At 67.2% G+C, this 57671-nt stretch carries 43 protein-coding genes, 1 tRNA gene and 1 pseudogene (2 of these 45 running past the window's edge); 23 read left to right on the top strand and 22 right to left on the bottom strand.

The features are described 5' to 3' along the window. Positions 1-968 (bottom strand): annotated as a pseudogene (locus IP91_RS10020) (type VI secretion system Vgr family protein); it reaches 1983 nt to the left of the window's first position. A 241-nt stretch (positions 969-1209) separates the two neighbouring features. On the opposite strand from IP91_RS10020, the gene IP91_RS10025 reads away from it, so the two are divergent. After that, positions 1210-3780, top strand: coding sequence for a chemotaxis protein CheW (locus tag IP91_RS10025; RefSeq protein WP_145648837.1), 2571 nt, complete (start codon positions 1210-1212; stop codon positions 3778-3780). A gap of 40 nt (positions 3781-3820) precedes the next feature. On the opposite strand, the gene IP91_RS10030 is transcribed toward IP91_RS10025, so the two are convergent. Together IP91_RS10030 and IP91_RS10035 are read right to left on the bottom strand one after the other, a co-directional pair. Next, the gene (locus tag IP91_RS10030) at positions 3821-4381 is read right to left on the bottom strand and encodes a YdeI/OmpD-associated family protein (protein ID WP_145648838.1); all 561 of its coding nucleotides are present in this window, start codon (positions 4379-4381) and stop codon (positions 3821-3823) included. An 87-nt stretch (positions 4382-4468) separates the two neighbouring features. Next, complete coding sequence (locus tag IP91_RS10035) at positions 4469-5572, bottom strand: PAS domain-containing sensor histidine kinase (RefSeq protein ID WP_145648839.1); 1104 nt, start codon at positions 5570-5572, stop codon at positions 4469-4471. A 302-nt stretch (positions 5573-5874) separates the two neighbouring features. Here IP91_RS10035 and IP91_RS10040 point away from each other — a divergent pair, with 302 nt between their 5' ends. Both IP91_RS10040 and IP91_RS10045 read left to right on the top strand, forming a co-directional pair. Further along, on the top strand, positions 5875-7008 hold the full coding sequence (locus tag IP91_RS10040; protein ID WP_229474234.1) for a sensor histidine kinase: 1134 nt from the start codon (positions 5875-5877) through the stop codon (positions 7006-7008). Between the two features lie 177 nt (positions 7009-7185). Beyond that, the gene (locus tag IP91_RS10045) at positions 7186-8760 is read left to right on the top strand and encodes a sensor histidine kinase (protein WP_158643122.1); all 1575 of its coding nucleotides are present in this window, start codon (positions 7186-7188) and stop codon (positions 8758-8760) included. A gap of 105 nt (positions 8761-8865) precedes the next feature. On the opposite strand, the gene IP91_RS10050 is transcribed toward IP91_RS10045, so the two are convergent. After that, positions 8866-8950, bottom strand: a tRNA-Leu gene (locus IP91_RS10050). Positions 8951-9129: 179 nt separating this feature from the next. Beyond that, positions 9130-9501: a response regulator gene (locus IP91_RS26010; RefSeq protein ID WP_158643123.1), complete on the bottom strand. Its 372-nt coding sequence runs from the start codon at positions 9499-9501 to the stop codon at positions 9130-9132. Between the two features lie 415 nt (positions 9502-9916). Here IP91_RS26010 and IP91_RS10060 point away from each other — a divergent pair, with 415 nt between their 5' ends. Beyond that, positions 9917-10858 carry a LysR substrate-binding domain-containing protein gene (locus IP91_RS10060; RefSeq protein WP_145648842.1) on the top strand — a complete coding sequence of 314 codons (942 nt, stop codon included), beginning with the start codon at positions 9917-9919 and terminating at the stop codon, positions 10856-10858. A 50-nt stretch (positions 10859-10908) separates the two neighbouring features. Here the strand turns inward: IP91_RS10060 and IP91_RS10065 are convergent, their stop codons facing one another. After that, on the bottom strand, positions 10909-13518 hold the full coding sequence (locus tag IP91_RS10065) for a TonB-dependent receptor (protein WP_145648843.1): 2610 nt from the start codon (positions 13516-13518) through the stop codon (positions 10909-10911). Between the two features lie 331 nt (positions 13519-13849). Here IP91_RS10065 and IP91_RS10070 point away from each other — a divergent pair, with 331 nt between their 5' ends. Next, the gene (locus tag IP91_RS10070; RefSeq protein WP_145648844.1) at positions 13850-14284 is read left to right on the top strand and encodes a hypothetical protein; all 435 of its coding nucleotides are present in this window, start codon (positions 13850-13852) and stop codon (positions 14282-14284) included. Positions 14285-14320: 36 nt separating this feature from the next. Here IP91_RS10070 and IP91_RS10075 read toward each other — a convergent pair whose 3' ends face one another. Beyond that, positions 14321-15253, bottom strand: a complete 933-nt coding sequence (locus IP91_RS10075; protein WP_229474236.1) for an AraC family transcriptional regulator — start codon at positions 15251-15253, stop codon at positions 14321-14323. Between the two features lie 141 nt (positions 15254-15394). Here IP91_RS10075 and IP91_RS10080 point away from each other — a divergent pair, with 141 nt between their 5' ends. Both IP91_RS10080 and IP91_RS10085 read left to right on the top strand, forming a co-directional pair. Continuing rightward, positions 15395-16228 (top strand): oxidoreductase, encoded by an 834-nt coding sequence (locus tag IP91_RS10080; RefSeq protein WP_145648845.1) that lies wholly within the window; start codon positions 15395-15397, stop codon positions 16226-16228. Between the two features lie 209 nt (positions 16229-16437). Beyond that, positions 16438-16893, top strand: coding sequence for a hypothetical protein (locus IP91_RS10085; RefSeq protein ID WP_145648846.1), 456 nt, complete (start codon positions 16438-16440; stop codon positions 16891-16893). 200 nt (positions 16894-17093) lie between these two features. On the opposite strand, the gene IP91_RS10090 is transcribed toward IP91_RS10085, so the two are convergent. From IP91_RS10090 to hutC, 9 genes are all read right to left on the bottom strand, one after another. Further along, entirely contained in the window at positions 17094-19010 is a 1917-nt protein-coding gene (locus IP91_RS10090) for an AAA family ATPase (protein ID WP_145648847.1), read from the bottom strand. A 338-nt stretch (positions 19011-19348) separates the two neighbouring features. Then, entirely contained in the window at positions 19349-20101 is a 753-nt protein-coding gene (locus tag IP91_RS10095; protein WP_229474238.1) for a substrate-binding periplasmic protein, read from the bottom strand. Positions 20102-20318: 217 nt separating this feature from the next. Next, positions 20319-22025 (bottom strand): ArnT family glycosyltransferase, encoded by a 1707-nt coding sequence (locus IP91_RS10100; protein ID WP_145648848.1) that lies wholly within the window; start codon positions 22023-22025, stop codon positions 20319-20321. 100 nt (positions 22026-22125) lie between these two features. Further along, the gene (locus IP91_RS10105) at positions 22126-22395 is read right to left on the bottom strand and encodes a type B 50S ribosomal protein L31 (RefSeq protein ID WP_145648849.1); all 270 of its coding nucleotides are present in this window, start codon (positions 22393-22395) and stop codon (positions 22126-22128) included. 212 nt (positions 22396-22607) lie between these two features. Further along, positions 22608-23870, bottom strand: a complete 1263-nt coding sequence (rho, locus tag IP91_RS10110; RefSeq protein WP_145648850.1) for a transcription termination factor Rho — start codon at positions 23868-23870, stop codon at positions 22608-22610. 144 nt (positions 23871-24014) lie between these two features. Beyond that, positions 24015-24341 carry a thioredoxin TrxA gene (gene trxA, locus IP91_RS10115; RefSeq protein WP_145648851.1) on the bottom strand — a complete coding sequence of 109 codons (327 nt, stop codon included), beginning with the start codon at positions 24339-24341 and terminating at the stop codon, positions 24015-24017. A gap of 241 nt (positions 24342-24582) precedes the next feature. Next, the gene (locus IP91_RS10120; protein ID WP_145648852.1) at positions 24583-24972 is read right to left on the bottom strand and encodes a response regulator; all 390 of its coding nucleotides are present in this window, start codon (positions 24970-24972) and stop codon (positions 24583-24585) included. Positions 24973-25096: 124 nt separating this feature from the next. After that, on the bottom strand, positions 25097-29635 hold the full coding sequence (locus IP91_RS10125; protein ID WP_158643124.1) for a PAS domain S-box protein: 4539 nt from the start codon (positions 29633-29635) through the stop codon (positions 25097-25099). 127 nt (positions 29636-29762) lie between these two features. After that, positions 29763-30482, bottom strand: coding sequence for a histidine utilization transcriptional repressor HutC (gene hutC, locus IP91_RS10130; RefSeq protein WP_145648854.1), 720 nt, complete (start codon positions 30480-30482; stop codon positions 29763-29765). Between the two features lie 130 nt (positions 30483-30612). Here hutC and ada point away from each other — a divergent pair, with 130 nt between their 5' ends. The 3 genes from ada to IP91_RS10145 are packed head-to-tail and all read left to right on the top strand — an operon-like array spanning position 30613 to position 34102. Next, positions 30613-31713 (top strand): bifunctional DNA-binding transcriptional regulator/O6-methylguanine-DNA methyltransferase Ada, encoded by a 1101-nt coding sequence (gene ada / locus IP91_RS10135; protein WP_145648855.1) that lies wholly within the window; start codon positions 30613-30615, stop codon positions 31711-31713. Beyond that, positions 31710-32396 carry a 2OG-Fe(II) oxygenase gene (locus IP91_RS10140; RefSeq protein ID WP_145648856.1) on the top strand — a complete coding sequence of 229 codons (687 nt, stop codon included), beginning with the start codon at positions 31710-31712 and terminating at the stop codon, positions 32394-32396. The genes ada and IP91_RS10140 overlap by 4 nt, the downstream gene beginning before the upstream one ends. A gap of 41 nt (positions 32397-32437) precedes the next feature. After that, complete coding sequence (locus IP91_RS10145) at positions 32438-34102, top strand: amidohydrolase (RefSeq protein ID WP_145648857.1); 1665 nt, start codon at positions 32438-32440, stop codon at positions 34100-34102. Here IP91_RS10145 and IP91_RS10150 read toward each other — a convergent pair. After that, positions 34092-34970 carry an aldo/keto reductase family oxidoreductase gene (locus IP91_RS10150; protein ID WP_145648858.1) on the bottom strand — a complete coding sequence of 293 codons (879 nt, stop codon included), beginning with the start codon at positions 34968-34970 and terminating at the stop codon, positions 34092-34094. The two genes, IP91_RS10145 and IP91_RS10150, sit on opposite strands and share 11 nt — an antisense overlap. Positions 34971-35076: 106 nt before the next feature. Here IP91_RS10150 and IP91_RS10155 point away from each other — a divergent pair, with 106 nt between their 5' ends. Next, positions 35077-35976 carry a LysR family transcriptional regulator gene (locus IP91_RS10155; RefSeq protein WP_145648859.1) on the top strand — a complete coding sequence of 300 codons (900 nt, stop codon included), beginning with the start codon at positions 35077-35079 and terminating at the stop codon, positions 35974-35976. A 9-nt stretch (positions 35977-35985) separates the two neighbouring features. Here IP91_RS10155 and IP91_RS10160 read toward each other — a convergent pair whose 3' ends face one another. Then, positions 35986-37158: a hypothetical protein gene (locus IP91_RS10160; protein ID WP_145648860.1), complete on the bottom strand. Its 1173-nt coding sequence runs from the start codon at positions 37156-37158 to the stop codon at positions 35986-35988. Positions 37159-37325: 167 nt separating this feature from the next. Between IP91_RS10160 and hutU the strand changes: the two genes are divergently transcribed. From hutU to IP91_RS10195, 7 genes are read left to right on the top strand one after another with little or no spacing between them, the layout of a single operon-like run. After that, positions 37326-39041, top strand: coding sequence for a urocanate hydratase (gene hutU, locus IP91_RS10165; RefSeq protein WP_145648861.1), 1716 nt, complete (start codon positions 37326-37328; stop codon positions 39039-39041). Next, the gene (gene hutH, locus IP91_RS10170) at positions 39038-40576 is read left to right on the top strand and encodes a histidine ammonia-lyase (protein ID WP_145648862.1); all 1539 of its coding nucleotides are present in this window, start codon (positions 39038-39040) and stop codon (positions 40574-40576) included. Before hutU ends, hutH begins: the two co-directional genes overlap by 4 nt. A 9-nt stretch (positions 40577-40585) precedes the next feature. Further along, positions 40586-41386, top strand: coding sequence for an N-formylglutamate deformylase (hutG, locus tag IP91_RS10175; RefSeq protein WP_145648863.1), 801 nt, complete (start codon positions 40586-40588; stop codon positions 41384-41386). Continuing rightward, positions 41383-42741, top strand: coding sequence for a formimidoylglutamate deiminase (locus IP91_RS10180; RefSeq protein ID WP_145648864.1), 1359 nt, complete (start codon positions 41383-41385; stop codon positions 42739-42741). Before hutG ends, IP91_RS10180 begins: the two co-directional genes overlap by 4 nt. Further along, positions 42738-43325, top strand: a complete 588-nt coding sequence (locus IP91_RS10185; protein ID WP_145648865.1) for a HutD/Ves family protein — start codon at positions 42738-42740, stop codon at positions 43323-43325. The genes IP91_RS10180 and IP91_RS10185 overlap by 4 nt, the downstream gene beginning before the upstream one ends. 30 nt (positions 43326-43355) lie before the next feature. After that, on the top strand, positions 43356-44573 hold the full coding sequence (gene hutI / locus IP91_RS10190; RefSeq protein WP_145648866.1) for an imidazolonepropionase: 1218 nt from the start codon (positions 43356-43358) through the stop codon (positions 44571-44573). Then, positions 44570-46063 carry an ABC transporter permease/substrate-binding protein gene (locus IP91_RS10195; protein WP_145648867.1) on the top strand — a complete coding sequence of 498 codons (1494 nt, stop codon included), beginning with the start codon at positions 44570-44572 and terminating at the stop codon, positions 46061-46063. Before hutI ends, IP91_RS10195 begins: the two co-directional genes overlap by 4 nt. Positions 46064-46222: 159 nt before the next feature. Here IP91_RS10195 and IP91_RS10200 read toward each other — a convergent pair whose 3' ends face one another. Next, the gene (locus IP91_RS10200; RefSeq protein WP_145648868.1) at positions 46223-46708 is read right to left on the bottom strand and encodes a GNAT family N-acetyltransferase; all 486 of its coding nucleotides are present in this window, start codon (positions 46706-46708) and stop codon (positions 46223-46225) included. Continuing rightward, the gene (locus IP91_RS10205) at positions 46705-47658 is read right to left on the bottom strand and encodes a DMT family transporter (RefSeq protein WP_145648869.1); all 954 of its coding nucleotides are present in this window, start codon (positions 47656-47658) and stop codon (positions 46705-46707) included. Before IP91_RS10205 ends, IP91_RS10200 begins: the two co-directional genes overlap by 4 nt. A 175-nt stretch (positions 47659-47833) precedes the next feature. Between IP91_RS10205 and IP91_RS26630 the strand changes: the two genes are divergently transcribed. Beyond that, positions 47834-47959: a hypothetical protein gene (locus IP91_RS26630; RefSeq protein WP_259772456.1), complete on the top strand. Its 126-nt coding sequence runs from the start codon at positions 47834-47836 to the stop codon at positions 47957-47959. A gap of 7 nt (positions 47960-47966) precedes the next feature. Here the strand turns inward: IP91_RS26630 and IP91_RS10210 are convergent, their stop codons facing one another. Then, positions 47967-48404, bottom strand: coding sequence for an Mpo1 family 2-hydroxy fatty acid dioxygenase (locus IP91_RS10210; protein ID WP_145648870.1), 438 nt, complete (start codon positions 48402-48404; stop codon positions 47967-47969). A gap of 207 nt (positions 48405-48611) precedes the next feature. Here IP91_RS10210 and IP91_RS10215 point away from each other — a divergent pair, with 207 nt between their 5' ends. From IP91_RS10215 to IP91_RS10230, 4 genes are all read left to right on the top strand, one after another. Further along, positions 48612-49142 (top strand): DNA-deoxyinosine glycosylase, encoded by a 531-nt coding sequence (locus tag IP91_RS10215; RefSeq protein ID WP_145648871.1) that lies wholly within the window; start codon positions 48612-48614, stop codon positions 49140-49142. A gap of 481 nt (positions 49143-49623) precedes the next feature. Continuing rightward, positions 49624-51153: an FAD-dependent monooxygenase gene (locus IP91_RS10220; RefSeq protein WP_145648872.1), complete on the top strand. Its 1530-nt coding sequence runs from the start codon at positions 49624-49626 to the stop codon at positions 51151-51153. Between the two features lie 164 nt (positions 51154-51317). After that, entirely contained in the window at positions 51318-52946 is a 1629-nt protein-coding gene (locus IP91_RS10225; protein ID WP_145648873.1) for a glycoside hydrolase family 43 protein, read from the top strand. A gap of 58 nt (positions 52947-53004) precedes the next feature. Beyond that, positions 53005-54507 carry a glycoside hydrolase family 28 protein gene (locus tag IP91_RS10230; protein ID WP_145648874.1) on the top strand — a complete coding sequence of 501 codons (1503 nt, stop codon included), beginning with the start codon at positions 53005-53007 and terminating at the stop codon, positions 54505-54507. Between the two features lie 226 nt (positions 54508-54733). On the opposite strand, the gene IP91_RS10235 is transcribed toward IP91_RS10230, so the two are convergent. Next, positions 54734-57671, bottom strand: partial view of a TonB-dependent receptor domain-containing protein gene (locus tag IP91_RS10235; protein WP_145648875.1) — the 3' portion only. Its footprint extends 164 nt past the window's final position; the window shows 2938 of its 3102 coding nt (coding positions 165-3102); its start codon lies beyond the right edge, outside the window; the stop codon is at positions 54734-54736.

A 57671-nucleotide genomic window follows, 5' to 3' on the forward strand; every position in this document is an offset into this window, starting at 1 on the left:
CGGACGGTGGAGCGGCCCCGCCACTGGTGGCTGCGCGCCTCGCGGGCCTGCGTCTGCAGGGTGGCGTAGTGCCGGGCATGGGCAGCGGTGGCAAAGGCATACTGGCCCGGCATGTCGTAGCTCTCCAGCGCCGGCAGCTTGCCGAACTGCTCGCGGGACGGCACGCTGGCCGTCACCGCCTGCTTGGCCTTGTAGTCGTAGCTGAGCAGGGTGGTGAGCGTGGCCGTGACGCGGCGGTGGGCCTGCAGCGCCTGGATGGTGTCGCTGCTTTCCAGCGCGCGCGCACCATGGAAGCGGATGCCGCCGCCGGCAGCGCTGCTGGCATCCGCGGGCACCGCCAGCGGCGACGTGCTGTCGGCGAACAGCACGACACGCCGGCCTTCTTCCGTCTCCTCGTAGCGCCAGGCCAGGCCTTCCTCGGTCAGCAGGCGCAGCACGAAATCGAAATCGGATTCGCGGTACTGGCAGCAGTAGCTGCGCGCCGGCACCTCGGCCAGGAAGGCCTGCACCTCGTCGCTCCAGCGCCAGCGTGCCAGCGGCTCGTAACTGGCGAAGACGGCATCGACGATGTCGACGACGGTCAGGTCCTGCCATACCCGGCTGTTGCGCACCTGCGTCAGGCGCCACAGCCAGGGCGTGAGCCGCACACGGTAGCGGGCCAGGCCGCCTTCGCTGCCGAGCATGGCCGCTTCCGTGATATCGCCGGTGAACGCGGTGCGCGTGCCGTCCGCCAGGGTGACTTCCAGGCTGGCCGTCTCGCCCAGCAGGGCGTCCAGATCCACATGGGCACTGGTGGAGAGCACGATCACATCGCGCGCGCCGACATCCTGCACGGCGTCGTCCGCGCAGAAGGCTTCCACCAGCAGGTCGGACACTGCACTGTCTGCCGGTGAGGTCAGCGCATACAGTCTTGTCGTACTGGAGAACTGCGCCAGCGACGTAACAATGGTCCGTACCGTTTGTGCCATGGATAGATATAAAAATGCTAACTTGCCGGCAGTATATTCGCTTATTCCTGGCCGCAGAGCACGAATATGACGTTGGATAACATCGTTTGAAATGCGCCACCAAGAACCGGCAGCGCACCAAATTCAATCATCGCGGTGAGCGGAACACGGCAATACCGTCCGTCCGAGGCGTAAAAGCGCTAATCAGTCTGGCATAAACCTTGCTCAGAAGTTTCTTTTTTATTTGCCACTAAGAATAATCATGTCCACCGCTCCCAGTGAGGTTACCCATCCACTGCGCCGCATGCTGCCTCACATGCTGCATGTCACCGAGAATCGTGAAACGTTGAAGTCGCTGGAGTCCGTCTGGGACGTGCTGAACCTGCTGGGGCAGCTGTCCGGCACCACGACCGAAATGGGCGACACCAAATCCGCCTTCGCCAGCCTCACCGCCAGCCTGCTGCACAACCTGGCGCTCACCACCTACAACAAGCGCGTGCAGGAAATCGCCGCGCAGGCGCAGGTTGCCATCGATATCCTCGTGCGCAACCTGTATGAACGTACGGCCGACATCGGCTTCCTCGCCATGGACGACACCCTGCGCGATTTCGCCGCGGCGGAATTGGCCGGCGGGTCCCCGCACCGCGCGGAAATGGTGGAGCGCCTGCAGTCCTACGTGCGCCTGTACTCGGTCTACCGGGACGTGATCCTGGTATCGCCGTCCGGCCAGGTACTGGCGCGTCTGCCGGACGGGCCGCAGGTCGAATCGATCCAGGATCCCCTGCTGGACGAGGTTCTCGCCAGCAGCGCGCCCTACACCGAAGCGGCGGTACGCAACGACCTGTTCCCCGGCGAATCGCGCAACCTGCTGTATGGCACGCGCGTGCTGCATGAGGATGGCACCGTGCTGGGCGCCCTGTTCCTGTGCTTCGACTTCGAAAACGAAACTAACCGGATCTTCCAGGGGCTGTGCCGCGACGGCGACTGGAGCGTCATCACGCTGCTCGACGACGAGAACCGTGTCATTGCCAGCAGCGACCCCTGGCAGGTCGCGCCGGGCGCCGTCATCGCCGCACCCTATGGCGACGGCCACCTGACGCGCTTCGCCGGCGCGAGCTACCTGACCGCGCGTCACGCGGCACAGGGCTTCCAGGGCTACATGGGGCCGGCGGGATGGAGTGCGCTGGTGCTGGTGCCGCTGGCGATGGCGTTCGAACAGGGCGGGGACGATGACGACGCCGAGGCTGCAGCGGGCACGGATGCGGCGCTCGTGCGCGCCATCCTGCGCAACGGCACCACCTTCTCGCCCACGCTCCAGGCGATCCCCGCGCAGGCCGATGCGATCCAGAAGGAGCTGAACCGCTCCGTGTGGAACGCCAATGTGCGCCAGAGTGCCGCGCAAAAAGTCGCAGTCAATGCCGCGCTCAATCCCGCCTTCTCGAAGGTGCTGCTGGCCGAGATCGTGCGCACCGGCACGCGCATGAAGGAAGTGTTCACGCGGTCGATCAACGACCTGCAGACCATGACGGTCCGCTCGCAGCTGGACGACTGCCAGTTCCACGCTGCGCTGGCGATGAACATCCTGGACCGCAACCTGTACGAGCGGGCCAACGACTGCCGCTGGTGGGCGCTGGACCCGCTGCTGCGCGGCCTGCTGGCGGCCACCGACGCCCCGGAGCGCGAAGCGCAGCTGGGCGCCCGCCTGGCCGCCATCAACGCGCTGTATTCGGTGTACGACAGCCTGCTGCTGTTCGATGCCGCCGGCGTGGTGCTGGCCACCTCACGTCCCGAGCTGGCGCCGCTGGTCGGGCGCCAGCTCGATGCCGGCTGGTGCGCCAGGGCGCTGGCGGTGCAGGACGACAGCTACGTCGTTTCAGCATTCGCCGCCACCGATCTGTATGGCGGCCGCCCGACCTACATCTACAGCGCGCCACTGCACAATGATGGCGGCAAGGCCAGCGGCGGCATTGCCGCGGTCTTCGACAGCGCGCCGCAACTGGAAGCCGTGCTGTCCGCGGGCTTGCCCCGTTCGGCCGGCGCCTTCGCGCTGTTCATCGATGCGGACGACAATGTGGTCGCCTCGACCGATGCGAACCGTGCTGCCGGCCACAAGGCAGGACTGCCCGCGGAACTACGCGCCGCGGCGCTGGAGGGCGGCGCGGCGCAGCTCATCGCACTGGACGGCCAGGTGCTCGCGGTGGGCGGACGGGGTTCTTCCGGCTACCGCGAATACCGCGGCACCGAAGGCCGCGCCGGACAGCGTTTGCTGGCGCTGGTGTGCGTGCCCTTGTGCGCCAACGATGGCCAGCATGACGAGGTTGCCGTCATCGAGGATGCCGCCTTCGTCGCCGGCACCGTGCGGCCCGCATCCGCCGCGGCAGCGCAAGACACGATCGACATCGCCAGCTTCTACGTCGGCTCCTATCTGCTCGGCGTGCCGGCAGCGGCCGTGGTGGAAGCGATCCCGTTCGGCGGCGTGGTGCGCCTGCCGAACGCCTCGGACAAGCTGTGCGGCGCCACCATCTACCAGGGCAGCACGATGCTGCTGTACGACCTGCACAGGGCACTGGGCGTGCCGGCCCGCGGCAAGCGCGAGGACATGCTGACCGTCGTGCTGCAGGGCGCGGGAGGGCGCAAGTTCGGCATCCTCGTCGAACGGCTGGGCGGTATCCCGGTGGTACCGGTGGCCGACATCGCGCCGGTCAGCAATGTATTCGTCGGCATCACGCCGATCCTGGCTTCGGTGGTGAAGTCGCATGGCGGTCCCGGTGGCACGGCGCTGACCCTGCTGGCGGTCGAGAAGATCGCCGAGATGCTGAACCAGGCGGCGTAGGCCAGGCAACGCCAGGGGCGTTACTCCGGGCCTGGTGCTCTCAAGTCAATCGCTTCCCCGCCGCGCAAGCCTGCATCAGCTGCTCGAGCCGCTTGCTGCGCGTCTCCTCGCGCCGGGCCTTCGTGATCCAGTGGAGGAGGGTTTTGCGGTAGCAGGGCGGCGCGGCCTGGAAGTAAGCCCAGGCCGCCGCATCGCGCTGGAAGCGTTCGCGCTCGGCATCGAGCAGCTCCGGCACGTCGCTGCGCTCGTGGGCATAGATGCCGGACTTCGCCTCGCTGCGCAGTGCGAAAGCGGCTTCGCCCGCCGCTGTCATTTTCCCCGCGGCGCGCAGCTGGTCCATCTTGGCGATGTTCACCATGCTCCAGATGGAGGAGGCCTTGCGCGGCGTGAAGCGGATCGAATACGTCAGGTCATCGATGCGGTTGCGGCGACCGTCGATCCAGCCAAAGCACAACGCTTCATCGACCGAGTCGGACCAGCTCATGCAGGGCCGGCCCGAGCCGACCTTGTGGAAGCCGACCAGCAGCTCGGTGGCGCTGGCAGCATGCTTTGCGAGCCAGGCGCGGAAGGCGTGGGCATCGGCGAAAAAAGTGGGCGTCATGCCGGCCATTATGCCGGCAGCAGTTTTCTCAGCGCGCAGGAAAGAGCACGCGAGCGTCCATGGTTCCAGTCGGGCAGGATCGCGTCGTTACGCTGCCGCCGGGAACTGCAAAATGAACGAGCTACCCTCGTTCTCGCCGGCGCTCAATGCGGTGACCTTGCCGCCATGGAGCTCGGCAAGCTTGCTCACCAGCGTCAGCCCGAGGCCCAGGCCGCTCTTCTTGCGATCGCTGGTGGGATCGATCTGCTTGTAGCGTTCGAAGATGCCGGCCAGATGTTCCGCGGCGATGCCGATGCCGTTATCGGCCACGGTCACGAGCACGGCGCCGTTACTGTTTTCCACGCTGACCTGGATGGTGCCTTCGTCGTGCGTGTAGCGGCCGGCATTGCCCACCAGGTTGCCGACCGCCTGGATCAGCCGCGCACGATCGCCATGGACCACGCAGGGATCGGGAGCCAGGTTCATGACGAGCGTGTGGCGTTTGGCGCTCAGTAGCGGCTGCACCTGCTCGATCGCTTCCGCGACGACGGCGCGCATATCCACCGGTTCGCGTTTCAGCGCCACTTCGCCCCGTGCGACACGGTCCAGGTCGACAAGGTCCTCCACCAGTGTGCTCATGTGCAGGCTCTGGCGGGACACGACCTGGCCCAGCTGCAGCAGGCGCGGATCGTCCCGCACCGACATCTGGAGCATGTTCACGGCCATGCTGGCAGCGGACAGGGGATTGCGCAGCTCGTGGGCCAGCAGTACCAGGAATTCATCCTTGCGGCGATCGGCTTCCCGGAGCGCTTCCTGCGCCATGTGCAACTCCGTGATGTCGCGCGAGATCGCCATGATCTCCTTGACGGCCCCCTGCGTGTCCAGGACCGGGGTCACCGCAACATCCCACCAGCGGGGCGCGCCCCTGGCGGTCGGACAGAAGGCAACGAACTGCGAACGCTCGCCGCGCGCAGCCTGCATGACCGACCGTGCGACCAGCTCGCGCGATTCGTCGGGCCAGAGGGTGTCCCAGCTCGTTCGTAAAAGCGCCGACGCATCCGCCAGCTCCAGCACCTCCACCGCACCGGGATTGACCTTCTGGATCAGGCCATCGAGGTCGATGATCTTGATGCAGTCCATGCTGCGCTCGAACAGCTGGACATCCAGTTCGCCAGCGAAGGAAACATAGGTTCTGCATTGATCATTCAACATATTTTGGCTTGTTTGCGACGGGAATTAACGGGACGGAGGAATCTGGTGGCGCGATGCGAAAGCACAAGGCCATTGCGCTGACGACTGATAACGGAGGGAATTCAGGACTGCACAGGGCATTGCCTGAAAGGCAACCTTGTTGGTGAAAATATACAAGCTAGACATGGTAGCAGTTATCGGCCGAGCGAGCTGGCAGCACCCGCCAAAAAGTGACTCGGCGACGCGAATTTTTCACATTGTTGTAGCCCGGACCAGCCAATGCGCTACTCTAGACGTGCCGATCCCACTTTTCCGATGAATTGATGACATTGCGAAACGACCTGGCCAGTGCCCAACCCGGATCATCGGCGCTCGCCGACCGTATGCTGTCGCTCCAGGACAGGGTCTTGGCCACGTGGGCCGAGCGGGTTCGCGCGTCCATTCCCCAGGTGCGCGATCTGCAGCAGCCGATCCTGATCGATACCCTGCCGGTCTTCTATCGCAAGATCGTCGAGAGCGTCGACCCCTGCGATTCGCGCGCCCTGGCGGTGGACGGCAGCACGACGGCATCGGAGCATGGCGGCGAGCGCGCGCGACTCACTTCCTACGACCAGGCGGCACTCGTGGAGGAGTATCAGATCCTCCGCTGGGCGATACTCGATGTGCTGTTCGAAGAAAACGTGACCCTGGATCGCCCCCAGACGCACGCGATCCATGCATCGATCGATGCCGGCATCCGCGAAGCCGTCGGGGCGTTTGCCCTGGTACAGACTGGATTCAGGGAACGCTTTGCCGCAGCCCTGATGCACGACCTGCGCACGCCACTGGGTGTCAACATCGCCGCGCTCGAGCTCATCCTGCTGGCGAACGACGTCACCACCATCAAGGTCGCTGCCGCCAAGGCATTGACCAACGCGGAGCGGATCAACGCCATGATCGGTGAACTGCTCGATACCATGGCATTCCAGGCGGGGCAGAGCGTCCACCTGACGATCACTTCGGTCGACATCCGGGAGGTCATCAAGGAGGTGCAGACCGATGCCATTGCAACGCACGGCCCGCGTATCCGCGTCACCGGCGATGCGGTTACCGGATGGTGGGACCGCCCCGCCCTGAAAAGGGCACTCGAAAACCTGATCTCCAATGCCGTGAAATATGGCAGGCCGGGTGGGCCCATCACCGTCCACACCAGGTCTGCATACGAGCGGCTGCTGCTCTCTGTCCATAATGAAGGCAGTCCGATTCCGCCGCTCGAGCAGGAAAGCATTTTCCAGATGTATTGCCGCTCGCAGAGTGCACAGCGAGGGGTGAAGCAGGGCTGGGGTGTCGGCCTGCCCTATGTCCGCGCGGTCGCGGAAAGTCACGGCGGCAGCATCAACGTCGACAGCAGTGCCGAGCGCGGCACGACGTTCCTGATCGATATTCCGAAGGATGGACGCCAGTTCCAGGTGAAGTGATCGCAGCCGGGCACGCCAGCTGCCCAGTGTGCCTGATCCACTGGGGCCGTCGAACAGTGCGCGACCGAACCGACCATGCGGTGCCCGCCCAATAAAGTGGCAGCACGACGGGTGGCGGAGACTGCCCGAGCATTCAAGCGGCTGCCAATGTCACCTTCCGATTCCTCCTTCCGGGCCATGTTCGACGCCTCTCCCAACCCCTATCTCCTGCTTGACCGGGAGCTGAACATCGCCTGGGCGAACCGTACCTACCTGCTGTCCACCCGGCGCGAGCTGGACGACATCGTCGGGCGCTGGGCCTGGGATGCGTTTCCCACCGATCCGGAGACCCTGAAGCAGGCGGTCACGTCGTTCCAGCGGGTGATCCGCACCGGCAAAACGGACACGATGGCGCTGCTGCGCTTCGACATCCCGCGCCCGGCCGCGGAAGGCGGGGGACAGGAAACGCGCTACTGGAGCATCACCCACAGCCCCGTGTTCGGCGCCGACGGATCGGTCGAGTACGTTCTCCAGCATCCCATCGACGTCACGGAACTGGAGCGCCTGCGCGAGGCCACGCGCGGCGTGGTGCCGCTGGCGCTGGTACCCGAGCAGACCGGCATCTTCGCGCGGGCCCAGGACGTATACGAAACCAATCTCTCGCTGAACGCCGATATCGACCGTCTGCAGATGCTGTTCCAGCAGGCGCCGAGTTTCATGGCCGTGCTGCGCGGGCCGGACCATGTCTACGAACTGGTCAACGATGCGATCACCGAGCTGATGGGCGCCCGCGACTATGTGGGCAAGACCGTGCGCGAGGCAGTGCCGGAGGCGGACCAGCAGGGGTTCGTGGCAATGCTCGACGAGGTGTACCGCACCGGCAAGCCGTTCGTTGCCTACGGCATGCCGGCCAGCTTCCGCCGTGGTCCGGATGAAGCGCTGACCGAATGCTTCATGAACTTCATCTATCAGCCGATCATCGGGCGTGACGGCACGGTCGAAGGCATTTTCGTCGAAGGCACCGACGTCACGGAGCAATACCTGGCGCATCGGAAGGTCGAGGAAACCCTGCGCCAGGAAGCCCGGCACAAGGACGAATTCCTGGCGATGCTGTCGCATGAACTGCGCAATCCGCTGGCGCCGATCGGCACGGCCGCGGAACTGCTGGCGCTCGGCAAGCTCGATGCTGCCGGGATTCACCGCGTGAGTACCGTCATCCGCCGCCAGATCGGCCATATCACCGGCCTCGTCAACGATCTGCTCGACGTCTCGCGGGTGACGCGGGGCCTGGTCACGCTCGACAGCCTGCCCACGCCGATGGCAGCCGTGGTGCAGGACGCGCTGGAGCAGGTCACGCCAATGCTCGAGGCGCGGCAGCATCGGGTGGACGTGCAGCTTCCCGATGTGACGGCTGTCGTGGCGGGTGACCGCAAGCGGCTGGTGCAGGTGGTGGCGAACCTGCTGAGCAATGCGGCGAAGTACACGCCGGATCACGGCCATGTCCAGGTGACGCTCGCGCTGGACGATGCGCGGATCGTGCTGACCGTTACCGACAACGGCATTGGCATGAGCGCGCAACTGCAGGCCAACGCCTTCCAGCTGTTCACCCAGGCCACGCCGACGCCGGACCGGGCCCAGGGCGGACTGGGCATCGGGCTGGCGCTGGTCAAGCACATCGTGGAGCTGCACCACGGAACGGTCGCCGTGCACAGCGCAGGTGCCGGCCGGGGCAGCGTGTTCACCGTGACGCTGCCGCGCCTGCCGCATCCGTGACGCGTGCGATGCGACAGGCGATTGCCGGTGCGCGTGCGAACGGGCGCAAAAAAGCCCGCCATGGAGAGAAACGGGCGGGCTGCTGGACTTCCTTGTATTCGTTCGTGGTGCCGGGAACCGGAATCGAACCGGTACGCCTTGCGGCGCCGGATTTTGAGTCCGGTGCGTCTACCTATTCCGCCATCCCGGCAACGCGACGTGCATTATCACTGATTTGTGCAGGACCGGCAACCCTGCAGAGCTCCCGCTGCGCGCATGCAGCGGCGCGGCGACGAGGCTCGCATGGCTGCCGCTGGCAGTCACGCGGCCGGCATATCCCGCGTGGTTCTGCCCGTGAAAGCGCCGCCGGCACAGGTGGCCATCGACGCCTCACTGTTCGCAATGCGCCAGTGTCGACTGGATCTGTTCCAGGCTGATGGGCTTGCGCACATGCAGGTCGATGCCGGCGGCCTGCGCGCGGGCCGCGGTGGCCGGATCGTTCCAGCCCGACACGGAAACCAGGTAGGCCGAGGCCAGTTCGGCATTCGAGCGGATGCGGCGCGCCAGCTCGAACCCGTCCATGCGGGGCATGCCGATATCGAGGAACACGATGCTGGGGTGGAAGGCCTGCAGCTTGTCCAGCGCTTCCACGCCGTCATGCGCCACTTCCACCTTGTAGCCCAGGCACTGCACCAGCTCGGACAGGGTCGACGCAGCATCGAGATTGTCGTCGACGACCATTATTTCGCATGGTTTGCCCATGATCTTCCTCCCGTTACCCGGCTGGTTTTCCATGGCTGCGCACGAGCCATCTTCTGGTTCCAGTATAAAGAGATGCGGCTTGTCGCCACCAGGCGACAAGTGGGACGGTTTCGCTTGCCGATGTAGGACTGCACCCGGCTCTGCCGCTGCATGCATGGGGGACGATAGGTGTTCGCCAGTTGCAAGCAACCCACATGACGCGCGGCCCGCGCATGCCGGACTGCCAATTTTCCGCCGATCAACAGCTATACTGCATTCACGAGAATCACCGAACGTTCGTGCCAAAACGGAAATGACACCGCCGCAGCACGGACACCGACATTGGACACCTGGCCTGCGTAACGCAGCTGCCACCATGGCAATACCGAATCACGAGAGCGGCACGCGTTCGCGCGCTGCCGATGGCGGAGACCACATGCTTGACACACGTTCCGAACGTTTCGTTCGCAGCTACCTGAAGACCCGCCACATGGTGCTGCTGGTCGAGCTGGGGCGCCATGGCTCGATCATGCACGCGGCGCAGGCCGCTAAACTCACGCAGCCGGCCGCCTCGAAACTGCTGGGCGAGCTGGAACATGCACTGGGCGTGCCCCTGTTCGACCGGATGCCGCGCGGTGTCGAGCCCACCTGGTATGGCAAGGTGCTGATCCGGCGCGCCAGTGCCGCGCTGGCCGAGATGGATGCGGCGCACCAGGAAGTGATGGAGCTGGCGTCGGGCCTGCGCGGCAGCGTGGCGGTCGGCGCCATCCTCACGCCATCGACCACGCTGGTGCCGGCCGCGATGGCCCTGTTGAAGCGGCGCCATATGCGCCTGAACGTGTCGATCGAAGTGGACAGCAGTAAGCAGCTGGTGGAACAGCTGCGCAGCGGCGCACTGGACATCGTCATCGGCCGGATCTACGAGCCGTCCGGCGCCGGTGAATTCTGCTTCGAGCCGATCACCGACGAACCCCACAGCCTGCTGGTGCGGGCCGGGCACCCGCTGCTGGCGGCCGGTCCGCTCGAACTGGCGCAGCTGGTGCAGCAGGCGTGGATCCTGCCGCCCACCGGCAGCGTGGTGCGCGACAGGATGAGTGCCCTGTTCCTGTCGCAGGGCCTGGCCGAACCGGCCGAGATCGTGTCGACGATGGCGATACCCGTCGTGACTTCGCTGCTGATGAGCAGCGACATGGTGGCGCCGATGTCCCTCGAACTGGCCCGGCCGCAGCTCGACAGCGGCGCGCTGGCCGTGCTGCCGTTCGACCTGCACCTGCGCATGGATCCCTACGGTTTCATCACGCGCCGTCACCACCGCCTGTCGCCAGCGGCCGAGGCGATGCTCGGCGCGCTGCGCGAAGCGTTCGGGCTGCGGCGCTGAAGAAGCAGCGCGGGGGCAGGCGCCCCCGGCTGCAGGTCAGGACTTGGCGCTCAGAACTTGTAGCTCAGCCCGATGTTGTAGCGGCGGCCGTACTCCATCACGTTCTGCATGTAGCGGTTGCCGGCCTGGGTGTGGATCACCTTCTGGTTGGTGATGTTGTCCAGGCCCACGCGCAGCTGCAGCTGTGGCGTGAGGTACTGCGAGAAGTTGGCGGTGACGTAGGTCTCCTCGTCGTTCTCGATCAGGTAGCCGGCGGTCCAGCGCGGCATGCGCACGAACGGGCTGTGGTAGTTGGCCGAGAGGCGCGCCTCGAAGCCGTTCTTCTCGTACCACAGCGTGAAGCCGCCGTTCTGCTTCATCAGCCCTTCCATCGGGAAGTTGTTGGTGTACTCGCGGATATCGCTCTCGTTGTACGAGAAGTTGGCCGACAGGCCCAGGCCGTCGAACGGTGCCGGCAGGCTGGTGAAGGCCTGCTGGTAGACCAGTTCCAGCCCGCGCACATAGCCGCCTTCGCCGTTGATCGAGCGGGTGATGACGGCCTGGCGGCCATCGATCGTCGTCGTGTCCGTGGTGATGCCGATGTAGGTGCCGATGTTCTTGTAGAACAGGCCGGCCGACAGCAGCGCGCCCTTGTCGAAGTACCACTGGTAGGACAGGTCGACCTGGTTGGCCATCATCGGCAGCAGGCCCGGGTTGCCGGCGCTGCCCGTCAGCGGCTGGCTCGAACCCGGCGTCGTATCGACGGAGAGCTGGCGCGAGGCGCGCATCTCGTCCATCGGCGCGCGCGACATGGCGCGGGCCACGCTGAAGCGCAGCTGGTGCTTCTGCGCTTCGTCCAGGTTGAAGATCAGGTTGGCACTGGGCAGGGCCTTCGTATACGACGCGCCGCCTGCCACGTCGGTCGGTGCCGCACCGTTGCGCGACTCCATGCCTTCGCCGGTCTGCTTGGTGTGCACGACGCGCACGCCGGCATTGCCGCGGAACGTCAGGCCGAACAGCTCGCCTTCGAGATCGGCCTGCGCGTACACCGCGCTGGTGCGTTCCTTCACCTTCCAGCCGGCCAGCAGGTCGGTGGTGGTCTGCACGCGCCCGTCCGGCGACAGCGCACCGGCGCCGAACGTGGACGCCACGGTGCCTTCGAAGTCGCGCAGCATCAGGGCCGGGAAGTAGTCGCCGACGCGCAGCGTGTCGTAGGCACCGGCCGGGATCGATGCGGTGGTGGGCGAGATGTTCCAGGTCGTCTGGTGGAACGACTTCTCGCGGTCGGCGAAACGGGCACCGACCTTGATGCGGCTGACGGGGCCCAGTTCCAGCGGACGGGCGGCGCTCAGCTGGGCCGAGTTCAGGCGGTCGTTGACGTGGCCGTCGGCGTCGATGTACAGGGACGGCGTGCCGAAGTTGGCGAGGTTGCCGGTGTCCTGGCTGAACGAGTATGACTGCTGTTCGTTGCCCGTGAAGGACCAGGACAGCGTGCCCGGGCCGGAGGTCTGGCGCACGTCGGCCCACTGGCTGTCGCGCCCGGCGCGGGAGACGGCCACGTCGGCATCGACCTTCCAGTCGCCCACGTTGAACTTGCCGTTCAGGCCGCCGGCCAGGTTGTCCATGTCCTGGATCCAGCGCGTGCTGTGCGTGGAGACGGTCACGTCGCGGAAGGTGGCGCCCACCACGTAGCCGTCGCGGATGTCGAGGCCGGAGTAATTGGCGCTCTGCGCGCCGTCCCAGTTGCCCAGGTCGCCCGTCCAGTGCTGCACGCTCGGCTCGCGGATCTTGTTCTTGGCGTAGTAGATGTCGGCGGTGAGCAGCGCATCCGGGCTGGCCTGCCACTCGACCTTGCCGAGGATGCTGGCGCGCTCGTTGGTGCCTTTCTTGAGTTCGTCCTCGAAGCCCCACGGCGTCTTGTCCACCTTGCCGTCGCCGTTCAGGTCGACCGAGTGGTCCTCGTTGAAGCCCCAGTGGTTCTTGCGCTCCTCGATCGACGGCTGCTTCTGGTAGCTGGCGGCCACCGCCACGCCGATCGTCCGGTTGGCGAACTGGTCGATGTAGATGCCGCCCAGGCGCGGCCGCACGCTCTTCTCGTCGACATCCTTCGCTAGCGGGTAGTACAGCGCATCGGCCTTGATGGACGCCTGGCGGCCCTTGTACTTCAGCGGCTGCACGGTCTGCAGGTCGATCGTCGTGGCGATGCCGCCTTCGACCAGGTCGGCATTCTGCGTCTTGTAGACGATGGCGCCGCTCAGCGACTCGGACGGGAACTGTTCGAAGCGCACCGCGCGGTTCGGTTCCGACGAGGCCAGCTCGCGGCCGTTCAGCGTGGCGCCGATGAAGCGCTCGCCGAGGCCGCGCGCCACGATCTGGCTGGCGTTGCCGCGGTCGAGGCCGGCGGCCAGGCCGGGCAGGCGGGCCAGCGATTCGGCGATCGTCGTGTCCGGCAGCTTGCCGATGTCTTCGGACGACACCACCTCGACGATGCTGTTCGAGTTCTCCTTCACGGCCAGCGCGCTGCGCACCGAGGCGCGGATGCCGGACACGGTCACCTGCTGGACGGCCGTGTCGCTGCCGGCAGCGGGCGCGGCCGGTTCGGCCTGTTGCGCAAAGGCTGCGGGCACGACGGGGAGAAGGAAGAGCGAGCGTACCAGCACGCTCAGGGTGGTCTGTTTCATGGGGTCTCCAGGAGTATTGTTTTGGTTGAAATCGACCGGTCTTCGCGTACGCGCGCGGCCAATGGTCGATCCCAGCCGGAAATTCTAGGTCGCGCGCCGCCCGTGAGCCAGTGGCATTTTTGGAAGAATGTATATCAACTTCATATAGATTCGGCACCGCCCGGGGCGGGCTGCGATTGGGCGATGCATGCGAGTCAACGGCTGTCGTGCGGGTGCCACAATGACCAGGCGTTCCTCCCACGTCTTGTATCCACGTCGATGATTCGCTATACAGCCAGAAACTGAGTTATTGCCTGGAGGTGATCAGGCAAAGCCGAACCGGAGATGAACAATGCACCGCCTGAACATCTGCATTGCCGCTGTCTGTCTGTCTGCCAGCCTGGCCGGCGCCGTCGAGCTGCCGCCAACCAGCCGCTTCCTTGGCACCGGCCGCGCCTGTTACGGTACGTTGACCATCACGCCCAAGACGCTGGCCTGGCTGACGACCTTCAGCCAGTGCCCAGCGGGGCGCTACCGGATCATCGATCGAAACGGCGACCGGATTACCTTTCACTTCAATCACTTGTCGGCGAAGTGTCGCTACGAAGTAGTGTCACTGAACCACCACGCCGGTGAGCCCACGGACATGGGTTGGGAGGTATGGGGCTACCGAAATGAGTCCAGGTATCGCGAGCACAAGGCTGGCAAGTTTACGGCGAGCGCTCCCGATGTGCTCTCCTGCTATCTGATACGCGATGCGTATCCTGACCAGCCGTCGGACTGGTAGTCCACCGAAATGGTGGTACCGCACATGCCACTCCAGCTAATGTGAAGACACGTAAGCGGAATCGACGGGTGGCGGCAGCGCGAAGCCGCTGCGCAGGCGGTCGGCCTCCTCGCCGGGCGGCCTGCCGAACAGGCGACGGAATTCGCGGCTGAACTGCGACGGGCTGTCATAGCCGACGGCTGCCGCCGCAACCGCCGCGGCCATGCCGGCACGGACCATCAGCAGGCGCGCCTGGTGCAGCCGCACCGACTTGATGTACTGCAGCGGCGCGCTGCCGGTGACGGTCTTGAAGTGCAGATGGAAGGTCGCCACGCTCATCGACGCCTCCTGCGCGAGCCACGCCACGGCAAGCGGCCGGGCGTAATCGGCATGGATGCGGCGCACCGCGCGCGCGATGTGGCTGAAGCGGCCCTGCTGTGCCAGCGCCGCGCGCAGCACATGGCCCTGCTCGCCGGTGAGCACGCGGTAGTACAGTTCGCGCACCAGCGCCGGCCCCAGCACCTGCGCGTCGAGTGGATCGGCGAGCGCTTCCAGCAGGCGCAGGACAACCTGCTGCAGCCGCCCGTCCATCGGACTGGACACCATGCTGCGCGCAGCGCCGGTCTGCGATGGCGGCAGTGCGAGCAGCAGGTCGGCCACCACCGCGAAATCGAGATGCAGGTAGATCGCCAGCAGGGGCTCGTCGGTGCTCGCATCGGTCTCCATCGTGAACGGCACCGGCACGGCCACCGCCAGGTAGTGCTGCGCGTCGTACAGATACAGCTTGTCGCCGAGCCAGCCGCGCTTGCGTCCCTGGCAGACGATGACGATGCCCGGGTCGTACAGCACGGGCGTGCGCTCGAGCAGGCGGTCCGAGCGCAGCAGGCGCACATCGGGCAGGCCGGTGAGATTGTAGCCTTCGGCCGTCGCCAGCTGGCGCAGCAGTGCCACCATGCGCTGCCGGACGGTCTCGTCAGAGGATCGGTTCATGGTCGTAGTATCGCAGCTTCGGCTGCCATCGATTATTCAGCGGCGATGTGTCAGAGAATCAGGCAAGCATTGCAGACGATGTCCCCTGTCCGTCGTGGCGCAATCGACGCATCATCGCGGCTTTCCACACAGGGAGCGGCCATGAACGACAAACACATTTTCATCACGGGTGTCAGCAGCGGCTTCGGCCGGGCGATCGCCGCCGAGGCGCTGCGGCGGGGGCATCGGGTGACCGGTACGGTGCGCAACGATGAGGCGAGGGAAGCGTTCGAAGCGCAGGCACCCGGCCGTGCGCAGGCGGTCCTGCTCGACATCGCCGACCTCGATGCCGTCGCGCCGATCATCGCGGGCGTGGAAGAACGATCCGGGCCGATCGATGTGCTGGTCAACAATGCCGGCTACGGCCATGAAGGCATTTTCGAGGAATCGCCGCTCGAGGAGATGACGCGGCAGTTCCGTGTCAATGTGTTCGGCACGGTCGCCGTCACGCAGGCCGTGCTGCCGTTCATGCGCACCCGCCGCAGCGGCCAGATCATCAGTATCACGTCGATGGGCGGACACATCACCATGCCCGGCATCGCCTGGTACTGCGGCAGCAAGTTCGCGCTGGAAGGCATCACGGGCGTGCTACGCAAGGAAGTGGCGGCTTTCGGCATAGTGGTGACGGCCGTAGCGCCCGGATCGTTCCGCACCGACTGGGCGGGCCGCTCGATGGGGCGCAGTCCGCGCAGCATCGACGATTACGATGCGCTGTTCGATCCGATCCGCGCGGCGCGCGCGAGCAGGAGCGGCGCGCAGCCGGGCGATCCGCACAAGGCGGCGCGCGCCATCCTCGACCTGCTCGCGCATCCTGCGCCACCGGCGCATCTGGTGCTCGGCAGCGATGCGCTGCAGCTGATCCGGCAGCAGCTCGCCGATTTTTCAGCGGAGCTCGATGCCGGGGAAGCCGTCAGCCGGTCCACCGATGGCGTGTAGCGCTGCGCTCTGACCGTCCGGCCGGCGGAACGTCCGCACATGCCCGGCCATTCGCCGCTCCATGCGGGGCGGCGTGCAGTTCATCCCGCGTTTTGTGCGCTTCGTCGCTTGCCGGTGCGCTGGTGGATGTCCTTTTGTTACCTTGTACCCGTTGCCGCACATTACGAGAGGCGGCGATGACCAGGCAACCATCCTCCAGAGAGACCACCATGAAAAAATCGATCATCAGCGCAGCGCTCGCCATCGCCACGTTCGGCGCCACCTTTGCCGTGCAGGCGCAGAGCCCGGCCCAGCCGGACCAGTCGGTTGCCGTGCCCGGACCGGCACGCGGCACGTATGCACTGGGCGTGAGCGAGTTCACTGAATTTGCCAACAGCTACGCGCTGACCAACGGCCAGGTGGCCACGTTCACGCAGCGCGGCAACCATTACTTCGTGCAGCTGAAGTCGTCGCTGCGTTCGCAGCAGCGCGACGATAGCAATGGCATGCGTCCCGCCACCGTGCGGCTGCGTCCGATCGGGCCGGGCGCGTTCGTCACCGACGGCGGCGCGTACATGACGTTCCGCGACAGTGGCGAGGAAGTCACCATCAACAACTTCGAGCGCCTGCCGGATGCGCGCGTGGCGGTCAATGACCTGAACGTGCAGATGATTGCGCGGCGTTGAGGGATGACGGCGCAGGCAATGATGACGCAGGCAGAAGGCTGGGGTCAGGCACCGCTGCGGGCGCCAGCACTGCTTCGTGTCGCTTCGATGGCGATGCCGGACCCCGCTGCCCGGCCGCCGTTCCCGACCTCGCCAGTGGCGGAACGGGACCGTCATGAAAAAGGCCCGCTTGAAGCGGGCCTTGTCGTATCTGGTGAAGCTTATGCAGCCAGGCGCAGCGGTTCAGGGTCGAGGCGTTCTTCCAGCAGTTCGAACACGTCGTCCTTGGTGAGCACGTAGCGTTCCATCAGCACGTCCTTCAGCGATTCCATCACATCGCGGTAGTCGCCGATGGATTTGAGCGTGTCGCAGTACAGCTCGTCCGCCTTGGCTTCCACCTGCACCAGCGTGTGCTCGCCGCTCGTCTCGTTCTTGAACTGGCTGTAGTCCAGCTTCGAGCGCGAGTACATCGACAGGCGGTTGACCATCATGTCGAGCATCGACGTGGCCTTCTGGATGTCGTTCTGGCTGCCCACCGAGATGCCGCGGGCGCCGTAGAACAGCTCTTCGGCCGCGACGCCGCCGTACAGCTGCATCACGTCGCGTTCCATTTCTTCCAGCGTGCGCAGCGACATGTCGTCGCCGGCGGACAGCACATAGCCCAGCGCGTTCAGCTTCGACACGGATTCCGTGCTGATCTTCAGCAGGTGCGACTTTTCCTTCACTTCGGCCAGGCTCAGGCCGGCGCGCAGGTAAGGGTCGATCTGCATGAAGAAGTGGCCCAGCTCGTGCAGGGCGATGCGCTCGCGCTGGCGGGTCTTCTCGGCCGTCGTGGCGCGGTCCGTCAGGCCGATCGTGGCGCGCTCGAAGGCGCGGAACATCAGGTCGGTGTTGATCACGGTCTTGTCCTGGATCGACAGCAGCGAGGCCCGGTCGACCACCGTCTCCAGCAGCGCCGGCGACAGGTTCTGCGTGATCTCGGCCACCTGGTCCAGGTCCATGTCGCGCCAGTCGACCAGGCCTTCTTCCTTGCGGTTCAGGAAGGAGCCCAGCAGGGCCTTGCGTTCCTGCTTGTTCGGCAGGCGGAAATTGATCTTCACGGAGAAGCGGCGCAGCATCGCTTCGTCCATCTGCGAGTTGTTGTCGTCGAAGTTCGAGGCCACCACCCAGATCACGCCTTTACCCTCGTCGCTCTTCACGCCGTCCAGCAGGCCGAGCAGCGTGTTGGCCGTGTCGTCTTCCCACTTCTTCTCGCCGCGGCCGCGCGGCATGAACAGCGCCTGCGCCTCGTCGAGGAAGATGATGCAGTTGCCGCGGGCGGCAGCCTTGCGGTACAGCGCGTTCAGCGATTTCGACCCGCCGCCGATGTAGCCCGATTCCAGCGCCGAGCCCGATGCCGAAATCAGCGGATAGTTCAGGCGCTTGGCCAGGTAGCCGGCCAGCTTGGTTTTACCGGTGCCGGCAGGGCCGGTCAGCATCACGTTGAACGGCTTGTCGATATTGTGCTGCTTGTACAGATCGCGGTTGCGGATCATGTCTTCCAGGTGCAGCACTTCCTGCTTGATGTCTTCCATGCCGATCAGGTCGTCCAGCGAGCCCTTCAGCTTGTCCGGCGTGATCACGGCAGCCGAAGCGCCGCCCATGCCCGGAATGCCGAACTTGAGCACGAACAGCAGCAGCGCCACGACGAAGATGTCGAACGCATGGCGCTGCACGAAGGCCGTCACTTCCGCCATCGTGCCGCCATCGTCGAGCAGCACGGACTTGTGGGCGGCCAGGTATTCGTCCTTGGCGATCGCGTACGGCAGCGCGTTGCGCAGCAGGACCTCGCGTTCCAGGCTCAGGTGGGAAGTGCTGGGCACCTTCACCACGTGCAGCTTCTGTTCGCCCTTGAACTTGTAGATGTAACGCGGCGCATCCGACAGCGGACGGGCAATCAGCAGGTAATCGAGCTTCTCGCGCTGGTTGACCAGCGCGGTGATTTCCGAGATGTCCTGCGAGCGCACGACGGGGCTGCTGTCCTGCATCGTTTCATTGCGGATGAACGCAAAGACGATGGCGGCAACGACGAGCGCGAGCAGGACGATGCGCACCCAGGTGTTCTTGAGGGCAAGCTGGAGCTTGTAGAGATTGAACATGTGCAGACTCGATTACGAAAGTGACACGGATGTCGGGGCTGTCGTGGTGGCTGGGCGCATGGGTGGGGCGCATCAGCTGGAACCTCGTGATCCGGCACGCAGAGTGGGGCACTGCCGGGGGTGTCGTCTGGCGGGGCATGGCACTGTCTTGATGACAGCTTTGTATGTACGACCTGTGGCGGTCTTTAATGCCGAGCGGCAACGTAGCGTATATGTGGACTATACCGGCCTGTACAAGCTTTGTCTTTAGTTTCCTGAAGAAAAAACGCCGTGCGCAACAGATTTTTCATACTGCCGAGCAGGCGCATGACAGGCTGTCTAGCCGCTCTGGCAAGGGCCTATTTTTCATTCGGTCCGGCCCCGTAGCGACGGTCGATGCGGGAGAACGTGCCATCGCGGCGCATCGTGTCGAACGTGGCGTTCATGTGCGCGATCATCGGGTCCGGCACGCTGTTGTGGCAGGCGAGATAGAGCTTCACGCGGTTGAACACCAGCACGGGTGCCAGCAGGCCGTCGCGGCTCAGCTGCCGGGCCATGTCCGTGTCGGGACGGATCGCCACGGCCCACAGGTCGATACGGTTGAGCAGCAGCTTGTCCGGGTTGGCGGCATCGTTCTGTACGGGATCGACGAGGAAGCCGCGGCTGCGCAGGAATTCGTCGCGGGCGTCGCCGTTGTAGGTGCCGATGCGCAGCGGCCGGGCATCCTCCAGCGTGCGCAGGCGGAAGCGGCGGTCGGCGCGGCCCATCAGCACCCAGTCCGTCTCGACGATGGGGCCGACCCATTTGAACTGCGGCTCGCGTTCGGTCGTGCGGGTGGTGCTGTAGACGCAGGTGAGGGGATCGCGCTGGGCCATCGTGTAGGCCCGCTTCCACGGCAGGATATCGATCCTGTGGGGAATGCCGGCGCGCTCGAGCATCTCGCGCACCTTGTCGGTCTGCCGACCGGCCGGCTTGCCGTCGACGAGCATGCTGGTGGGCGGCGTGTTCTCGCCCGTGATCATCAGGGGCGGCCAGGCAGCGGTCGACGGGGCGGCGGCGGTGGCCACCGTCGCCAGCGTAGTCGTCAGCACTGCAAGTACCGCTCTGAGCATGATCATTACCGGAAAGAATTACGCCCCAGCATAACAGCATGGCAACGCTTCCGGCAAGGCGTCAGCAACCTGCAGCGCCGAAGATCCCGCCACCACGGCGCCGTTACAGACGGGCTCGTGTCCACCCTGGGGTCAGACCCCGACAAGGACACGGGCTGAGCTTTACTGACAGATGAGATCGTGTCCAGGTCAGGGTCTGACCCCGCGGTGGACAGGGTCAGTCACCTGCGCGGCGGAACAGGCGGAAGCGTTCGCTGCGGTCGCTGGCGCGGCGGCCTTCCCACAGCTGGGTCCACTGGCCGGGCGGGTCGCGCTGCAGGCGCGTGCTGTCCTGCCACAGCAGGATGCGGCAGTGGTCGTTGTCCACGGCATTGAACGGCAGCCGGCCGAAGACGGCGAACGACGCGCGCTGGGCCGGGCCGGCATTGCTGGCCACGCAGTCCGTATCGGCCGGCAGGGCAGCGGCCACCTGCCCCGCCACCGTCGCGTAGCTCTTGTTGTAGTTGGTGAGCGACAGGAACAGCGTCATCCACAGGATCCACACCAGGATCACGCCGCCGGAGGACAGCACGACGGCGCGCCACAGCACGGAAGGGCGGCGCGACACACGCCAGTGCACCAGCACGAACCAGCCCAGCGTGGCGGCGATTGCCACGACCAGCGCCAGCCAGTTCACTTCCGGCACATAGCCGGGGATCAGGCGCAGCACGTTGTGGGCCGGCTTCGGCGGCCAGCCCGTCGCCTGGGCATACCAGAAGATCCACAGCACGGCGGCGCACACCGTCAGCACCATCACGGAGAACCAGTCGATGGCGTTGATGGCGCCGCGCTGCACCGTCAGCAGCCCGAACGCGGCCATGATGGCCAGCGGCGGGATCAGCAGCAGCAGCTGGGCGTGTTCCGGCGCCGGGTGCGCGAACAGCAGCACCATGGCGATGATCACGAAAGTCGTGGGCACCACGATGTGCAGCAGGTTGCTCTGGCGGCGCCACGCGTAGGCGGCCCACAGCGCGAACGGCCAGGCCGGCCAGAAGAACCACACGCCGTCGCTGAGGAAAGTGCGCAGCGGCCGCAGGCTCGGCAGGGCCAGCTGCGCCAGGTTCCAGGCGTTCCACGCGGCCAGCGGCGCTTCGCCATACGGGCGTTCGATGAAGGCGGCCGCCAGCCACGGCGACGTCACGCCGACCGCCACGGCCAGCGCGGCCAGCAGGTGCGGCAGGGCGCGCCCGGCGGGAATCGACAGGAAACGGGTGCAGACGAACAGCGCGGCCAGCACGAACACGGGCGGCACCCAGCCGCGCGTGAGCGTCATCAGCCCCAGCGACATGCCGATCAGCGCGGCGTTGCGCCAGCTGGGCAGTTCCATGTAGCGGATGGCGCGGTACAGCGTCAGCGTGAGCAGTGCGGTCTGCAGCGGTTCGGAGGTGGTCTCGTGGCTGTGCTGGAGCAGGCCCAGGCAGCCCAGATAGATCAGCAGCGCGGCATCGGCGAGCGTGCGGCCGAAGTCGTCCGGCTCGGGCTGGCCGCCGAAGGCCAGCCGCAGCGGCTGCGCCTCGGGCCGGCGGCCCAGGTTGAAGGTGGCGAACCACAGCGTGAGCACGCCCAGCAGGAACACGCCGATGGTGGCCACGCGGGCCGCCAGCACATCGCCCAGCAGGGGGCCGAACAGCTTGATGCACAGTGCGCCCAGCCAGAACGCCAGCGGACCTTCCTCGGGCACGGACAGCCCGGCGATGTTCGGCCACAGCCAGTCCTGCCAGGTGCCATGTGCCATCGTCCACATGATGCCGAAGCTGGCCGCGTCGTCGTTCTTCCACGGTTCGCGTCCGATGATGCCCGGCAGGATGTACAGCATGGCCAGGGCGAACAGCCCCCAGCGGGGCAAGGCGAGGACGGCGGAGGCGGGCAGGCGGACTGGCTTCATCGAGCGGACGGAGTGGGTCGTCTAGGGAGAAAACAGGAGTATCGGCGATTACCATAAAAAAAGGCAGCCGCAGCTGCCTTTTTTCTCGTGCCGGAGGGAATTAACCCTGCGAGACGGCGGTCTTCGAACCGACCTTGCCGAACTTCTGGCGGAATTTTTCCACGCGGCCGGCGGTGTCGACGATCTTGTGCTGGCCCGTGAAGAACGGGTGCGATTCCGACGAGACTTCGATCTTCACCAGCGGGTATTCCTGGCCTTCGTGCGTGATCTTGTCGCGGGTCTGGATCGTCGAGCGGGTGATGAACTTGAAGTCGCAGGACATGTCGTGGAAGACGACTTCGCGGTAATCCGGATGGGTATCTTGTTTCATGTGCTTCTTTCTGATGAATTGGTAGCCAGACGGCACTTCGGCGGTCAATGCAGCTTCGCGACCCGATTGCCGGCCACTTGCCGGGGTTAAAAACAGCCGGAGAGTATAGCAAAAGAACCGGGGACAGGCACCTATTAATTGGCAACACGTATTGGCGATACGTGTGTTGCCAATTAATAGGCGCCTGTCCCCGATGTCAACGGCTGAAAAGCTTAGCCGCCGCGGCGCATCATGTCGAAGAACTCGACGTTCGTCTTCGTGGCGCGCATCTTGTCGAGGATGAACTCCATCGCCTCGATCTCGTCCATCGAGTACAGCAGCTTGCGCAGGATCCAGATCTTCTGCAGCTCGTTCGGCTTGATCAGCAGCTCCTCGCGGCGCGTGCCGGACTTGTTCAGGTTGATCGCCGGGTAGACGCGCTTCTCGGCCAGGCGGCGCTCCAGGTGCACTTCCATGTTGCCGGTGCCCTTGAATTCCTCGTAGATCACGTCATCCATGCGCGAACCCGTTTCGATCAGCGCGGTGGCGATGATCGTCAGCGAGCCGCCTTCCTCGATGTTGCGGGCGGCGCCGAAGAAGCGCTTCGGGCGCTGCAGCGCGTTGGCGTCCACGCCACCGGTCAGCACCTTGCCCGAGGCCGGGATCACGGTGTTGTAGGCGCGGGCCAGGCGGGTGATCGAGTCCAGCAGGATGACCACGTCCTTCTTCATCTCGACCAGGCGCTTGGCCTTTTCCATCACCATCTCGGCGACCTGCACGTGGCGGGTGGCCGGTTCGTCGAACGTGGAGGCGACGACTTCGCCGCGCACCGAGCGCTGCATTTCCGTCACTTCTTCCGGGCGTTCGTCGATCAGCAGCACGATCAGCGTCACGTCCGGGTGGTTGGCCGTGATGGCGTGCGCAATGTGCTGCAGCATCACGGACTTGCCGGACTTCGGCGAGGCCACCAGCAGGCCGCGCTGGCCCTTGCCGATCGGCGCGATCAGGTCGACGATGCGGCCCGTGATGTTCTCGGCGCCGTTCATTTCGCGCTCGAGGCGCAGCGGCTCGTTCGGGTGCAGCGGCGTCAGGTTCTCAAACAGGATGCGGTGCTTCGAGGCTTCCGGCGATTCGCCGTTGACCTTGTCCACCTTGACCAGCGCGAAGTAGCGTTCGCCATCCTTCGGCGTGCGCACTTCCCCCTCGATGGAGTCGCCGGTGTGCAGGTTGAAGCGGCGGATCTGCGACGGCGAGATGTAGATGTCGTCGGTGGAGGCCATGTAGCTGGCGTCCGGCGAGCGCAGGAAGCCGAAGCCGTCCGGCAGCACTTCCAGCGCGCCATCGCCGAAGATCTGCTCGCCGGACTTGGCGCGCTTCTTCAGGATCGCGAACATCAACTCCTGCTTGCGCAGGCGCGCAGCGTTGTCGATATCGAGGCTGATGGCCATTTCCAGCAAGGCGGAAACGTGCATGGCCTTTAATTCAGATAGATGCATAGATGTTTGAGTGTCCCGTGACGGGAAAGTAAGGTAGGGGAGGGAACTGCGTGGACTAGTGTGTCACTACGATCAGGGGGAGAGGCTGGAGCCTCGATCCCGGCCAGGCAGGTGGTGCCGCGGGCGCAGCACCACCTATATTACTCAAATATTGCTGTCGATGAAAGAGGTCAGCTGGCCTTTTGCCATGGCGCCGACTTTTTGTGCCGCAGGAACACCGTTTTTGAACAGGATCAGCGTTGGAATGCCGCGAATGCCGAACTTGCCCGGCACCAGCTGGTTCGAATCCACGTCCAGCTTGGCGATCGTCAGCTTGCCGTCGTATTCCTTGGCGACTTCTTCCAGGATCGGGGCGATGCTCTTGCAGGGGCCGCACCATTCGGCCCAGAAGTCGACCAGCACCGGGCGGTCGGATTTCAGCACGTCCGCCTCGAAGGATGCGTCGGTAATGTGTTTGATGTTTTCGCTCATGTTGTTTGCCCTTTCGGGTTCCGGATTAAGGTCGCCTGCTGCGCTGCCGCATCCTCACGATAGCCACCGTGCGTTGCGCCGGCACATCAGCCCAAGGATGGGCAAATGGTGGCGCCGCGCACTAAATCAATGTCGCGCTCGATTTACGTGTGATGACTTGGTAGATGAATCAGGCGGGGATGCATCAAATAATAACCTATTTTTTGTCAAGGCGTCGCGGTGTCGCGGCGCGCCGGGCCGGCTAGGCGGTGCCCTGGACCCGTGCCAGCAGGCCGGCCAGTTCGCTCCGCGCCAGCGGCTTGCCGCAGGCTCCGACGATACGCAGCCCCTGCGCCGTCGCCAGCAGCTGCGCGGCGCGCAGCACGCCGCTGTCCATGCCCGACAGCAGGATCACGTCGCCCGCATAGCCCTGCGACGCCACGGCGCGCAGGAACTCGATGCCGTCCATCTCCGGCAGCGACAGGTCGCAGATCAGCAGGCCCGGCCGGAAGCCGGGCAGCACGGCCAGCGCATCGCGCGCGGCAGTGGCGGCCTGCACGTGGAAGTCGCCCAGGCTGTGCAGCATGTCCTGCAGCAGGTCGAGCATGAAGGGGTCGTCGTCCAGCAGCAGGATGTGTAGCGGTGCGTTCATGGGCTTGCGGCGGTCGGCCGGGCGGGGTTATCCGGACAGTGATTGATCCGGACAGTGATTATCGGGGCAAGATGTTTCCAATGGCAATGGAATTCCAGGCGGACTGGCGCGCCGCCGTGCCCGCTCACCCGGGCAGCGTGATGGCCGCGTTGTTCACGATCCGCGCGCGGATGGCGGCCACCAGCGGGCGCAGCCGGGCAAGCAGCGCGTGCGCCTCCCGCGCGGCCTCCTCGGGAATCGACGGGAGCTTCTCCAGCCGCTCGCACAGGTCGCCCATGCCGAACGCGCCCACCGTGCGGGCCGAGGCCTTCAGGCGGTGGCCCAGTTCGCGCACCTGGGCGATGTCGCCGGCCGCCAGCGCCGCTTCCAGTTCGGCCAGGCCGCCTTCCGCGGACAGCAGGAACTTCTGCGCGAACAGGCCCAGCTTGGCGGGCTGGTGGCCCAGCAGCTCGGCCAGCTGCGACAGGTCGATCACGGCCGGATCGCCGGCCAGCGTGGCCGCGGGCTGCTCCGGCTCCGCCGCGGGTTCAGCCGCCACCGGGCGCCGTGCCGGCAGCTGCGCGGCGATCGTGCGCACCATCAGGGCCGGCACGATGGGCTTGGCGATGAAGTCGTCCATGCCGGCCGCCAGGCAGCGCGCCCGGTCCTCGCTGGTGGCGGTGGCCGTCATCGCCAGCACGCGCAGGCCGGCCAGCCGGGCATCGGCACGGATGCGGCGCGTCGCCTCCAGGCCGTCCATCACGGGCATCTGCACGTCCATCAGCACGCAGTCGAACGGGGCGCTGCGCAGCCGCTCCAGCGCCTCGGCGCCATTGCCGGCCACCTGCACCTGCGCGCCCGCTTCCTCCAGCATCTCCTGGGCGATCTGCTGGTTGAAGGTGTTGTCCTCCACCAGCAGCAGCCGGGCATCCTGCAGCGGCGCCAGCCGCGCCGTTGCTGGCGCCGGCGCCGGCACGGCCGCGGCAGTGCTGCCCGGGACTTCCAGCCGCGCCGTGAACCAGAACGTGCTGCCGGCGCCCGGGGTGCTCGTCACGCCCACCGCGCCGCCCATCAGTTGCGCCAGCTGCTTGCAGATGGCCAGGCCCAGGCCCGTGCCGCCATAGGCGCGCGTGGTGGACGGGTCGGCCTGCTGGAAGGACTGGAACAGCCGGCCGATCTCCTCGGTGGACAGGCCGATGCCCTCGTCGCTCACGTCGAAGCGCAGCAGGCAGCCGCCGTCGTTTCCGGCATTGTCCTTCTCCGCTTCGAGCAGCCGCACGCGCACGCCGACCGTGCCATGCTGGCTGAACTTGATGGCATTGCTGGTGTAGTTGATCAGCACCTGGCCCAGGCGCAGCGGATCGCCGCGCAGCATGGCCGGCACGTCCGGCGCCACGTCCACCGCCAGCAGCAGCCCGCGCGCCGCCGCCTCGTCGGCCACCACCGTGTGCAGCGTGGCGATCACGTCGGCCAGCGCGAAGTCGGTCCGTTCGATGGCCAGTTTGCCGGCCTCGATCTTCGAGATGTCCAGGATGTCGTCGATGATGCGCAGCAGGTGCTCGCCGGCGAAGCGGATCTTTTCCAGGTAGTCGCGCTGGCGCGGATCGAGGTCCGTCTTCAGCGCCAGGTGGGCCATGCCGATCACGCCGTTCATCGGCGTGCGGATCTCGTGGCTCATGTTGGCCAGGAAGCGGCCCTTGGCCTGGCTGGCTTCCTCGGCCACCTGCTTGGCCTGGTCCAGCTGGGCGGTGCGCTGCGCCACGCGCTCTTCCAGGTGCTCGTTCAGTTCCAGCAGCGCGCCTTCCGCGCGCTTGCTGTCGGTGATGTCGAGCGACATGCAGATCAGGTAGGAAGGCGCGCCCCGCTCGTCGTACACCGGCTTCTTGAACGTGCGCAGCTGGCGGTGCTGGCGCAGGCGCGGGTTGTAGACGGACTGCTCGTAGTCGATCAGGTCGCCCCGCGCAAAGGCCTCGCGGTCGCGGCGCAGGAATTCGGCCAGCTCGGCGGGCGAATGCAGGTGCAGGTAGCTGCCCTCGTGCAGGTCGGCCAGCGAATACCCCAGCTGCCGTTCGGCCGCGGGATTCATGCGGAACATGCGGCCGTCCGGGCTTTTCAGGAACATCCCGACCGGCATCATCTGGATGATTTCCTGCAGCCGCTGCTCGCCGCGCCGCAGCGCCTCCTCGTTGTGCTGGCGCTCCGTGATGTCGGTCAGGCTGGCCACCGCCATCGTCGCGGCACCCAGCGCATCGCGCATCGGCTCCGCGTTCACGGACAGCCAGGTGACGCCGTTTGGTCCCTGCACGCCCATCACCACGTCCCGCACCGACTGGCCGCTGGCCAGCGCGCGCAGCACGGGATGCTCGCCGTCGGCAAACGGCCGGCCGTCCTCGTGGACGCCCGGCCAGGGCCGCGCGCCGCTGGCACTGGCCGCGCCCAGCAGCCGCACCGCCGCCGCATTGCATTCGAGGATCACGCCTTCGCCATTGAGCACGACCAGGCCGTTGGTGACGGCGTTGAACACGGAGGCCATGCGCTGGCCGGAATTGCGCAGCGCGACTTCGGCCAGGCGGCGGTCGGTGATGTCGGTGATCATCGCCAGCGTGCCGGCCGGCGCGCCGTTCTCGCCGGAGATCTGCGTGGTCGACACGAGGCCCCACATCGTCGACAGGTCCTTGCGGTAGAAGCGCGCGTCGCCCTGTTCGGCCTGGCCGGGCTGGCGGCGCTGGTTCTGCCGCGCCAGCTGGGCGATGCCGTCCTCGTCGAGGAAATCGCGCATCGGCCGGCCCAGCATCTCGTCCGGCCCGTAGCCCAGCATGCGCGCCATGGTCGGGTTGACGAACGACGTGAGCTCGTTCGCATCCGTCATCCAGATGCCTTCGGTGGCCGTCTGCACGATCAGGCGGTAGCGCTCCGAGCTGGCCTGCAGCGCCTGTTCGGTGCGCTGGCGCTGCGTCAGGTCGCGCACCGATACCACCGACAGGGCCTGGCCGGCCATCTCGAGCGGCGCCAGGTGCACCATGGCGGGGAAGTGGCTGCCGTCGCCGCGCCGCGCCGTCAGCACGCGGCCCGGCAGGTTGGGGCGCGAGAACAATTCGCGCGGCAGGCCCGGCGCGCTGCGCATCACTTCCGGCACCAGCAGTTCCATCGACAGGCCGGCCATCTCGCCGTTCGGATAGCCGAAGCTGCGCGCCGCCGCCGCGTTCACCTGCCGCACGCGGCCGCTCCGGTCGGCCACCAGGATCCCGCCCGGCATCGCCTCCAGCACGGCGGCCAGCTGGTTCCGTTCAGCCAGCTCGCGGTCGGTGACGGTGCCGATGGTGCCGCTCACCAGCGTGGCCGCGCCGCTGGCATCGCGCTCCGTCACGCTGGCGCGCGCCAGCATCCAGCGGTATTCGCCGTCGCGGCAGCGCATGCGGAACTCGTGCACCAGCGGCACGTCGTCGGCCTGCGCGGGACCGGTGCGGGGCCAGTCGCGCAGCAGGCCCTGGCGGTCCTCCGGGTGCACGTGGCGCAGCCACTCGTCGCGGTCGCGCGGCGCGAATTCGCCCGGCGCATAGCCCAGCAGCTCGCCGCAGCGGGGGGCGAGGCGCAGCGCGTCCTGCTGCGGCAGCCATTCCAGCACGCCTTCGCCCGCCGCCGCCAGCGCACGGTCCGGCGAGACTGCGGCCAGCGCGGCGGCGGCGCGGCGCAGGCGCAGCAGCTGCCAGCCGACGCCTGCGGCCACCAGCGCGGCCAGCGTGGCGGCACCGATCCACGGCCACGGCAGTTCGTCCGCGGGCTCGCGATATAAAAAGCCGTCCAGCGACACGCCGCGCGGCAGCATGCCCAGTTCCATGTACGTGTTGGCGATGGCCTGCCAGCGCGCCGGATTGCTGTAGCCCGGTTCGATCAGCGTCTGCTCCATCAGCAGCGCGGTCTGGCGCGCCTCGAACAGCAGGTGCTCGCGGCTGGGGCCCTGCGGGTAGCGGGCGCGGATCAGGTCCGCCATTTCCTCCGGATGGGCCATCGCATAGCGCCAGCCGCGCAGCGTGGCCTCGCGCATGGCGCGGGCCCGTTCGGGGTGCTCGCGCAGCTCGCTTTCGGTGGTGTACAGGTTGTCGCCGTAGAAATCGATGCCGGCCGCGCGCGGCGCCAGGATCTCGTAGCGCACCCCGGTGCGGTCCAGCAGGTAGGGGCTGATGGTGATATAGCCGGGCATGAGGTCGATCTTGCCCTCGGCCAGGTCCTCGATGCGGAAGGTGGGGGGCACCAGCTGCAGCTGCGATTGCTGCACGCCCTGGCGCAGCAGGTAGGCCTGCAGTTCCTCGTAACCGGGCGGCAGCATCACGCGGGCGCCTTGCCACTGGCGCGCACGGCCATCGGGTGGCCGCAATGCGAACAGCGCGACGGCGGAATGCTGGAAGATCGCTGCCAGCACCACCACCGGTTCGCCGGCCGCACGGTGCAGCAGCAGGCTGCTGTTGGCGGTACCGTACTGGGCCCGGCCGGCCAGTACCGGCTTGATGTAGTCGACGCCGGGCTGCGCTTCCAGCAGCGTGACTTCCAGGCCCGCGTCGCGGTAATAGCCCTTGTCCTGCGCCGCGTAGAAACCGGCGAACTGGAACTGGTGGCGCCATTTCAGCTGGACCGCCACCTTTTCCAGTGCCCCCGCCGGCGCGGCCACGCACAGGCCCAGTGCCACGGGCAGCAATGCAGACCGGGATATAAAGCGGGATGCAATCCGTGACGCGGAACGAAGGAGCGCGGGCAGCAAAGGCTTCCTTTCTACAAGGCGGACTGCAGGGCTGGCATGGCCAGAATATACACCGTCACGCCACGTTGCCGGCGAACTGGTAGCGGTGGCCGGGATGCCACATCGTGACGATCGAGGCCACCTGGCCGCCCGAACGGGTCTGGCGGCGCAGCACCAGGCAGGGCTGGCGCGCATCCATCGCCAGCAGGGCCGCAATCTCGCGCGGCGCGGCCAGCGCTTCCACGCTGTAGGTGGCGCCCTGCAGCGGCGCGGCGGTCACCAGGTATTCGGAGGGCGTGATGCGGGTGAAGTCCTGGTCGAGGTAGGCGGGCGCGCATTGCGGGTTGACCCAGCGGTCCTCCACCTGGATCGGCACGCCGTTCTCGAAATGCACGATCACGGAGTGGTACAGCGCGTGGCCGGCCGGCAGGTCGAACTGCTTGGCCAGCAGCTCGTTGGCGCGGCCGCCTTCCAGCAGCTGCAGCGTGCTGCGGTGGGTGTGGCCGCGGGCGCGCACCTCGTCGGCGATGCTGCGGATTTCCAGCAGCGTGGCCTGCACCTTCTGCGGCGCCACGTAGGTGCCGGCGCCCTGGCGGCGCGTCAGCACGGCTTCGGCGGTGAGTTCGCGCACGGCGCGGTTGACGGTCATGCGCGAGACGCCGAACTGCCGCACCAGCGCCTGCTCGGACGGAATCACATCGCCTTCCTTCCAGTGGCCGGCGGCGATCTGCGCCGTCAGGAAGTCCTTGATCTGCTGGAAAATCGGGGTGTCCGTCCCGTCGCGCTGTGCTTCCAAACCGCTGTCTCCTGGCTGTCGCGTGTCGGCAGAGTTTAGCACCGGGGCCCGGGAATTCAAAAGCAAGGGGCGGGGTGCTCCGCCGGCGGTGCGCCGCTACGATGGTGGCATACTGTTTAAGGGAGCTGCCATGAACGATATTCGCAACGATGAGCGGGACAATGAGCCGGACAATGAGCGGGACGATGGATGGGACGATGCACGGCGCTGGAGCGCCGTGCAGGCGCGCGATGCGGCCGCCGACGGGGTCTTCTATTACTCCGTGCGCACCACCGGCGTGTATTGCCGCCCCTCGTGCGGCGCGCGGCCGGCGTTGCGCGCCAACGTGGCCTTCCACGCCAGCACGGCCGACGCCGAAGCGGCCGGCTTCCGGCCCTGCCTGCGCTGCAGGCCGGACGAACCACCGCTGGCCGAGCGCCACGCCGCGCTGGTGGCCGAGGTGTGCCGGCTGATCGACGCGGCGGACGAGGAACCCGACCTGGCCACGCTGGCCGAAGCCAGCGGCATCAGCCGCTTCCACCTGCACCGGCTGTTCAAGGCGCAGACGGGCATCACGCCGAAGGCCTACGCGGCGGCGCGGCGCAAGGCAAGGGTGCACGAGGGGCTGGCCAGCGAACCTTCCGTGACGGAGGCGATCTACGCCGCCGGCTACAACTCCAGCGGCCGCTTCTACGCCACGTCCCGCGCGGCGCTGGGCATGACGCCCACCGCGTTCCGCCGCGGCGGCCAGGGCGCCACGATCCGCTTCGCCATCGCCCAGTGTTCGCTGGGTGCGCTGCTGGTGGCCAGCACCGACGTCGGCATCTGCGCGATCCTGCTGGGCGACGATCCGGACCAGCTGGCGCGCGACCTGCAGGACCGCTTCCCGAACGCCGAGCTGGTGGGCGCCGAGCGTGACTACGAGGCGGTGGTGGCGCAGGTGATCGGCATGGTCGAAACCCCGCACGTGGGACTGGACCTGCCGCTGGACGTGCGAGGCACCGCGTTCCAGCAGCGGGTGTGGCAGGCGCTGCGGGGCATTCCGGCCGGCCGCACCGTCAGCTACACGGAACTGGCGGCGCTGGTGGGCTCGCAGAACGGCGCGCGCGCCGTGGCAGGGGCCTGCGCGGCCAATCCGGTGGCGGTGGCGATTCCCTGCCACCGGGTGGTGCGCAACGACGGCGGCCTGTCCGGCTACCGCTGGGGCGTGGAGCGCAAGCGCACGCTGCTCGAACGCGAGGGCTCGCAATGAACCTCGACTGGCAGCGGATCGGCGCGGAGCTCGATGCCCATGGCTGTGCGCACCTCCCGAACGTGCTGGCACCGGGCGACTGCGCACTGCTGGCGGGCGCCTATGACGATGCCGCGCTGTTTCGCAGCCGGATCGTGATGGCGCGCCATGGCTTCGGCCGCGGCGAATACCAGTACTTTCGCTATCCGCTGCCGGACCTCGTGGCAGGGCTGCGCGAGGCGCTGTACCCGCCGCTGGCGGCCATCGCCAACCGCTGGCATGCGGCGCTGGGCATCGATGTGCGCTTTCCGCCGTCGCATGGGGACTTCCTGGCGCGCTGCCACGCGGCCGGGCAGGCGCGGCCCACGCCGCTGCTGCTGCGCTACGACGCGCAGGACTACAACTGCCTGCACCAGGACCTGTACGGCGAGCACGTCTTCCCGCTGCAGGCCGCGTTCCTGCTGTCGCGCCCCGGCCCGGACTTCACGGGCGGCGAATTCGTGCTGACCGAGCAGCGCCCGCGCATGCAGTCGCGCGTGGAAGTGGTGCCGCTGGCGCAGGGCGATTGCGTGATCTTCCCGGTGCATCACCGGCCGGTGCAGGGCAGCCGCGGGATCTACCGCGTCAACCTGCGGCACGGTGTGTCGCGTATCCGGCACGGCCGGCGCCATACGCTCGGGATCATCTTCCACGACGCGCAGTAGGGGCGGTACACTCCGGGTTTATCCCACCCGGAAAGACCTCCATGCGCCTGCCGCCGCTCGCCCTTGCCAGCCTCGCCTTCTTCGTCCACACCGCCGCCAGCGCCGCGCCGGGCACCGTCATCGACAACGCCAATGGCTACACGCTGAACGCGCAGAACGAGCTGGTGCGCTTCCGGTCGCTGGCGTTCGATGGCACCGGCAAAATCGTGGCGGTCGGGGGTGCGCAGGACGTGGCGGCGAAAGCGCCGGGCTTCGCGCACGTGGATGTGCGCGGCAAAACCGTGCTGCCCGGCCTGATCGACGCGCACGGCCACGTGTTCGGCCTGGGCGAGATCGCCACCGGCGCGGAGCTGTACAGCGCCGTGTCGCTGACCGACGCGGTGAAGAAGGTGGCCGACTTCGCGCGCGCGAATCCGAAGCGCGCCTGGGTGGTGGGCAATGGCTGGAACCAGGAGACGTGGAAGCTGGGCCGCTTCCCCACCGCGCAGGAACTCGATGGCGCCGTGGCCGACCGCCCGGCGCTGATGCATCGCGTGGATGGCCACGCCGTGTGGGTCAACAGCCGCGCGCTGGCGCTGGCCGGCATCACGAAGGACACGAAGGACCCGGCCGGCGGCAAGATCGAGCGCGATGCCTATGGCAATGCCACCGGCATCCTCGTCGACGCGGCGATGGAGCTGATGGCGAAGGTGGTGCCGCAGCCGACCGAGGCGGAATCGCGCGCCGCCCTCGATGGCGCGCTGGACGTGCTGAAGAAGGTCGGCCTGACGAGCGTGCACGATGCCGGCATCGGCGTGGGGGCCGACAGGCTGTATCGCGCCTACGCCGATGGCGGCCGGCTGACCACGCGTGTCTACGCGATGATCGGCGACACCACCGCCGACTTCGATGCCCTGGCGGCCAAGGGCCCGCTGAAAAGCTATGCGAACGACCTGTACGCGCTGTCCGCCGTGAAGCTGTATGCGGATGGGGCACTGGGCAGCCGCGGTGCGGCGCTCATCAAGCCCTACAGCGATGCGCCGCACACGCACGGCCTGCTGTTCTACAACGATGCCGTGATGCGCGAGAAGATGGGCAAGGCCATGCAGGCCGGCTACCAGGTCAATGTGCACGCGATCGGCGATGCCGGCAACCGCCAGATCCTGGACAGCTACGCGGCGCTGCTGCAGAAGTATCCGAACGAAGCGCTGCGCCACCGCATCGAGCACGCGCAGGTGGTGGCGCTGGCCGACATTCCCCGCTTCGCGCAGCTGAACATCATCCCGTCGATGCAGCCCACGCATGCCACGTCCGACCAGAACATGGCCGAACAGCGCGTCGGGCCGCAGCGCATTCAGGGTGCCTACGCGTGGCGCACCTTCCTGAAGCAGGGCTCGCATATCGCCTGCGGTTCCGATTTCCCGATCGAGGCGCCGAACCCGTTCGAGGGCATTCACGCGGCCGTCACGCGCCAGGACATGCGCAATGTGCCGGCCGGCGGCTGGCACAAGGAACAGGCGATGACGCTGCAGGAAGCCTTCCGCTGCTTCACGCTCGATGCGGCCTACGCGGCGCGCCAGGAGAACGTCATCGGTTCGCTGGAGCCGGGCAAGTGGGCCGACTTCATCGTGACCGACGCCGACCTGTTCAGGGTGGCGCCGGCCGAGATCGGCCGCATCGGCGTGCTGGAGACCTGGGTGGGCGGCAAGCAGGTATTCAGGAAGTAGACACCCCGGAAGTAGACATATTGTTCAACTGCGCGATCGTGGCGGCCGGCAGCACCAGGTCCGCCGCGGCCAGGTTCTCGCGCAGGTGCGCCACCGACGACGTGCCCGGGATGACGAGGATGTTGGGTGAGCGTTGCAGCAGCCAGGCAATCGCCACCGCCATCGGCGTCGCTTCCAGCTGCGCGGCCACGGCCGACAGCGTGTCCGACTGCAGGGGCGTGAAGCCGCCGAGCGGGAAGAACGGCACGTAGGCGATGCCGGCGGCGGCCAGTTCGTCGATCAGCGTGTCGTCGTCGCGGTGCGCCAGGTTGTACATGTTCTGCACGCAGACGATCGGCGTGATGCGCTGCGCGTCGCGCACTTGCGCCGGCGTCGCGTTGCTGATGCCGATGTGGCGCACCAGGCCCTGTTCGCGCAATTCGGCCAGCACCGTCAGCGGTTCTTCCAGCGAGCCTTCGGCCGGGCCGTGCACGCTGAACATGGCGCGCAGGTTGACCACCTCCAGCGCATCGAGCCCCAGGTTGCGCAGGTTGTCGTGCACCGCCCCCACCAGTTCCGCTTTCGAGAAGGCCGGCAGCCAGGCGCCCTGGTCGTCGCGGCGTGCGCCGATCTTCGTCACGATCGTCAGGTCCTCCGGATAAGGGTGCAGCGCCGCGCGGATCAGCTGGTTGGTCACGTGCGGGCCGTAGAAGTCCGATGTGTCGATGTGGTTCACACCGTTTTCGATTGCCGCCTGCAGCACCGCTTGCGCCGCTGCCGGGTCCTTCGGCGGGCCGAACACGCCCGGCCCGGCCAGCTGCATGGCGCCGTAGCCGAGGCGGTTCACGGTGCGGTCGCCGAGCTGCCAGGTTGGGGTAATTGCCGTCATGTCGTTCTCCTTGAGTGGGTTGAGGGAAGCTTACGGCCGTCCCGTCTGCGCGACAATCCGGTAAAGTGTGGATGGGTTGTGCGAAAAAACGAACAATGGAGGGGGAATGACTGCGGACCTGGGCGACCTGAATGCCTTCGTGACGGTGGCGCGCGCGGGCGGCTTCCGCGATGCGGCGCGGCTGGCCGGCGTGAGTGCCTCGGGCCTGAGCGAGGCGGTGCGGCGGCTCGAAGGGCGCCTCGGCGTGCGGCTGCTGAACCGCAGCACGCGCAGCGTCGTGCCGACCGAAGCGGGCCGGGGGCTGCTGGAGCGCCTGGCGCCCGCGCTGAACGAGGTGCAGGCGGCGCTCGATGTCGTCAACGCCTTTCGCGACCGGCCCAGCGGCACGCTGCGCCTGAACGTGCCGCTGGCCGCCTCGCGCCTGGTGCTGCCGTCGCTGGTGCCCCGCTTCCTGGCGGCGTACCCGGACATCGTGCTGGACGTGACGGTGGAAGACAGCTTCGTCGACGTGCTGGCCGGCGGCTACGATGCCGGCATCCGCTACGAGGAGCGGCTGGAGCAGGACATGATCGCCGTGCCGATCGGCCCGCGCGTGCAGCGCTTCGCCGCAGCCGCCGCACCGGCCTACCTGGAGCGCCGCGGCACGCCCCGCCATCCCGGCGAACTGCTCGATCACGCTTGCCTGGCCGGCCGCTTCGGCACCGCGGTGCTGCCGTGGGAGTTCGCCCGCGATGGCGAGACGGTGCAGGTCGACCCGCGCGGCCCGCTGCGCGTGAAGCTGGGCGCCGCGGCCGACCTGGCGGTCGAGGCGGCGGTGGCCGGCAGCGGCATCGTCTACATGTTCGAGGACTGGCTGCAGCCGTATTTCCGGCGCGGCGAGCTGGTCCCCGTGCTGGAGCCGTGGTGGCTGAGCTTTTCCGGCCCTTTCCTGTACTACCCGGGCCGGCGGCTGGTGCCGGCGCCGCTGCGGGCGTTCATCGATTTCATTCGGGCCGGGGTACCATAGCCGCTGCGGTCAATGCACCCAGAGCAGGCGCCGCAGGCTGCGCATCAGGTAGCCGCCATCGTTCCGCGTTTTTTCCTGCATTGCCGTGATGAATGCCGTTAGTCCCGATGCCGGACGGCTCGCATCGATCTTGCGGCAATAGGGGCGTGTCAATGCACCGACATCCCCTTCCTCAGTCGCGTTCCCCAGATTTTTCGGCGGATCGCGGAAAATCTGCGCAATATCGAGCCCCTGCTTCGGGGGGCAGAGGCCGGTAAGCCAGCCGGGCGGCTCGTCCTCGGCGGCCTCCGGCCCTGCAAGCAGGGTCTTGCCGTCGACCAGCGGGATCAGGTGATGATTCAGTTCGCCCCAGACATCGAAGTCGTCCGCATCGAGCGGCACGGGAAACACGCTGCTGGCCTGGCGCGGATTGCCCAGCCATTCCATGTCGTCATCGGTTTCAGCCAGCGCCGAAAGCCGCATGCGCTCCGAGGCGCGCAGGCCCTTTGCAAGCAGGTCGCGTGCGCGGAGCATGCTCGACGGGTCAATCAGCCGGATTTCGGTGCCGCCCGTCGCGCTGTTCTCCCTGATCTCGTAGGCCAGCATGTATGCAGCAAGCGCTTCAACGGTGTAGTGCATGGTCACGGCCCAGCGGATATCGGTCTGGTCGATCCTGATCATTGCGCTGCGGTTGGTCTCGTTCTCGTAATAGGCCTCTTCCTCGGACGGCAGGCCGAAGTCGAGCACGCGATCGTGCCGACGCGGGATGGCAAAGAAGTTGCGCTCCGCGACAGACAGCGTGCCATCCCCATTCAGATCGCGCGCCCATGTCGCCGGCTTCACGAGCAGGCCATCCTGTGGCGACTTCAGTTCAATTTTTTCCAGGACTTCCCGTGTTTCACGCAAGCCGTCCTGCAGTTGCAGGAACTCCTTTCTGATCATCGCCATCAGTTCCGCATTGGAAGGGCGCTTGCTTTGCTCCAGATGCAGCAGGCGGTCCAGGAACGTCCAGCCATGCTGGATCAAGGCCACATCCTTGCAGATGACATAAGCCTGTTGCTCGCGGGGCGTGGCTGGGGCCCGTCGGGGCAGAGTCGCGCAGGTGGACTCGAATGCTGCAGTGGTGGTGAGATCGGGTTGACCAGCCTGGACCTGGCCGGCAAGTAAAACAGCGGTGAGTAGCAGGGCTTGCATCCTGAACATGGGACACTCCTGGAAGTTGGGTTCCAGCAGGTTAGCGAAGGCCCCCGTGACGGCCTTGTGATCCAACAAGTTTGGCTGTCACGCCCTCGGCACCAAAATGTCGTTGACGCCCTTGTATAGACAACCTATGCTGCGGTGATCAGTCACCACAACGCGCAGGAGTTGCCATGGACCAGCCGACCGACGATCCGCGTTTCGATTCACGTTGCGACCCCACCCGCACCATCCGCGCGCCGTGCGGCCCGGACAAGGTCTGCAAGACCTGGGGTGCGGAAGCGGCCTACCGCATGCTGCAGAATAATCTCGACCCGGAGGTGGCCGAGAATCCGCAGGCGCTGGTGGTGTACGGCGGCATCGGCCGCGCGGCGCGCAACTGGGCGTGCTTCGATGCGATCCTGGCCGCGCTGAAGGAACTGGGCGAAGAGGAGACGCTGCTGATCCAGTCCGGCAAGCCGGTCGGCGTGTTCCGCACCCATGCCGATGCGCCGCGCGTGCTGATCGCCAATTCGAACCTGGTGCCGAAGTGGGCCAACTGGGAACACTTCAACGAACTCGATCGCAAGGGCCTGTTCATGTACGGCCAGATGACGGCCGGCAGCTGGATCTATATCGGCACGCAGGGCATCGTGCAGGGCACCTACGAAACGTTTGCCGAGGCGGGGCGCCAGCATTTTGGCGGCACCATGAAAGGGCGCTGGATCCTCACGGCGGGCCTGGGCGGCATGGGCGGCGCGCAGCCGCTGGCCGCCACGATGGCCGGTGCCGTGTCGCTGACCGTCGAGTGCCAGCAGGCCAGCATCGACTTCCGCCTGCGCACCCGCTACCTCGACCGGCAGGCAGCGGACATCGACGAGGCGCTGGCCCTGGTGCGTCAATACAAGGAAGAGGGCACGGCAATCTCCATCGGCCTGCTGGGCAATGCGGCCGACGTGCTGCCCGAACTGGTGCGGCGCGCGCGCGAGGGCGGCCTGGTGCCGGACCTCGTCACGGACCAGACCTCGGCGCACGACCTCGTCAACGGCTACCTGCCGCGCGGCTGGACGGTCGACCAGTGGCAGGCCGCGCGCCACGATCCGGCCCGCCACGCCGCGCTGCAAGCGGCCGCCGCGGCCTCCTGCGCCGTGCATGTCGGGGCGATGCTGGACTTCCAGGCGCTGGGCGCGCAGGTGGTCGACTACGGCAACAACATCCGGCAGGTGGCGTTCGACCACGGCGTGGCGAATGCCTTCGCCTTCCCCGGCTTCGTACCGGCCTATATCCGCCCGCAGTTCTGCGAAGGGCGGGGGCCGTTCCGCTGGGTAGCGCTGTCCGGCGATCCGGAAGACATCTACAAGACCGATGCGAAGATCCGCGAACTGTTCCCGCACCATGCGAACGTGCACCGCTGGCTGGACATGGCGCGCGAGCGCATCGCCTTCCAGGGCCTGCCGGCGCGTATCTGCTGGCTGGGGCTGGGCGAGCGCCACCTGGCCGGGCTGGCGTTCAACGAGATGGTGAAGAACGGCGAGCTGAAAGCACCCATCGTGATCGGCCGCGACCACCTGGACACGGGCTCCGTGGCCAGCCCGAACCGCGAGACGGAGAGCATGCGCGATGGCAGCGATGCCGTCTCCGACTGGCCCCTGCTGAACGCGCTGCTCAACACGGCCGGCGGCGCCACCTGGGTGTCGCTGCACCATGGCGGCGGCGTGGGCATGGGCTACTCGCAGCATGCCGGCGTCGTCATCGTGGCCGATGGCACCGATGCGGCCGCGCAGCGCCTGGCCCGCGTGCTGGTCAACGACAGCGGCAGCGGCGTGATGCGCCACGCGGATGCGGGCTATCCGGCCGCCATCGCCTGCGCCGAACGCAATGGACTCAATCTTCCCATGGTGACGAAATGACCCTTGTCCTGCATCCCGGCAGGCTGGCCCTGGCCGACCTGCGCGCCGCCTGGTCCGCCCACACCCCCATCGCGCTGGCCGCCGAGGCCTACGCGCAGATCGACGCATCAGCACAGGCGGTTCAGGCGATCGTGCGGAAGGGCGACGCTGCCTACGGCATCAACACGGGCTTCGGCCTGCTGGCGAAAACCCGCATCCCGGACGACCAGCTGGAAAAGCTGCAGCGCAACCTGATCCTGTCGCACTCGGTGGGCACCGGCGACCTCCTGCCGGATCCCGTGGTGCGCCTGCTGCTGCTGACCAAAATCGGCAGCCTGGCGCGCGGCTATTCCGGCATCCGCGCCGCCGTCATCGATGCGCTGGTGGCGCTGTACAACGCCGAGATCATGCCGGCCATTCCCGCCAAGGGTTCCGTGGGTGCGTCCGGCGACCTGGCGCCGCTGGCGCACATGACGCTGGCGATCCTGGGCGAGGGACCGGTGCGCGTGAAGGGCGAGCTGATGCCCGCAACCGAAGCACTGCGCGCGGCCGGCATCGCCCCCGTGGTGCTGGCGCCGAAGGAAGGGCTGGCGCTGATTAACGGCACGCAGGTCTCCACGGCGCTGGCGCTGCACGGCCTGTTCATGGCCGAGCGGCTGATGGAGGCGGGCATGGTGAGCGGCGCGATGTCGCTCGATGCGGCGAAGGGCAGCGATGCGCCGTTCGATGCGCGCGTGCATGCGGTGCGCGGCCAGCCCGGCCAGATCGCCGCCGCCTCCATCTACCGGCAGCTGGTGGCGGACAGCGCGATCCGCGCCTCGCACCTCGTCGGCGACGAACGGGTGCAGGACCCCTACTGCCTGCGTTGCCAGCCGCAGGTGATGGGCGCGTGCATGGACCTGATCGCGAACGCCACGCGCACGCTGCTGATCGAGGCGAATGCCGTCACCGACAATCCCCTGATCTTCCGTGACGATGACGAAGTGAAGATCGTCTCGGGCGGGAATTTCCACGCCGAGCCGGTGGCCTTCGCGGCGGACACGCTGGCGCTGGCCATCGCGGAAATCGGCAGCATCGCCGAGCGCCGCATCGCGCTGCTGATCGATGCCACGCTGTCCGGCCTGCCGCCGTTCCTGGTGCGTGAGCCGGGGCTCAATTCCGGCTTCATGATTGCGCACGTGACGGCGGCCGCGCTGGCGTCGGAAAACAAGTCGCTGGCCCACCCGGCCAGCGTGGACACCATCCCCACCTCCGCCAACCAGGAAGATCACGTGAGCATGGCCACCTTCGGGGCGCGCCGGCTGGACGACATGGCGCACAATACCGCGGCCATCCTCGGCATCGAGCTGCTGGCCGCCGCGCAGGGCATCGACTTCCATCGGCCGCTGACGACGTCGCCGCACCTGGAGCACGTGCACGAGCAGCTGCGCCGCGCGGTGCCGTTCTATGAGGTGGACCGCTACTTCGCGCCCGATATCGCGGCGGCGAAAGCGATGGTGCTGCGCGGCGAGCTGTCCGCCACCTGCCGCGAGCTGTTCGTGACCCTGCATCCTTAAGGAGACGATGTGGACTTTCACTTCACCGCCGGCACCCTCCCGCTGCTGGTCTCGATGCCGCATGCGGGCACGGAGATCCCGGCCGATATCGCCGCCACGATGACGCCCGCCGCGCTGCGCAAGGCGGATACGGACTGGCACCTGCCCGAACTGTATGCCTTCGCGCGCGAGCTGGGTGCATCGACCATCGCGGGCCGCTGGTCGCGCTACGTGATCGACCTGAACCGGCCGCCGGAAGACACCAATCTGTATCCCGGCCTCGATACCACGGGCCTGTGCCCGCTCGACACCTTCGCGCGCGAACCGCTGTACCAGCCGGGCCACGCGCCGGACGACGACGAGGTGCAGCGCCGCCTCGCCCGGTACTGGCAGCCCTACCACGCGCAGCTGCGCGGGGAACTGGACCGGCTGCTGCACCTGCATGGCCGCGTGGTGCTGTGGGAAGCCCATTCCATCGCCTCCGTCGTGCCGCGCTTCTTCGAGGGCAGGCTGCCGGACCTGAATTTCGGCACGGCCGGTGGGACCAGCTGCGCCCCCGGTCTCGCCGATGCCGTCACCGCCCTGGCGCGGGCATCGGCCTACACGGTGGCCGTCAACGGCCGCTTCAAGGGCGGCCACATCACGCGGCATTACGGCCGGCCGGAGCAGGGCATCCATGCGCTGCAGCTGGAGATGTGCCAGGACACGTACATGGACGAGGCGCCGCCGTTCGCCTACCGCCCCGACCGCGCCGCGCAGGTGCAGCCGCTGCTGGGGCGGATGCTGCGCGCTGCCGCAGAGTGGACGGCAGCTGCGGGGCCAGCCACATGAAGCTGTTCGCCAGCCACGCGCTGCTGCCGGCAGGCTGGTGCCGCAACGTGCTGCTGGCGTGGGATGACGCGGGCCGGTTCACCGCCGTCACGCCGGATGCCGTGGCGCCGACCGGTGTTGAGCGCGCCGAGTACGTCCTGCCCGGCATGGTCAACCTGCACTCGCATAGCTTCCAGCGCGCGCTGTCCGGGCTCACGGAAATCGCCGGCGACGGGCCGGACAGCTTCTGGACCTGGCGCGACCTGATGTACCGCACGGCGCTGCGCATCACGCCAGCGCAGATGGAGGCGATCGCCGCGCAGCTGTTCGTGGAGTGCCTGCGGCACGGCTACACGTCCGTCTGCGAATTCCATTACCTGCACCGCGCGCCGGATGGCGCCCCGTACGGCGACGTGGCCGAGACCGCGCGCCGCGTGCTGGCCGGCGCGGCGCAGGCCGGCATCGGCATCACGATGCTGCCCGTGCTGTATCGCCATGCCGGCTTCGGCGCCAAGCCCCTGCGCGACGAGCAGCGCCGCTTCGCCTCGACCGTGGACGATGTGCTGGCCATCGTGGCGGCGCTGGAACCGCTGCGCAGCCCGCTGGTCGAAGTGGGCGTGGCGCCGCATTCGCTGCGCGCCGCCTCGATCGACGACATCCGCGCGCTGGTGGGCGCGGTGCCGCGCGATCGGCCGATTCACCTGCACATCGCCGAACAGGAGGACGAGGTGCGGCAGTGCCTGGCGCATGCCGGGCGCCGTCCCGTGTCTTTTCTGTTTGATACTATGGCGGTGGACGCGCGGTGGTGTTTCGTTCATGCAACTCACCTCGACGACCAGGAGGTGGCGGCCCTGGCGGCCAGTGGTGCGGTGGTGGGGCTTTGTCCCAGCACGGAGGCGAACCTGGGCGACGGCCTTTTCCCGCTGGCGCCGTTTCTGCGGCAGGGCGGGCGCTTCGGCATCGGCAGCGACAGCCATGTGTCGACCAGCCCGGTGGAGGAACTGCGCTGGCTCGAATACGGCCAGCGCCTGGCGGCACGGCGGCGCAACCTGGCCGTGTCGCGGCAGGAGCGGCGCGTGGGCGACTATTTGTGGCAGTCCGCGCTGGCCGGCGGTGCGCAGGCCGCGGGACGCAAGGTCGGCGCGCTGGCGGCGGGCTGCGTGGCGGACCTGCTGGTGCTCGATGCCGCGCATCCGAACGTGGCGCCGCCACCGGCCACGCTGAACGGCTTCGTCTTCGGCGGCAACGACAATCTGGTGCAGGATGTACTGGCCGGCGGACGGTGGGTCGTGCGCGGCCGTGAACACGTGGCGCAACAGGCCATCGCCACGCGCTTTCGCTCTACGCTGGCCGAACTCCGTGAGCTGCCATCATGACGATGCTGATCCAGTACGCAAGCCTGAACCCCACGCCCTGGAAGAACGGCGGCGGGTGCACGACCGAGATCCTGGCCTCGCCGCCGGGCGCCACGCTGGACGACTTCGACTTCCGCATCAGCCTGGCCACCATCGCGCACAGCGGGCCGTTCTCCCTCTTCCCCGGCGTCGACCGCACGCTGTCGCTCGTCGATGGCGGGGGCGTGGTGCTCGACGTGGGCAACGAGCGGCAGGTGGCGCTCAGCGACAGGGAGCCGGTGGTGGCCTTCCCCGGCGAGATCGCCGTCTCCGCCACGGTCGATGGCAGCCCCACGACGGACTTCAACGTGATGACGCGCCGCGCGCGCTGCTCGCACCAGGTCGAGCGCCGCATCGTCACCGATTATTCGCTGCTGGAGCGCCGCAGCGCGCTGACGGTGCTGTTCCTGGCCGAAGGCGAAACGCTCACCGTGCACAGCGCGCGGGAGCGGATGTCGATGGTGCGGTACGATGCGGTGGTGCTCGACCGCGAGGAAACCTGGACCCTGGAGGCGCCGCGCGCCACCGTGTTCATCGTCGACATCATTGGCGGAGGAGACGATTGAACGAAACCGATTGAAAGAGATGGGCAACGCATGAACGGATGGGACCTGCTGATCACGAACATCCACCTGGCCACGCAAGGGCAGGATGGCATCATCCGGGACGGCGCGATCGCCGTGCGCGACGGCCGCATCGCCTGGCTCGGCCCGCAGTCCGAATTACCGTCAAGCGAAGCAGGCGCAGTGCGCGATGGCCAAGGCTGCTGGCTCACGCCGGGCCTGGTCGACTGCCACACCCACATCGTCCACGCCGGCAACCGCAGCGACGAATTCGAGGCACGCCTGAATGGCACCACCTACGAGGACATCGCACGGGCCGGCGGCGGCATCGCCGCCACCGTGCACGCCACCCGCGCCGCCAGCGAAGAAGAATTGCTGCGCCAGAGCCTGCCCCGCATCGCCAGCCTGCTGGCCGAAGGCGTGACCACCATCGAGATCAAGTCCGGCTATGGCCTCGACCTGGCCAGCGAGGCGAAGATGCTGCGCGTGGCGCGCCGGGTGGCGCAGGTGCTGCCGGTGCGCGTGGCCACCACCTTCCTCGGTGCGCACGCGCTGCCACCGGAGTATGCGGGCCGGGCGGACGCGTACATCGACCTGGTCTGCACGATGATTCCCGCGCTGGCAGCCGAAGGGTTGATCGATGCCGTGGATGCGTTCTGCGAGCGGATCGGCTTCACGGCCGCGCAGACGGAACGCGTGTTCGCCGTCGCCCAGCGCCATGGCCTGCCCGTCAAGCTGCATGCCGAACAGCTGTCGGACCAGGACGGCGCGGCACTCGTGGCACGCTATCGGGGCCTGTCCGCCGATCACCTGGAACACCTGACGGAGGAGGGCATGACAGCCATGGCCGCCAGCGGCACCGTCGCCGTGCTGCTGCCCGGCGCCTACTACTTCCTGCGCGATACCACACCGCCGCCCGTCGCGGCACTGCGCGCCGCCGGCGTGCCGATGGCCGTCGCCACGGACTGCAATCCCGGCACCTCGCCGCTGACCTCCCTGCTGCTGGCCATGAACATGGCGTGCACGCTGTGGCGCCTGACGCCGGAGGAAGCGCTGGCCGGTACCACGATCCACGCGGCGCGTGCGCTCGGTTTGCAGGACGAGATCGGCAGCCTGGCAACCGGCAAGCGCGCCGACTTCGCGCTGTGGCGCATCGAGCGTCCGGCGGACCTCTGTTACGCGATGGGCTTCAACCCGTGCGCGGGCGTCGTCAATGGCGGTGTCTGGCGGCACGCCGTGGTGCCTGCATGAGGGCCTTCTTCGCACTCCTGCTCCTCTCCTTCGGCCTCAACGCCCTCGCGGACGACGGCACGCTGCGCATCGGCTCGAAGCGCTTCACCGAAGGCTACATCCTGTCCGAGCTGGTGACGCAGACGGCGGCGCCGCATGTGAAGGTGGAGCACCGCCAGGGGCTGGGCAACACGGCGATCGTGCTGGCCGCGCTGAAGAACGGCAGCATCGACCTTTACCCGGAATACGTGGGCACGATCGACCAGGAGATCCTGCAGAACAAGAAGCCTGCCACGCTGGACGAGATGCGCCGCGCGCTCGCGACGATGGGCCTCGGCCTTGCCGTACCGCTCGGCTTCAACAACACCTATGCGCTGGCGGTGCGCGGCGATGCGGACCTGCAGTCGCTGTCCGACCTGGCGCGCCATCCGGAACTGCGCTTCGGCCTGTCCCATGAATTCATCGGCCGCGCCGATGGCTGGCCGGGACTGGCGCAGCGCTACGGCCTGGCGCAGCAGCCGCGCGGCCTCGATCACGGCATCGCCTACGAGGCGCTGGCCGCGAAGCAGGTGGACGTGATCGACATCTATTCGACCGATGCCAAGATCGCCCGCTACCACCTGAAGGTGCTGCGCGACGACCGCGCCTATTTCCCCCGCTACGATGCGATGCTGCTGTATCGCCTGGATACGCCGGCCCGCTTCCCGCGGGCGTGGCAGGCCATCGCCGCGCTGGAAGGGAAGATCACGGAACGGGACATGATCGCCATGAACGCCGCCGCCGAACTGGCAGGGCAGCCGTTTGCCGCCGTGGCGAAGAACTGGCTCATGAAAGGGAATCAAACCGCCGCCGCGCAGAAGCCGGCGCGCGCCTCGTTCGTGGACGTGCTGTTCGGCGACGACCTGGCGCGCCTGACGGGCCAGCACGTGCTGCTGGTGGTGCTGTCCGTGCTGCTGGCGTGCGTCGCGGGCATCCCGCTCGGCGTGCTGGCCGCCTTGCAGCCGCGCCTGCGCCAGCCGGTGCTGGCCTTCACGGGCGTGCTGCAGACCGTGCCGTCGCTGGCGCTGCTGGCGATGCTCATTCCGCTGCTCGGCACCATCGGCACGGTGCCCGCGCTCGTTGCGCTGTTCGTGTATGCGCTGCTGCCCATCGTGCGCAACACCTGCACCGGCATCCTCGGTGTCGCGCCCGGCCTGCGCCAGGCCGCGCTGGCACTGGGCCTGACACCCCGCCAGCGCCTGTGGCATGTGGACCTGCCGCTGGCGCTGCCGATCATCCTGGCCGGCGTGAAGACGGCCGCCGTGATGAGCGTGGGCACGGCCACGATCGCCGCCTTCATCGGTGCCGGCGGCTATGGCGAACGGATCACCACGGGCCTGGCGCTGAACGACAACGCCACCATGCTGGCCGGCGCCATTCCCGCGGCGGCGCTGGCCCTGTTGACGCAACTGCTGTTCGAACTGCTGGAGCGCCGGTTCACGAACCGGCAGGGCGCAACCCGCAAGGTGTAAGCAAATACCAGTGCCTGGTAACCGTTTGTAAAGGCCAGCGCGGGACGGAATCGGGCGGACTATATTGAAGCCGTTGATTCATCTCCCCTCCCAACTGACACCTGGGTTCGAGGCCACGCCGTGATCCACCTGCGGCGTGGCGTTTTTTTTGCGCGCTCGCTAGCCGGCGGCCAGCTCTGTCAGCGCGCTGCCCGTCACGCGGCAGATGCGCCAGTCCGGCATCACCTCGGCGCCCATCTTCTGGTAGAACGCGATCGCATTGGCGTTCCAGTCCAGCACCGACCATTCGAAGCGGCCGCACTGGCGTTCCACCGCGAGCGCCGCCAGCGCGGCCAGCATCTGCTTGCCGTAGCCATGGCCGCGGCGATCCTGTTTCACGTACAGGTCCTCCAGGTACAGGCCCTTGCGGCACAGGAAGGTGGAGAAGTTATGGAAGAACAGGGCGAACGTGACGACCGTGCCGCCTGCCTCTTCCCCTACGATGGCTTCGCACGGCGGCCGCACGCCGAACAGCGCGTCGTGCAGCATCGTTTCGTCGGCGATGACCATGTGTTCCAGCTTCTCGAATACGGCCAGTTCGCGGATCATCGCGAAGATGGCGGACACGTCGTCGGGTTGGGCGGGGCGGATATGCAGCTGGCTCATGAGACTTTCTTCAATGGTTCGGGTTCGATGATGGCAGGTGCCGGGCGCTTCGCTGCCGGGGCTTTCAATGCCCACGCCACGCTGCCCAGGCAGACCAGCATGCCCAGGCACTCGATGGGGCCGGGGCGGAAATGTTCGAGGCGGATCGACAGCAGCACCGAGATGACGGGCGTGACGACACCGATGTAGACGGCCTTGCTGGAACCGATGCGGTCGATCAGCGTGAAGAAGCAGGCGAACGCGATCACGGAACCGAACAGCGCCAGGTACAGCAGCCCGGCCCAGTAGCGCGCGGTGGTCGGCAGCACGAAGGACTGGCCCGTAACAAACACCCAGGCCGCTACCAGCAGCGTCCCCCACAGCATGCCCCAGGCCATTGTCAGCAGCACGTTCGGCGCGTGTTCGCGCACCCGCACCACCATCACGTTGCCGGCCGCGCTGGCGATCGTCGCCATCAGCGCCAGCAACAGCCCCAGCAGGTAATGGCTGTGCGGATTGTCGCTGCCGGCCAGGATCTCGCGCACGGCGCCGCCGATCGACTGCCAGAACAGCAGCACCACGCCGGCCACCGCCACGCCGCCCGCCACCCAGGTGCGCCAGGTGAGCGGCGTGCCCAGGATCAGCCGGTTCAGCAGCGGATTCCAGAACACCATCAGTGCGAACAGCACGGCCACCAGTGCCGACACGAGGTACTGCTCCGCCGTGTAGGTGCAGATATAGCTGACGCCGAACGTGGCGCAGCCCTGCACGATCGTCCAGCGCTGCGCGCGCCATGGCAGCATGAGCTTGTCGCCCCGCAGCTTGCACCAGGCGAACAGCACGGCGGATGACAGCGCGAAGCGGTACACGACGGAGACGGAAGGGGCGATGTCGCCCAGCTGCAGGGTGATCGCCCAGAACGTGGAACCCCAGATGAGGCAGGCGATGATGAAGAGAAGGGAAGAGGGCATCGCGGAAGTATACGTGCTTTCCTGCCCTTTCCCTAAGGCATTGACCGCTTTGGATCGCCAGGGAGCTGTTGCTGTTTCGCCCGCGCCACTTGAGCCTCCACAATGCGCGCAGCACTAATGGCAATGGGGGGACAATAGAAATTATTATTCAAAAACTAATTTTCGCGAGGTGGTCATGGACAGGCGCTTGCAGTGGATCGTGGCATCGGTGCTGGCTTACATTGCCATCCTGATGCTGACGGTGGTGACGACCGGCGATGCGGCGCCCTGGCCGACGCTGCGGCTGGCCACGCCGCTGTAAGCCTCGCCTAGTAGGCCACGCGAAAACGGCGGTACAGGAACCCGAGCACGAACAGGGGACCGATCAGCAGGAAGCGCAGGTCGTCCAGGAAGGAAGGCTTCTTCCCCTCGATCAGGTGGCCGATGAACTGCCCGGCCCAGGCCAGCACGAAGATCGCGATCGACAGCGGCAGCACCGTGATCGGCGGCAGCGAGGCCAGGATCCCCAGCATCACCAGTCCCATCACCAGCATGCCGGCCGCGAAGGGCCGCGACAGCGTCCAGTAATACGCCAGCGCCGCCGCCGCGCCGGCCACCGCCACCAGCGGGTGCACCCACCACAACATGCCGAGCAGCGACAGCACGATCACCGGCACGCAGACGAAGTGGATCAGCTCGTTGGCGGGATTGCGGTGGCTTTCGCTGTATCGGGCGAGCAGGGTGTCAATCGTGCGCGGTTCGGTCATGGGAATCTCCGTCGGTGTTGTCGTGCTTCGATGAGCGGGTTCGTGGCGCGTTGTTGCGGTGCCTTGTGGCGTACCTCGACGCAATGTCTGCCATGGTCCCGGTCATCGTGGCGTATTGTCGAGTTCATTCTACCGCCAGCTGCGGCCGGCGCCAGCCCGCGTTCTCGCCTGCGCGGTCCACGCCACGCTGGAAGCTACAATCGGCCCATGCCTTCTCTTCCCCTTGCCGGCCTGGCGCCGGTGCTCGATACCGATACGCGCATCCTCATCCTCGGCAGCTTCCCTGGCGCCGCTTCGCTGGCCGCGCAGCAGTATTACGCCCACCCGCGCAACCAGTTCTGGCGCCTCGTCTCCGCACTGGTCGGCGAAGACCTGGCGGCGCTGCCATACGCCGAGCGGCTGCCGCGCCTCCGCTCGCACCGCTTCGGCCTGTGGGATGTGCTGGGCGCCTGCGAGCGGGAGGGCAGCCTGGATTCGGCGATCCGCAATCCGGCGGCGAACGATTTCGAACGTCTGAAGCATCTGTGCCCGCGGCTGGAAACGGTGGGCTTCAATGGCCAGACCTCCGGCAAGTTCGCGCCGCAGTTCGCCGCGCAGGGGTATCGGACGGTGGTGCTGCCGTCGAGTTCACCCGCGCATATGGCGATGAGCTTCGAGCAGAAGCTCCAGGTGTGGCGACAGCTGGTGGAATACGCTGCCTTCGCGCCACAGCCGCAACGGCAAGGCTCCTTGCTGTGACGTTTGACAGGCTGGCGCCAGCGCCTTGGACTATTCGACGCGCCGTGGCCCATTGTCGCGGCGGCCCGCAGCCCGATCCTCCTGGCAGCACCGATACTGTTGAGTAACTCGCCGAGACACTTTGGGTAATCCGAATGTTCGACCCTGTCTAAACGTGCCGGTTTTCCGCCATTTCGCTCTAAACCGCTCTGAAACTTGCGGGTCGCCGTCCAACATCGCCTGGAAAGTCCGGACGAAAGTCTAAAGCTGCTTCTTGTTTGAGGCCAAAAGTCTAAAGCGAACTTTTCTTCAATGCCGTGCGCCAACCTGCAGACTCTTTTGGACAGGAGTGGATCATGGGGGGGGGCAAAGCACACGCAGCCGGCTATCCGGAGCAACCCTTTCCCGTGCCCGGCCATCAAGCCGCGTCCCATGCGTTGACTTCCCCACCACCAGTCATAGAATGGCTGCACCATCCTGTTCCCGCCGTGGAGGTAGCCCTATGGAAAACGTCCTGATCGCCGGTGCCGGCCCGACCGGGCTCGCGCTGGCCCTGTGGCTGACGAAATTCGGCATCCAGGTGCGCATCGTCGACAAGAGCGCGGGGCCGGGCGAGACGTCGCGCGCCATGGTGGTCCAGGCGCGCACGCTGGAGCTGTACCGCCAGCTGGGGCTGGCCGGGCCGGTCGTCGCGGCGGCCCACCTGAATCCCGCGCTGAACCTGTGGACACGCGGGCAGCACCGCGCACGCGTCGATCTGGCCGACGCGGGTGCCGGCCTCACGCCGTATCCGTTCATCGCCGTCTATCCGCAGGACCAGCATGAACGCCTGCTGATCGAGCACCTGGCCGCAATGGGCGTGAATGTCGAGCGCAACACCGAACTCATGGCGTTCGGGGAGAGCAAGGATGGCGTCGCCGTGCGGCTGAAGCTGCCCGATGGATCGGAGCAGGCGGTCACTGTTGCCTACCTGGCCGGCTGCGATGGCGCGCGCTCCACGGTGCGTCACCAGCTGGGCACCGGCTTCGAGGGCGGCACCTACCAGCAGGTGTTCTACGTGGCCGATGTGGAAGCCGATGGCCTCGCGCCGGCCGATGAGCTGCACGTGGCGCTGGACAGCGGCGACTTCGCGCTGCTGCTGCCGTACGGGAAAGAAGGCCGCAAGCGCCTCATCGGCACGGTGCGGGACGAGCGCGCGGAGAAGGCCGACACCCTGACGTTCGACGATGTCCGTCAGGATGCGATCGGCCGCCTTGGCCTGCAGGTCCACCGGGTCCACTGGTTCTCGACCTACCGGGTGCATCACCGGGTCGCGGAAGCGTTTCGCCGTGGCCGCATCTTCCTGCTGGGCGATGCGGCCCACATCCACAGTCCCGCCGGCGGCCAGGGCATGAACACCGGCATCCTCGATGCGAACAACCTGGCGTGGAAGCTGGCCGACGTGATCCACGCCCGCGCGCCGGCCCGCCTGCTCGACAGCTACGCGCTGGAACGCCAGGCATTCGCGCGTCGCCTCGTCGCTACCACCGACCGCGTGTTCACGCTGGCCACGAGCGAGGGCCATATCGCGGACTTCATCAAGACGCACATCCTGCCCACCTTCGTGAGCCTGGCCAGCAGCCTCGATGAGGCGCGCGGGTTCCTGTTCCGCACCGTGTCGCAGACGATGCTGCACTATCGCGACAGCCCGCTGAGCGAGGGCAGGGCCGGCGAGGTGCATGGCGGCGACCGGCTACCCTGGGTGCGTGGCGCGGCGGGCGACAATTTCGGCCCGCTCGACAGCGGCGCGTGGCAGGTCCACGTGTATGGCACCGCCACCGAAGCGCTGACCGCGTGGTGCGAGCGGCATCGCCTGCCGCTGCACGTGCTGGCGTGGACGCCCGCGCATCATGAAGCGGGGTTCGCCCGCGACGCGCTCTACCTCCTCCGGCCGGACGGCTATGTGGCGCTGGCCGATCCGCAGGGTGCCGTCGAGGCGCTGGAACGCTACTTCCGTTCGCAGGGCTGCGTCTGGGCGCAGCCCGTAGCCTGAATCGCAAGGCCGGGGCGCTGGCCGCCCATTGCAATCAGCTCCTTGCGCATTTCCTCCCGTCGCTTGCATCCTGCCGCCGCTCCCTGTATTGATAGGGGGCGCCGCCGCGGCCGTGGCGGCCAAGTATCAAGCAATAACAGTACCGAACAATAACGGAGACCCGTATGACCCTGTCGCGCGCACTCGCACGCCTGGCCGGCGGCTGCTGTCTGGCGCTGTCCGGCATCGTGGCCGCCGCCGAACCGCCACCGGCCGCGCAGTACACGAACCCCATCCTCCACGCCGACTATTCCGATCCGGACGTGATCCGCGCCGGCGACGACTACTTCCTGGTCGCCTCCAGCTTCCACTTCTCGCCCGGTCTCCCGGTGCTGCAGTCGAAGGACCTGGTGCACTGGAAGATCGTCGGCCACGTGCTGGACCGGCTGCCTTTCCATCCTTCCTACGACATGGTGCCGCCCTATACGCTGACCGACAGTGTGTCGAAGCCGGTCGGTGCGGGCATGCGCTACGCGGGCGGCGTGTGGGCGCCGTCGATCCGGCAGCACGAGGGCCGCTTCTACGTCTACTGGGCCACGCCCGACGAAGGCATCTTCATGAGCTCCGCCGCCCATCCGGCCGGACCGTGGACAGCGCCCGTCACCGTGCTGGCGGGCCCGGGCTACGAGGATCCCTGCCCGTTCTGGGATGACGACGGCAAGGCCTGGCTGGTGCATTCGAAAGTGGGCGCCGGCCCGATCGTGCTGCACGCGATGCGCCCGGACGGCACGGCACTCCTTGATGCCGGCACCACCATCGTCGAGGACAAGGTCAACCTGCCAGTGCTGGAAGGGCCGAAGGTCTACAAGCGCAACGGCTACTACTACATCTTCGCACCGATCGGCGGGGTGAGCACCGGACCGCAGGCCGTGCTGCGCTCACGCACGATCCAGGGGCCGTACGAATTCCGCAACGTGCTCAATCCCGGCAACGGCCTGAAGGGCCCGCACCAGGGCGGCTATGTCGAGACGCCGGCCGGGCAGGGCTGGTTCGTGCACTTCAACAGCACCGGTGCGTTCGGCCGCATCGCGCACCTGCAACCCGTGACGTGGCAGGACGACTGGCCCGTCATGGGCGAGAAGGGCCTGCCGGTGCTCACGCATCCGGTGCCGCTTACCGCCAGGCAGTCGCCCGAGTTCCGCCTGCAGGATTCGGATGAATTCTCAAGCAGCACCCTGGGACTGCAATGGTCATGGAACCACAACCCTGACAATGCCCGCTGGAGCCTCGCGCAGCGGCCCGGCTTCCTGCGCATCGAAGCGAACCGGGCGCGCCACCTCGTCGGCGCGCGTAACACGCTGACGCAGATCCTGCAAGGTCCGGCCGCGGAATTCACCACCCGCATCGAACTGGCCGGCATGGCGGAAGGCCAGCGCGCCGGCCTGTCGCTGTTCGGCGTGAAGGTGCCCTGGGTCGGCATCGTGCGCGAAGGTGGCGTGAATTACGTGACCTACGCGAGTGCGGGGGAAGAGACCCGCGGCGTGGCGATCAAGGGCGGCAGCATCGTCCTGCGCGCCGATGTGCGCGCCGACCAGACCGTGCAGTTTTCGTACGCTCTGGATGCCAAGGGCCCCTTCGAGGAGGCCGGTTCCGTCACGCCGCTGGCGCCGTTTTCGTGGTGGAAGGGCAGCCGGCCGGCGCTGTTCACCTACATCCGTGCCGATGCCGATGAAGCCAGGGCCGAGCGCCCCCAGGACGGGATCCGCCAGAACTACATCGACGTGGACTGGTTCCGCGTCCGCATCGTCCACTAGGAGACCGCCCATGACGGCAAAGACGCATATTGAAACGACGGAGAGGGCAACCACGGGCATGGCAACCACGAATACAACCACGATCGATCCCCGGCGCCGCAAGCTGGCGCAGGCCCTCGGCGGTGCCGCGGCGATGGCGCTGCTGCCGGCCATTGCGCCGGCCGCGGAGTGCGAGGCGCCCGCCTGGGCCGACGGGCTGCGCCACGACCTGGACGCGATGGCGCAGCAGCTCACGCGCACGCTGGTCCCGTGGCCGGTACCGCAGCGCGTGTTCGAGCCGGAGTCGTATGGCCATGTGCAAGGACAGCTCGCCACGCAGGCGATCCGCCGCGCGGTGGAGGCCTGCGCGGCGGCCGGTGGCGGCACGGTGCGCCTGGCACGCGGCGACTACGTCAGCGGCACCATCGACCTGCGCTCCGGCGTGATGCTGGAAATCGCCAAGGGCAGCCGGCTGCTGGCCAGCACCGACCTGGCCGACTACCCGGAACGCAAGGCGCGCCGCCCCACGGTCCAGGACAGCAATATGGGCATGAACCAGTCGCTCATCTTTGCCGAAGGCTGCGAGCGCGTGGGCCTGTGCGGCGCGGGCACCATCGACGGCCGCGGTACGAAGGACAATTTTCCCGGCGAGCAGACCACCGGCTCGACGCCGGGCCGGCCGTTCCTGATCCGCATGCTGGACTGCCGCAACGTGGTGATCCGCGACCTGCGCATGCGCGACTCGCCCTGCTGGATGCAGAACTACCTGAACTGCGAGGACCTGATCGTGGACGGCATCCATGTCGAGAACCAGGTCAACCACAACAACGACGGCCTCGATATCGACGGCTGCCGCCGCGTCATCGTGCGCAATGTGTTCATCAACGCGGAAGACGACGGCCTGTGCTTCAAGGGCGCCAGCCAGCGCGCCGGCGAGAACATCCTGATCGAGAACTGCGAGTTCTACAGCACCTGCAATGCCCTCAAGTTCGGCACCGATTCGCAGGGCGACTTCCGTAACGTGCTGGTGCGGAACGTGACCCTGGGCGGGCCATCGTCGTCGATGCGCGCGATCAACCGGCGCAAGGCCGATGGCGGCATTTCATGGGAAGTGGTCGATGGCGGCACGCTGGAACGCATCGTCGTGCATGACGCGCAGATCGTGCGCGCCGAGAGCCCGCTGTTCCTGATCCTGGGCGACCGCGGGCGCGTGCGGCCGGAACAGCCGAAGCCCGGCCCGGGCATCCTGCGCCACATCGTCTACGACCGCATCGGCGGCACGGACAATGGCGTGCGCGGGTCCTTCTTCACGGCGATCCCGGAACGGCCGATCGAGCACGTGCTGCTACGCGACGTTGCGCTCGGCATGACCGCCGCTGCCGGCCCGGCACCCGATCCCGCCGCCGTGCCCGATGGCCGCGGCCTGTATCCGGACCCGCACATGTTCACGCCCGTGATGCCCGCCTACGGCCTGTGGTCCCGCAACGTGCGGCACCTGACGCTGCAGCGCGTGCGGTTCACCACCAGCGGCAGCGATGCCCGGCCGGCGCTGATCGCACCGGGTGCCTGTGCGTTGACCTGATCTCCCCGCGAGGTCGCAAGGAACGCCAGCGAGCAGGGGTCTGGCACTGCCATCGATGCGCAAGAAGCATCGATGGCGCATGCCGCGGTGCCTGACCCCAGCCTTTCACACGAAGTCGCAAAGAATGCGGGCACACCGGGGTCTGGCTCCGCCATTCGATGCGCCTGAAGCAATCGCAGCGCATGCCGCGGTGCCTGACCCCAGCCTTGCGCCGGCATTACCCGCATCACAACTTCACATTCACCACCGCAAAGAACGTGCGCCCCAAAGGATCGTAGCTGGCCGAGATCGAGTTATTCGACGGCAGCTGCGTCGAGCCCAGCACCGGCGGCTCCTTGTCCGTCACGTTGCGCACGCCGGCCGTGAAGTTGACCGACTTGCTGAAGTCGTAGCCGGCCGTCAGGTCCAGGTAGGTGTAGCCGCCGATGCGCGGATTGGTGAGCGACTCGTAGGCCGGCGGCGTCTGCCCGCGGCGCAGCGGGATCACGTACGCATCGTTCGTCACGCTGCTGCTGTAGCGGGCCCGCGCGGAGAGCATCACCTTGCCCGTGTTGAGCGTCACGCGCGCCGTGCCCTTCCACTTCGAGACGGGCTGGCCGCAGGTAGCGCCCCAGGTGCCCACGCACTCGTTGGTCACGTCGGGAATGTCCTGGATCGGCGTGAACGTCAGCTCGTCGACATAGGTCCAGTTGGTGTCCACGTTCCAGCGTGAGCTATTGCCGAACAGGCCCCAGTTCGTCGCGAAGCCGTAGTGGCCGGCGAGGTCCACGCCCTGCGTCTTGATGCCGCCGATATTGGCGGCCGTCGTCATCACGTAGGTGGGTGCGGCGATCTGGCCCGTGACGGGATCGCGGTTGATGGCCCGGCAGTACACGCTGTCCGCGTTCTGGATCGTGTTGTAGCACAGGTCCAGCACCGACTGGATGCCGCCGCCGCCCAGCGTGGAGATGGCCTTGTCCAGCGTGATCTTGTAGTAGTCCAGGCTCAGTTGCAGGCCGCGCAGCGCGGTCGGCGTGAACACGGCGCCGATCGTGGTGGTGTGCGACGTTTCCGCTTCCAGGTTGGGATTGCCGCCCGTGATCTGCGTGAGGAACTGGGTGGGCTGCACGGACTGGTCGAACACCAGGTTGGCCGGCACGCCGGTGGCCGCGCACAGGGCACGCACGGCAGCCGTCTGCTGGCCGGCCGGTGCGCGGGCCGAGCACGGGTCGGTGGCGATCGGGCCGTTGCGGCCCTGGCCGCCGTACAGTTCCCCCACGTTCGGCGCGCGGATCGATTTCTGCTTCTGCACGCGGAACGTCAGGCTGTCCACGGGCGACCATTCGGTGCCGATGGAACTGGTCCATACCTTGCCGACCGATTCCACGTCGTAGTCGGAATGGCGGAACGCGCCGCTCACGCTCAGGCTCTTGGCGAACGGTTTGTCCTTCAGCAGCGGCAGGCGCGCCTCGCCGTAGAACTCCTTGACGGTGGCATCGCCTTCCGTCGGCCGCGCCGCGTTCCAGCCCGACACGTCGCCCGAGGCCAGGAAGGCATCCGGCGTGTACTTGCTGTACGAGTGGCGGCGCTCGAAGCCGGCCGAGAAGTCCACCGGCCCGGTCGGCAGCTCCGCGAGCTTGCCCGTCACGTTGGCCGACAGCACCTGCTGCTCGGCGACGATGTCCGAATTCGACGAGATCAGGATCGCGTCGCGCGCGGCCGGGCTGATGTTCTGGCCGAAGGGATTGAGCACCGGCGCCGCGCCGCCCTGCGACAGCAGCGCGTTCTGGAAGCGGCTCAGCGAGATCGAGCCGGCCTGCTGCTGCGATTCGGTGGTGCGCGCATGCGTGTAGTAGACGTCGTATTTCAGGTCGCTCAGGTAGTTCTCGGCGACGCTCGGCAGGTCGCCCCGCACGCCCACCGCCAGGCGGAACACCGAGTGATCGGTGTCGCCCACGCGCGTGCCGATATCGGACAGCCGGCGGTTCAGGTTGACGAGGGCCAGGCCATCGCCGGCCACCGTCGTCAGGCTCTGCGAGCCGTTGGTGGCGGTCAGTCGGCCCGTCTCGCGCAGGTCCAGCTGGCGGAACACTTCCTGCACCTGCGGGCTCAGGTAGGGGTTGTTCGTGTTGACGAGGAAGTTGCCGCTGGCGCTCGTCGGGCCGATCTGCACCTTGGCCGTGTTGCTGCTGTAGTGCATCTCCAGGTAGCCGGTGGCGTGCTCGGTCAGGTCGTAGTGGGCGAACGCATTGCCCATCCAGCGTTTCTGCGGCGTGACGATGTACGACAGGGGGCCCAGGTCGTAGGCATCGTTCGTGGTGTACGGCCGGATCGCCTTGCCGCTGGCATCGAAGATCGCGCCCAGCGTGCCCATGCCCTGCAGGCCGGCGGCGCGCAGGGCGGCGTCGAGGGCAGGGTTGGACGAGGCCGAGCCGATCACGGGCAGGTTGCCGATGCGCCCGTTCGGCACCGTGGACGACCCCGTGAACACGAGTCCCGGCCGGCCGCCGGCGGACAGGCAGGTCTGGCCGCCCGGCACGGCCAGCGGCGTGCCGGGTCCCGTCGCCGACCACGAGGCCGCCGTCACGCAGCCATCGCCCAGCGTGGGCAGCGAATAGCCGCCCAGTTCCTCGCGCGTCATGCCTTCGCGGTTCAGGTAGTTCACCGACAGTACAGCATTGCCGCGGCCGTTGGCGAAGTTGCCGCCCACCGTCAGGTCCAGGCTGTTCGTGGGCGTGCGAGTGGGCTGGTCCCAGCTGCGCTGAGCGTTCACCTCCACGCCCTGGAAATTGTCGCGCAGGATGAAGTTGACGACGCCGGAGATGGCATCCGAACCGTACACGGCCGAGGAGCCGCCGGTGACCGTCTCGATGCGCTTGACCAGTGCCGCGGGAATCGTGTTGATGTCGCTGGTGAAGTCCGGCCCCGTGATGGCGAAGCGGCGGCCGTTGACCAGCACCAGGTTGCGGGTCGGCCCGAGGTTGCGCAGATTCAGCGTGGCCGTGCCGGACGGCTGGCCGGCCTGCATCGTGTTCGCGGTCGGGCTGCTGAACTGGTTCGCCGTGAACTGCGGCGTGTCGGTGAGCAGCGTTTCCAGATTCTGTGTTCCCGTCACCTTCAGCTCCTGCGCATCGAGCACGGTAACGGGCGTGGGCGCCAGGAAGCCGCGGTTCACCAGGCGCGTG

This window comes from Pseudoduganella lurida (assembly GCF_007830455.1).
Taxonomy (GTDB): Bacteria; Pseudomonadota; Gammaproteobacteria; order Burkholderiales; family Burkholderiaceae_D; genus Rugamonas; species Rugamonas lurida.

Coding starts and splice junctions, on each gene's coding strand:
- IP91_RS10200 (WP_145648868.1), bottom strand. CDS start 46,708: ATGAGCCAGCTGCATATCCGCCCCGCCCAACCCGACGACGTGTCCGCC.
- IP91_RS10210 (WP_145648870.1), bottom strand. CDS start 48,404: ATGACCGAACCGCGCACGATTGACACCCTGCTCGCCCGATACAGCGAA.
- IP91_RS10155 (WP_145648859.1), top strand. CDS start 35,077: ATGACTGCGGACCTGGGCGACCTGAATGCCTTCGTGACGGTGGCGCGC.
- rho (WP_145648850.1), bottom strand. CDS start 23,870: ATGCATCTATCTGAATTAAAGGCCATGCACGTTTCCGCCTTGCTGGAA.
- IP91_RS10145 (WP_145648857.1), top strand. CDS start 32,438: ATGCGCCTGCCGCCGCTCGCCCTTGCCAGCCTCGCCTTCTTCGTCCAC.
- IP91_RS10140 (WP_145648856.1), top strand. CDS start 31,710: ATGAACCTCGACTGGCAGCGGATCGGCGCGGAGCTCGATGCCCATGGC.
- IP91_RS10080 (WP_145648845.1), top strand. CDS start 15,395: ATGAACGACAAACACATTTTCATCACGGGTGTCAGCAGCGGCTTCGGC.
- IP91_RS10160 (WP_145648860.1), bottom strand. CDS start 37,158: ATGTTCAGGATGCAAGCCCTGCTACTCACCGCTGTTTTACTTGCCGGC.
- IP91_RS10090 (WP_145648847.1), bottom strand. CDS start 19,010: ATGTTCAATCTCTACAAGCTCCAGCTTGCCCTCAAGAACACCTGGGTG.
- IP91_RS26630 (WP_259772456.1), top strand. CDS start 47,834: ATGGACAGGCGCTTGCAGTGGATCGTGGCATCGGTGCTGGCTTACATT.
- IP91_RS10225 (WP_145648873.1), top strand. CDS start 51,318: ATGACCCTGTCGCGCGCACTCGCACGCCTGGCCGGCGGCTGCTGTCTG.
- IP91_RS10025 (WP_145648837.1), top strand. CDS start 1,210: ATGTCCACCGCTCCCAGTGAGGTTACCCATCCACTGCGCCGCATGCTG.
- IP91_RS10205 (WP_145648869.1), bottom strand. CDS start 47,658: ATGCCCTCTTCCCTTCTCTTCATCATCGCCTGCCTCATCTGGGGTTCC.
- IP91_RS10195 (WP_145648867.1), top strand. CDS start 44,570: ATGAGGGCCTTCTTCGCACTCCTGCTCCTCTCCTTCGGCCTCAACGCC.
- IP91_RS10215 (WP_145648871.1), top strand. CDS start 48,612: ATGCCTTCTCTTCCCCTTGCCGGCCTGGCGCCGGTGCTCGATACCGAT.
- IP91_RS10120 (WP_145648852.1), bottom strand. CDS start 24,972: ATGAACGCACCGCTACACATCCTGCTGCTGGACGACGACCCCTTCATG.
- IP91_RS10185 (WP_145648865.1), top strand. CDS start 42,738: ATGACGATGCTGATCCAGTACGCAAGCCTGAACCCCACGCCCTGGAAG.
- hutH (WP_145648862.1), top strand. CDS start 39,038: ATGACCCTTGTCCTGCATCCCGGCAGGCTGGCCCTGGCCGACCTGCGC.
- IP91_RS10085 (WP_145648846.1), top strand. CDS start 16,438: ATGAAAAAATCGATCATCAGCGCAGCGCTCGCCATCGCCACGTTCGGC.
- hutU (WP_145648861.1), top strand. CDS start 37,326: ATGGACCAGCCGACCGACGATCCGCGTTTCGATTCACGTTGCGACCCC.
- IP91_RS10230 (WP_145648874.1), top strand. CDS start 53,005: ATGGCAACCACGAATACAACCACGATCGATCCCCGGCGCCGCAAGCTG.
- IP91_RS26010 (WP_158643123.1), bottom strand. CDS start 9,501: ATGGGCAAACCATGCGAAATAATGGTCGTCGACGACAATCTCGATGCT.
- IP91_RS10105 (WP_145648849.1), bottom strand. CDS start 22,395: ATGAAACAAGATACCCATCCGGATTACCGCGAAGTCGTCTTCCACGAC.
- ada (WP_145648855.1), top strand. CDS start 30,613: ATGAACGATATTCGCAACGATGAGCGGGACAATGAGCCGGACAATGAG.
- IP91_RS10045 (WP_158643122.1), top strand. CDS start 7,186: ATGTTCGACGCCTCTCCCAACCCCTATCTCCTGCTTGACCGGGAGCTG.
- IP91_RS10065 (WP_145648843.1), bottom strand. CDS start 13,518: ATGAAACAGACCACCCTGAGCGTGCTGGTACGCTCGCTCTTCCTTCTC.
- IP91_RS10180 (WP_145648864.1), top strand. CDS start 41,383: ATGAAGCTGTTCGCCAGCCACGCGCTGCTGCCGGCAGGCTGGTGCCGC.
- IP91_RS10060 (WP_145648842.1), top strand. CDS start 9,917: ATGCTTGACACACGTTCCGAACGTTTCGTTCGCAGCTACCTGAAGACC.
- IP91_RS10075 (WP_229474236.1), bottom strand. CDS start 15,253: ATGAACCGATCCTCTGACGAGACCGTCCGGCAGCGCATGGTGGCACTG.
- IP91_RS10150 (WP_145648858.1), bottom strand. CDS start 34,970: ATGACGGCAATTACCCCAACCTGGCAGCTCGGCGACCGCACCGTGAAC.
- IP91_RS10040 (WP_229474234.1), top strand. CDS start 5,875: ATGACATTGCGAAACGACCTGGCCAGTGCCCAACCCGGATCATCGGCG.
- IP91_RS10030 (WP_145648838.1), bottom strand. CDS start 4,381: ATGACGCCCACTTTTTTCGCCGATGCCCACGCCTTCCGCGCCTGGCTC.
- IP91_RS10220 (WP_145648872.1), top strand. CDS start 49,624: ATGGAAAACGTCCTGATCGCCGGTGCCGGCCCGACCGGGCTCGCGCTG.
- IP91_RS10070 (WP_145648844.1), top strand. CDS start 13,850: ATGCACCGCCTGAACATCTGCATTGCCGCTGTCTGTCTGTCTGCCAGC.
- IP91_RS10095 (WP_229474238.1), bottom strand. CDS start 20,101: ATGCTCAGAGCGGTACTTGCAGTGCTGACGACTACGCTGGCGACGGTG.
- IP91_RS10035 (WP_145648839.1), bottom strand. CDS start 5,572: ATGTTGAATGATCAATGCAGAACCTATGTTTCCTTCGCTGGCGAACTG.
- IP91_RS10100 (WP_145648848.1), bottom strand. CDS start 22,025: ATGAAGCCAGTCCGCCTGCCCGCCTCCGCCGTCCTCGCCTTGCCCCGC.
- trxA (WP_145648851.1), bottom strand. CDS start 24,341: ATGAGCGAAAACATCAAACACATTACCGACGCATCCTTCGAGGCGGAC.
- hutI (WP_145648866.1), top strand. CDS start 43,356: ATGAACGGATGGGACCTGCTGATCACGAACATCCACCTGGCCACGCAA.